39 protein-coding genes and 6 pseudogenes are annotated in these 43,038 nt (G+C 66.6%); 26 read left to right on the forward strand and 19 right to left on the reverse strand.

The genetic code is table 11. The features are described 5' to 3' along the window. The 4 genes and pseudogenes from NON00_RS13610 to NON00_RS13625 all read left to right on the forward strand — a co-directional run. Positions 1 to 594, forward strand: a pseudogene (locus NON00_RS13610) (hypothetical protein); the annotation flags it as partial. 13 nt (positions 595 to 607) lie between these two features. Then, positions 608 to 2,443, forward strand: coding sequence for a glycoside hydrolase family 55 protein (locus tag NON00_RS13615; RefSeq protein WP_256021966.1), 1,836 nt, complete (start codon positions 608 to 610; stop codon positions 2,441 to 2,443). Between the two features lie 186 nt (positions 2,444 to 2,629). Further along, positions 2,630 to 3,016 carry an ATP-binding cassette domain-containing protein gene (locus NON00_RS13620; protein ID WP_370688715.1) on the forward strand — a complete coding sequence of 129 codons (387 nt, stop codon included), beginning with the start codon at positions 2,630 to 2,632 and terminating at the stop codon, positions 3,014 to 3,016. Between the two features lie 29 nt (positions 3,017 to 3,045). Further along, positions 3,046 to 3,603: a hypothetical protein gene (locus tag NON00_RS13625; RefSeq protein WP_256021969.1), complete on the forward strand. Its 558-nt coding sequence runs from the start codon at positions 3,046 to 3,048 to the stop codon at positions 3,601 to 3,603. Between the two features lie 83 nt (positions 3,604 to 3,686). Here the strand turns inward: NON00_RS13625 and NON00_RS13630 are convergent. Next, positions 3,687 to 3,917, reverse strand: a pseudogene (locus NON00_RS13630) (IS110 family transposase); the annotation flags it as partial. A gap of 137 nt (positions 3,918 to 4,054) precedes the next feature. On the opposite strand from NON00_RS13630, the gene NON00_RS13635 reads away from it, so the two are divergent. The 4 genes and pseudogenes from NON00_RS13635 to NON00_RS13650 all read left to right on the forward strand — a co-directional run bounded on the left by NON00_RS13635 (position 4,055) and on the right by NON00_RS13650 (position 8,169). Next, on the forward strand, positions 4,055 to 4,819 hold the full coding sequence (locus tag NON00_RS13635) for a hypothetical protein (RefSeq protein WP_256021971.1): 765 nt from the start codon (positions 4,055 to 4,057) through the stop codon (positions 4,817 to 4,819). Between the two features lie 486 nt (positions 4,820 to 5,305). Next, positions 5,306 to 6,413 (forward strand): annotated as a pseudogene (locus NON00_RS13640) (IS3 family transposase). Positions 6,414 to 6,459: 46 nt separating this feature from the next. Next, the gene (locus NON00_RS13645) at positions 6,460 to 6,837 is read left to right on the forward strand and encodes a hypothetical protein (RefSeq protein WP_305123346.1); all 378 of its coding nucleotides are present in this window, start codon (positions 6,460 to 6,462) and stop codon (positions 6,835 to 6,837) included. Positions 6,838 to 7,404: 567 nt separating this feature from the next. Then, the gene (locus tag NON00_RS13650; protein WP_256021973.1) at positions 7,405 to 8,169 is read left to right on the forward strand and encodes a hypothetical protein; all 765 of its coding nucleotides are present in this window, start codon (positions 7,405 to 7,407) and stop codon (positions 8,167 to 8,169) included. On the opposite strand, the gene NON00_RS13655 is transcribed toward NON00_RS13650, so the two are convergent. Next, positions 8,161 to 8,700 (reverse strand): hypothetical protein, encoded by a 540-nt coding sequence (locus NON00_RS13655; RefSeq protein ID WP_256021975.1) that lies wholly within the window; start codon positions 8,698 to 8,700, stop codon positions 8,161 to 8,163. The two genes, NON00_RS13650 and NON00_RS13655, sit on opposite strands and share 9 nt — an antisense overlap. Before the next feature lie 482 nt (positions 8,701 to 9,182). Here NON00_RS13655 and NON00_RS13660 point away from each other — a divergent pair, with 482 nt between their 5' ends. The 3 genes from NON00_RS13660 (at position 9,183) to NON00_RS13670 (ending at position 12,182) form a co-directional block, all read left to right on the forward strand. Next, positions 9,183 to 9,962: a DUF4261 domain-containing protein gene (locus NON00_RS13660; RefSeq protein ID WP_256021978.1), complete on the forward strand. Its 780-nt coding sequence runs from the start codon at positions 9,183 to 9,185 to the stop codon at positions 9,960 to 9,962. Continuing rightward, the gene (locus NON00_RS13665; protein ID WP_256021982.1) at positions 9,959 to 10,777 is read left to right on the forward strand and encodes an imm11 family protein; all 819 of its coding nucleotides are present in this window, start codon (positions 9,959 to 9,961) and stop codon (positions 10,775 to 10,777) included. The genes NON00_RS13660 and NON00_RS13665 overlap by 4 nt, the downstream gene beginning before the upstream one ends. Positions 10,778 to 11,180: 403 nt before the next feature. After that, a complete protein-coding gene (locus NON00_RS13670) occupies positions 11,181 to 12,182 on the forward strand; it encodes a DDE-type integrase/transposase/recombinase (protein ID WP_370688716.1) in 1,002 nt (333 codons plus the stop codon). Here NON00_RS13670 and NON00_RS13675 read toward each other — a convergent pair. Beyond that, entirely contained in the window at positions 12,179 to 12,934 is a 756-nt protein-coding gene (locus NON00_RS13675) for a sulfite exporter TauE/SafE family protein (RefSeq protein ID WP_256021984.1), read from the reverse strand. The two genes, NON00_RS13670 and NON00_RS13675, sit on opposite strands and share 4 nt — an antisense overlap. 188 nt (positions 12,935 to 13,122) lie before the next feature. Here NON00_RS13675 and NON00_RS13680 point away from each other — a divergent pair, with 188 nt between their 5' ends. Both NON00_RS13680 and NON00_RS13685 read left to right on the forward strand, forming a co-directional pair. After that, positions 13,123 to 14,538, forward strand: a complete 1,416-nt coding sequence (locus NON00_RS13680) for a PLP-dependent aminotransferase family protein (RefSeq protein ID WP_256022049.1) — start codon at positions 13,123 to 13,125, stop codon at positions 14,536 to 14,538. Between the two features lie 42 nt (positions 14,539 to 14,580). Then, positions 14,581 to 14,899: pseudogene (locus NON00_RS13685) on the forward strand (transposase); the annotation flags it as partial. 59 nt (positions 14,900 to 14,958) lie between these two features. Here the strand turns inward: NON00_RS13685 and NON00_RS13690 are convergent. Together NON00_RS13690 and NON00_RS13695 are read right to left on the reverse strand one after the other, a co-directional pair. After that, positions 14,959 to 15,597: an NrsF family protein gene (locus NON00_RS13690; RefSeq protein ID WP_256021987.1), complete on the reverse strand. Its 639-nt coding sequence runs from the start codon at positions 15,595 to 15,597 to the stop codon at positions 14,959 to 14,961. Beyond that, positions 15,594 to 16,151, reverse strand: coding sequence for a sigma-70 family RNA polymerase sigma factor (locus NON00_RS13695; protein WP_256021989.1), 558 nt, complete (start codon positions 16,149 to 16,151; stop codon positions 15,594 to 15,596). The genes NON00_RS13690 and NON00_RS13695 overlap by 4 nt, the downstream gene beginning before the upstream one ends. Positions 16,152 to 16,337: 186 nt before the next feature. Here NON00_RS13695 and NON00_RS13700 point away from each other — a divergent pair, with 186 nt between their 5' ends. From NON00_RS13700 to NON00_RS13730, 6 genes are all read left to right on the forward strand, one after another. Further along, positions 16,338 to 16,622, forward strand: a complete 285-nt coding sequence (locus NON00_RS13700) for a DUF2282 domain-containing protein (RefSeq protein WP_256021992.1) — start codon at positions 16,338 to 16,340, stop codon at positions 16,620 to 16,622. A gap of 91 nt (positions 16,623 to 16,713) precedes the next feature. Next, positions 16,714 to 17,568: a DUF692 domain-containing protein gene (locus NON00_RS13705; RefSeq protein ID WP_256021994.1), complete on the forward strand. Its 855-nt coding sequence runs from the start codon at positions 16,714 to 16,716 to the stop codon at positions 17,566 to 17,568. After that, positions 17,568 to 18,374: a DNA-binding domain-containing protein gene (locus NON00_RS13710; RefSeq protein ID WP_256021996.1), complete on the forward strand. Its 807-nt coding sequence runs from the start codon at positions 17,568 to 17,570 to the stop codon at positions 18,372 to 18,374. The genes NON00_RS13705 and NON00_RS13710 overlap by 1 nt, the downstream gene beginning before the upstream one ends. Next, on the forward strand, positions 18,371 to 18,826 hold the full coding sequence (locus NON00_RS13715) for a DoxX family protein (RefSeq protein ID WP_256021999.1): 456 nt from the start codon (positions 18,371 to 18,373) through the stop codon (positions 18,824 to 18,826). The genes NON00_RS13710 and NON00_RS13715 overlap by 4 nt, the downstream gene beginning before the upstream one ends. A 733-nt stretch (positions 18,827 to 19,559) precedes the next feature. Then, positions 19,560 to 20,078 (forward strand): hypothetical protein, encoded by a 519-nt coding sequence (locus NON00_RS13725; protein WP_256022001.1) that lies wholly within the window; start codon positions 19,560 to 19,562, stop codon positions 20,076 to 20,078. A 25-nt stretch (positions 20,079 to 20,103) separates the two neighbouring features. Further along, on the forward strand, positions 20,104 to 21,201 hold the full coding sequence (locus NON00_RS13730) for an HK97 family phage prohead protease (RefSeq protein ID WP_256022004.1): 1,098 nt from the start codon (positions 20,104 to 20,106) through the stop codon (positions 21,199 to 21,201). 330 nt (positions 21,202 to 21,531) lie between these two features. On the opposite strand, the gene NON00_RS13735 is transcribed toward NON00_RS13730, so the two are convergent. From NON00_RS13735 to NON00_RS13770, 8 genes are all read right to left on the reverse strand, one after another. Beyond that, positions 21,532 to 22,794 (reverse strand): TRAP transporter large permease, encoded by a 1,263-nt coding sequence (locus tag NON00_RS13735; protein WP_256022006.1) that lies wholly within the window; start codon positions 22,792 to 22,794, stop codon positions 21,532 to 21,534. Next, a complete protein-coding gene (locus NON00_RS13740; RefSeq protein WP_256022008.1) occupies positions 22,791 to 23,375 on the reverse strand; it encodes a TRAP transporter small permease in 585 nt (194 codons plus the stop codon). The genes NON00_RS13735 and NON00_RS13740 overlap by 4 nt, the downstream gene beginning before the upstream one ends. Before the next feature lies 1 nt (position 23,376). Then, the gene (locus tag NON00_RS13745; protein WP_256022011.1) at positions 23,377 to 24,369 is read right to left on the reverse strand and encodes a TRAP transporter substrate-binding protein; all 993 of its coding nucleotides are present in this window, start codon (positions 24,367 to 24,369) and stop codon (positions 23,377 to 23,379) included. Between the two features lie 42 nt (positions 24,370 to 24,411). After that, entirely contained in the window at positions 24,412 to 25,458 is a 1,047-nt protein-coding gene (locus tag NON00_RS13750) for a transketolase family protein (protein WP_256022013.1), read from the reverse strand. Further along, positions 25,455 to 26,306 (reverse strand): transketolase, encoded by an 852-nt coding sequence (locus tag NON00_RS13755; RefSeq protein WP_256022017.1) that lies wholly within the window; start codon positions 26,304 to 26,306, stop codon positions 25,455 to 25,457. Before NON00_RS13755 ends, NON00_RS13750 begins: the two co-directional genes overlap by 4 nt. A gap of 50 nt (positions 26,307 to 26,356) precedes the next feature. After that, entirely contained in the window at positions 26,357 to 27,106 is a 750-nt protein-coding gene (locus tag NON00_RS13760; protein ID WP_256022020.1) for a glucose 1-dehydrogenase, read from the reverse strand. 109 nt (positions 27,107 to 27,215) lie between these two features. Continuing rightward, a complete protein-coding gene (locus tag NON00_RS13765; protein ID WP_256022023.1) occupies positions 27,216 to 28,148 on the reverse strand; it encodes a LysR family transcriptional regulator in 933 nt (310 codons plus the stop codon). 334 nt (positions 28,149 to 28,482) lie between these two features. Beyond that, positions 28,483 to 28,713, reverse strand: a complete 231-nt coding sequence (locus tag NON00_RS13770) for a hypothetical protein (RefSeq protein ID WP_256022026.1) — start codon at positions 28,711 to 28,713, stop codon at positions 28,483 to 28,485. A gap of 213 nt (positions 28,714 to 28,926) precedes the next feature. On the opposite strand from NON00_RS13770, the pseudogene NON00_RS13775 reads away from it, so the two are divergent. After that, positions 28,927 to 30,069, forward strand: a pseudogene (locus tag NON00_RS13775) (IS3 family transposase). 127 nt (positions 30,070 to 30,196) lie between these two features. On the opposite strand, the gene NON00_RS13780 reads toward NON00_RS13775, so the two are convergent. The 5 genes from NON00_RS13780 to mntR all read right to left on the reverse strand — a co-directional run bounded on the left by NON00_RS13780 (position 30,197) and on the right by mntR (position 34,871). Further along, complete coding sequence (locus tag NON00_RS13780) at positions 30,197 to 31,075, reverse strand: metal ABC transporter permease (protein ID WP_256022029.1); 879 nt, start codon at positions 31,073 to 31,075, stop codon at positions 30,197 to 30,199. Further along, the gene (locus NON00_RS13785; RefSeq protein ID WP_256022031.1) at positions 31,072 to 31,938 is read right to left on the reverse strand and encodes a metal ABC transporter permease; all 867 of its coding nucleotides are present in this window, start codon (positions 31,936 to 31,938) and stop codon (positions 31,072 to 31,074) included. The genes NON00_RS13780 and NON00_RS13785 overlap by 4 nt, the downstream gene beginning before the upstream one ends. After that, entirely contained in the window at positions 31,935 to 32,939 is a 1,005-nt protein-coding gene (locus NON00_RS13790) for a metal ABC transporter ATP-binding protein (RefSeq protein WP_256022032.1), read from the reverse strand. Before NON00_RS13790 ends, NON00_RS13785 begins: the two co-directional genes overlap by 4 nt. A 4-nt stretch (positions 32,940 to 32,943) precedes the next feature. Further along, positions 32,944 to 33,873 carry a metal ABC transporter substrate-binding protein gene (locus tag NON00_RS13795; protein ID WP_305123348.1) on the reverse strand — a complete coding sequence of 310 codons (930 nt, stop codon included), beginning with the start codon at positions 33,871 to 33,873 and terminating at the stop codon, positions 32,944 to 32,946. A 533-nt stretch (positions 33,874 to 34,406) separates the two neighbouring features. After that, positions 34,407 to 34,871: a manganese-binding transcriptional regulator MntR gene (mntR, locus tag NON00_RS13800; protein WP_256022035.1), complete on the reverse strand. Its 465-nt coding sequence runs from the start codon at positions 34,869 to 34,871 to the stop codon at positions 34,407 to 34,409. Positions 34,872 to 35,054: 183 nt separating this feature from the next. On the opposite strand from mntR, the pseudogene NON00_RS13805 reads away from it, so the two are divergent. After that, a pseudogene (locus NON00_RS13805) lies at positions 35,055 to 35,840 on the forward strand (IS5 family transposase). A gap of 329 nt (positions 35,841 to 36,169) precedes the next feature. On the opposite strand, the gene NON00_RS13810 reads toward NON00_RS13805, so the two are convergent. Next, positions 36,170 to 36,847 (reverse strand): TetR/AcrR family transcriptional regulator, encoded by a 678-nt coding sequence (locus NON00_RS13810; RefSeq protein WP_256022038.1) that lies wholly within the window; start codon positions 36,845 to 36,847, stop codon positions 36,170 to 36,172. Positions 36,848 to 37,025: 178 nt separating this feature from the next. Here NON00_RS13810 and NON00_RS13815 point away from each other — a divergent pair, with 178 nt between their 5' ends. From NON00_RS13815 to NON00_RS13835, 5 genes are all read left to right on the forward strand, one after another. Beyond that, entirely contained in the window at positions 37,026 to 38,180 is a 1,155-nt protein-coding gene (locus NON00_RS13815; RefSeq protein WP_256022040.1) for an ABC transporter permease, read from the forward strand. Continuing rightward, positions 38,177 to 38,914, forward strand: a complete 738-nt coding sequence (locus NON00_RS13820) for an ABC transporter ATP-binding protein (protein ID WP_256022042.1) — start codon at positions 38,177 to 38,179, stop codon at positions 38,912 to 38,914. Before NON00_RS13815 ends, NON00_RS13820 begins: the two co-directional genes overlap by 4 nt. Continuing rightward, complete coding sequence (locus NON00_RS13825) at positions 38,911 to 39,885, forward strand: efflux RND transporter periplasmic adaptor subunit (protein ID WP_256022044.1); 975 nt, start codon at positions 38,911 to 38,913, stop codon at positions 39,883 to 39,885. Before NON00_RS13820 ends, NON00_RS13825 begins: the two co-directional genes overlap by 4 nt. Next, a complete protein-coding gene (locus NON00_RS13830) occupies positions 39,885 to 41,324 on the forward strand; it encodes an efflux transporter outer membrane subunit (RefSeq protein WP_256022046.1) in 1,440 nt (479 codons plus the stop codon). Before NON00_RS13825 ends, NON00_RS13830 begins: the two co-directional genes overlap by 1 nt. A gap of 189 nt (positions 41,325 to 41,513) precedes the next feature. Next, positions 41,514 to 42,857 (forward strand): ATP-binding protein, encoded by a 1,344-nt coding sequence (locus NON00_RS13835; RefSeq protein ID WP_256022048.1) that lies wholly within the window; start codon positions 41,514 to 41,516, stop codon positions 42,855 to 42,857. Positions 42,858 to 43,038: the final 181 nt, after the last annotated feature.

Here is a 43,038-nt window from a genome sequence, read left to right on the forward strand (position 1 = left end):
ACGGATGAGCGGGCCACGGGCGACAACCCTTCGGTGGTGCTGCCCAATCCGGGCCGCATCGCGGCGCCGGCCAGCATCGCGGTGGTCCCCCCGGCCACACCGACCTTCGCCACGCTGACAGCCAGCTGGGCGGCGGTCGGCAGTGCCTATCTGGCCGGCTATGAGGTGGAGACGCTGCCGGCCTCGGTGGCCGCCTGGCAGGGCTATGCGGCAGGCGTCAGCGCCACGGCCGCCACCATCCCCACCGCCGAGCCGGCGGGCCTCCGCGTCCGCGCTGTGGCGCGCAGCGGGGCGGTGTCGGGCTGGCGGGAGGCGCTGATCCCGGCCAGCGTCTCGGCCCCCACGGCCACCGGCATCACCGGCGGCGTGCGGCTGGCCGGCGGCTTCCCGGCAGGCGCCGCCCGGCTGCAGATCTTCGAGGCAGCCTCGGCCAGCCTCGCTGCCGCGGCGAAGCTGGCCGACGAGCCGACCAGCCTGTCCTTCGACCGCACCGGCCTCACCGCCGGCCAGACCCGCTGGTACTGGCTGCGCGCCGTCTCGGCCGATGGGAATGTGTCGGCGCTCCCCGGCCCCGTCTCGGCCACCGCCCTCTGATCCGGAGGCACTCATGCCCGCGCGCATTGACGATCTGATGGTCCTGAACACCGCCGTCAGCAAGACGGATCTGGCCAAATACCTCCGTGATCGGGAGGAGGTGCTGCCCACCGATTTCGGCGGGATCGGCGATGGCGTGACGGACAACACCGCAGCCATCCAGGCCGCCTTTGATCGCGCGGCTGCCGACGGCAAGTTTGCGGTGATTCCGCCCGGCACCTGGAATGTCTCGGCCGGGGTCAGCCTCGCCGGCGGCGCACGCGGCCTCAAGATGCGCGGCGTGATCCGCTACACCGGCAGCGCGGCCATCGCCGTGCTGACGCTGGGCAGCGGCGGCACGGTGCGGAACAATGAGAAGCTCTACCAGGGCCTCCAGGTGATCCGGCAGACCCAGAGCAACTGGGCCGATGAGGCGGATGTTGGCATGCGCATCCAGAACATCGACAGCAGCACGGTCGAGATCCGCCTGGTGCAGGGCTTCACCATCGGGGTGCAGACGCTGGGCGATGGCCGCGGCGTCGAGGACAGCACGCTGTTCCTCTACCGCATCCTCAATGCGAAAATCGGCCTGGATGTCCGCTGCAATGCCAGCACCTCCTGGAACACCTCGATCCGCTACTATGGTGGGCACATCGCGCAGGCCACCGGGATCAACACCGGGCAGGACCGCTATGGCGTGCGCTTCTCCCGCGTCGATGCCAGCAGCTACAACAATCACAACCGCCACATCTTCGACGGCACCAATTTCGAGCTGAAGCACATCGATGGCACGCAGCAGGGCATTCCTTTCCTGAACGAGACGGGCGGCTCGGCGATCATCGGGCGCAACCTGCGGCTGGAGGGCTGCTCGAACTGGGTGGCGCGGCACACGGCCTCAGCGCAGGACTGCGAATACGAGGTGGCTTGGTCGAACAGCTATCGGCACGATATTCTCTACGACGCGACGGCGACGCGCTGCGGCAACACGGTGCTCAACCGCCATCGCGCGCCGGCCTCGCGGCATCTGCGGCTGCTGGGGGCAGTGCCGAGCCTCCGGGCCGCGGCCTTCCGGCAGAGTAGCACGGAGATCGGGGTGGAGGGGCTCGCCACCATCTCCCTCTCCACCACGACAGAGAACACCCTGGCCGGCCTCTCGCTCAATGGCGCCACGGGGATCGCGGCCACCAGCCGCGGCCTGCTGCTCGACGCCAATCGCGGCCTGGCCTTTGTGCTGGACACGCAGGCAGCGAAGGAATTCGCCCTGGTGCACAGCCTGGCCGGTGGTGCCAATGGCGGGCGGCTGTTTCTCCGCACCTTCAACGCCGATGGCAGCCTGCGGGAGAATATCGCCGGAGACGTGCTGGCTTCGCTGACGACGCCCGTCTGGAACACCCCGTCGAAAAGCTGGACAGGGGGCGCGGCGATGGCCGATGCTTCGCTGAACCGGCGGATGACAGTGCGCGTGGCGGCGGATGTGGCTGCGGCGCAGATTAGCATCGTCGGCTTTGATGGGCCGATCGAGATCGAGGCGCTGCGGGTCTATGGCCTGCCGGAGCACGCGCCGGCACTGCTCTGCGGCACGCCGGCGCTGCCGGTGGGGCAGCGGGACTTGGTGGCTGAAATCACCTGGGACCTGCCGAGCCTGGCGCCGGGTGCCACCAGCCTGCTCGACGTGGCTATCCCCGGCGCGCGTCAGGGCGATCTGGCGCAGGCGGCGCTGGTGTCGTCGACGCGGTTCATCGAACTCGACGCGGCGGCCTGGACGAACAACACGGTGCGGGTGATGGCGCGGAACATGTCTCCCAGTGCCACCTTCGATCTCGTCCCGGTGACGCTCTCGGTGCAGGTGAAGAAGCGGCGGGTGGGGTGAGGGGAGGGGGGTACTTTCCAGACTACCTCACCATCCGCTTCTGGCTAAACTGCCACTATGTCGTGCCGCTGCAGATGGGATGAGCGATGCCACGAATTCCTGGCAGGTCCTCAAGGGCCAATTTACCCCAGTTGCCAGACTGTCCAGCAACTGGAGTTATCCCGCCCCCCAGATGCGATAGTGCGGGTGGCGCGCGTTGCCGGGGCGCATGAATTCATCCTGGAATTGCCGCATGGCTATGGCACGGAGATCGGGGAGCAGGGTTCGACCCTTTCGGGCGGCCAGCGACAGCGGATTGCGATCGCCCGGGCGCTGATGAGTGATCCGAAGGTGCTGATCTTTGATGAGGCGACGAGCGCGCTGGATTATGAAAGCGAGCGCATCGTGCAGGAGAATATGCGCTCCATGGCGCGGGGGCGGACGGTGCTGATCATTGCGCACCGGCTTGCGGCTGTGCGCGAGGCGGATCGTATCATCACTGTCGAGCGGGGACGCGTCACGGAGGATGGCACGCACGAACATCTACTGTCGTTGCATAAACGCTATGCACGGCTTTGGCGGCTTCAAAATTGAAATTTTTGGATTAGGAAGGGATTTTCACCATGTTTATACCTCATCAGCGGTTTTTAATAAAAAACGAAATTAATATCAGAAAAATTGTTTTTATTTTTGGAATTTTTTTGATCGCGCCATCGTGTTCTTTGAACTTTTCTAGAATGCATGAAACAAAAATTGAATATGGTAACCGCGATCTTATAAATAAATGCATTCCTCAAAATAATATCGAGGGAGTGGGGAATATAAATAATGAGATGGATATTGTTGATTGTATTGCTGGGGATTTTTCTGGAAACCAGAAAAATGAATTTCAGATTAGGGAAGAATTTGGGCGAGGGTCTTGTGTCAATTCGGTTTATGTAAAAAATCAAATGAATTGCTGGATTTCTATAAAAACTATTGCCAGAGGATTAATAAAAGAAAATGCGAATTTTTTATATATGCACATTAGAGTGAATTTTTATTTTTCTCGCCTCGAATCTGTTGATTTATTTTTTGAATTTCGAAACAATAACGGCGATCTATTGCTGCCACCTCGCACCGCATCGCGCTATCTGGACGCCTCCAGAAACCACTCGCGTTGGCTTCCTGCCGCTGATTGACTGGCGTGGCGATGCGGGCGGAGGCGGCGATGGCGGGGCAACCCGGGTTCTTCGACCTGTCGGATCGGCTAGGGGCGCACCTACTCCGGCGACATCAGTCGGACCTGGTAGCCATGCTCGAGCAACCTACGGCCGAGGTGATGCGCTCCGTAGCAGGCCTCTATCGCTATCACGCAGCCCGGCAGGCCTGCCGCCAGCTTGACGACACCCTCCCGCTGCAGCCGCCGTCGCAGGACCACCCGCCCACTGGCGTCGAGCCCCACCACGTTGCAACTGTTCTGGCCCAGGTCGATCCCCAGAACCGCAATCTGCATCGAACCAGTTCCTGTCCCTAACGTTGCCCTGCTAGCGTAGCGTGGCAGGGAAGAGGGGCGAGCCATCCCATAAATTTCTGACAATCTCTCGGCTTGGTGCTAATAAGGGCAATCGCCGCCCTGCACTCTGCTGCTTCATGAGCACTGTCAGCAACCTTCTTAACCAAACTCCTATCCAAGGGCGCAAAGCGTTTTGGCGCCTGCGCATGTGCTTTCTGCTTTTCCTCCCGTTGGTCACAGCGGGCGGTGCGGCTCCGAGCCCGGCCCGACCCTATTTGGTCGCCGGACCTGCCAGCCTGGTCGAAGACGCGCCGCTCTGCCGACGCTTGGCTGCCGCGCTCAACGCGGAACCGGCCGACCGCGACCTTGCCGCGCCCCGGGCTGACCCGCTTTTTGCACGATGGCAGCCGAACGACCCCGGGAATTGGCGAGCACGGCTTACGTTCGATCCCCTGATACAGGTCGTCCGTGCCGACATCCTCGGCGAGGGCAAGCCGCGCAGCGTGTACCGCGTGAACTACCCATTCGTGCCGTACGATCCCTCGCAGGGACTAGTTTTCATGCAGGACGACAAGGAGCCCCTGCCGCAGGAAAGCCGGGCCGGGCCATCAGTGTGGGCGGAAGCGTCTGCAAGCGGGCGGATGATCGGGGCTTCGCCGGTCCTGTATGGTTCGGAGGATAGGGCTATCCAGCGTTTCATCGACCACAATCCGCCTTTTGCGAACGCGATAGGCCTTCGCTTCAGGCGCATTTTTCACGGTGGTGACGCTGCAGATTTGGTCCTGCTGGGTGACGGGCGCGTGCTCTACCTGACAGAGAATACCAAGGACCGTGCGGCCATACTTGCCGATTTGGGACCGCCGCATCCGAGGCCTGTCTGCTACCTCGCCAGCACACGATAGGAGGGAGGCACCATGACACAGCAGCTGACCCGCAGTTTCGGCACGGACGGCACCTACACCGCGTTTCGCAACCGCTTGATTCAAAAATGTGAAATACAAATCTCTTACAGCTCGATGTAACCGGGGCAGCTTCGCGGGCGTGGCTGTCTGTTCAGGCTGGAGCGGCGGCTTGACGGACGAGATCCGGCAGCGGTGGGACGGGCGTGACGCCTGGGACACGCAGGCGGTCGCCGTGGTGGCGGTAGAACGAGAGGCCGAGTTGCGGCAGGTCTTCATCAGGCAGAGGAGGACATCACGGGTGGTGCGGCCCTCCTCGCTCATGGTGCCGCAGGCGCGGATGTCGTTCTCCGAGCCATTGGTGTGGAGCGGGATTTCCGACCGCAGCAGCACGTGTAGCAGTTTGGCCTTGCGTCGGTGCAGGCGGGCTGACCCTGCCCCCTGGGATGTCACCGTTCTGAGCTAGAATCCGTCGAAGGGAGACGGATGATGAAGCGATCGAGGTTGACGCAGGAGCAGATCATCCGTGTGCTGAAGGAGCACCAGGCGGGTGCGACGGCGCCGGATCTGTTCCGCAAGCATGGGATCAGCGAGGCGACGTTCTATGCTTGGCCTTCGAAGTACGGGGGCATGGAGGTGTCGGACGCCCGCAAGCTAAAGAGCCTCGAGGAGGAGAACGCGCGGCTGAAGAAGCTGCTGGCGGAGTCCATGCTCGATGTCTCGACGCTGCGGGAGATGTTGGCAAAAAACTTCTGACGCCCGGCTCGCGGAGAAACGCCGTGAACTGGGCGATCAAGGAGAAGGACTACTCGCAGCGGCGCGCCTGCCAGCTCGTCGGCATGGCGCCGAAGACATACCGCTACGTCTCGCGGCGCCCTGACGACGGAGAGGTCCGCATTCGGCTGCGGGCCTTGGCGAATGAGCGCCGACGGTTCGGCTACCGGCACCTGCATATCCTGCTGGCCCGGGAGGGGCACCGGCTGAACCATAAGAATCTGTTCCGCCTGTATCGGGCGGAACGCCTCGGGGTGCGCCGTCGTGGCGGGCGCAAGCGAGCGCTCGGGACGCGGGCGCCGATGGCGCTGCCGCAGGCGATGAACCAGCGTTGGTCGCTGGACTTCGTCTCTGACGCGCTGGCCTGCGGGCGGCGATTTCGCGTTCTCGCCGTGGTGGACGACTTCGCCCGCGAGTGCCTGGCGCTGGTGGCGGACACCTCGCTGTCGGGGCTGCGCGTCGGGCGCGAGCTCGACCGGCTCGTGGCGCTGCGCGGCCGACCGGCGCTGATCGTCAGCGATAACGGCACCGAGCTGACTTCGCACGCGATGCTGCGCTGGCAGCAGGAGCGCGGCGTCGCCTGGCACTACATCGCGCCGGGCAAGCCGCAGCAGAACGGGTTGAGAGCTTCAATGGCCGGTTCCGCGACGAGTGCCTGAACGAGCACCTGTTCGGCAGCCTGCCCGCGGCGCGCCGGATCATCGAAGCATGGAGGGGCGACTACAACACGACCCGCCCACACATGAGCCTGAACCGACTCACCCCAGCAGCCTTTGCAAACCGCCCCGCATCAGGGCAAATGGAGAACAGGATCTGCTCATGAACGAGGGCATTTAGGGGGCAGGGTCACCCCAGATGTGATAGCGCGGGTGGCACGCCTTGCCGGGGCGCATGAGTTCACCCTGGAGTTGCCACACGGCTATGACACGGAGATCGGGAAGAGGGGTTCAACCCTCTCGTGCGGCGAGGCAACAAGCGCACTGGATGATGAAAGCGAGCGCATCGTGCAGGAGAATATGCGCGCCATGGCACGTGGGCGGACGGTGCTGATCATTGCGCATCGCTTGGCGGCGGTGCGTGAGGCGGATCGCATCATCACTGTCGAGCAGGGGCGGGTGACCGAGGACGGGGCACATGAGGAATTGCTTGCGCGAGGGGGGGGCGTTATGCGGGGCTTTGGGGAATGCAGGTCGTTTGACCACAGAAAGATCGGATATTTGGCCTCAGCCTTGGAGATTGTGACATGAGACGTGGGTTCTGCAGATTACTAAGAACACTGTTTGCAGCTTTTTTTCCGGTTGCTTGTGCGCCTTGGGCACAGGACGATGCCTTTTTTGAATGGATCATACCGCCGGCTGAGGGAGCGGTTCCTTATGCGGCCTGTCACGTTCTTACCAGAGATGGCGAGGAAAAGTATTTGAATTTTGATGCTTGTGTTGTGAAAACTATAGAGTCTGCAGGACCGCAATTGCTTACGAGAAGAATATCCCATTATCAAGATTCTTCCTTGGCATTATCCGATCTGCGATCGTTAACCAAAGCTGACTGCAACAGCCTCTCGGGCGCGGCCGATGAAGTTCGATGCACACGGGTTTTTCGAACACGCTTGCGAACCCTTTTACTAGGTATACCGGATTGGTTTCCAAAACGGGGCCCCTGTCGAACAGGATCATATACGATTTATGCGAGCATCAGCGAGGGAACCCGCGTGACCGTGACACGCGTTCAATTTGGCTCCATTGAGCCATGCAGTTAACGCAGATCCAGCCGCTTTGGTAGAAGGAGGAGCGCCTAGCCCGGCACTCTGCTGCTTCATGAGCACTGTCAGCAACCTTCTTAACCAAACTCCTATCCAAGGGCGCAAAGCGTTTTGGCGCCTGCGCATGTGCTTTCTGCTTTTCCTCCCGTTGGTCACAGCGGGCGGTGCGGCTCCGAGCCCGGCCCGACCCTATTTGGTCGCCGGACCTGCCAACCTGGTCGAAGACGCGCCGCTCTGCCGACGCTTGGCTACCGCGCTCAACGCGGAACCGGCCGACCGCGACCTTGCCGCGCCCCGGGCTGACCCGCTTTTTGCACGATGGCAGCCGAACGACCCCGGGAATTGGCGAGCGCGGCTTACCTTCGATCCCCTGATACAGGTCGTCCGTGCCGATATTCTTGGTGAGGGGCAACCACGTCGTGTGTATCGCGTAAACAATCCGTTCGTGCCGTACGATCCCGTCCAGATCCTGGTTTTCATGCGCGACGACGCTGAGCCCCTGCCGCAGGAAAGCCGGGCAGGGCCATCGGTGTGGGCGGAAGCGTTTGCAAGCGGGCGAATGATCGACGCGTCGAACGTGCTGTTTGGCCCGGAGGATCAGACCATTCAGCATTTCATCGCTCGCAATCCGCCCGCAGCAACCGCGGCCGGGCGTCGCTTTGGTCGGGCTTTTCGACGTACGGATGCCGAGGACTTGGTTCTACTGGACAGCGGGCGCGTGCTTTACCTGTCCGTGAGCACCAAGGACCGCGTAGCGATGCTCGCCGAGCTGCGCGCGCCGCATCCGAGGGTCGTCTGCTACCTTGCCAGCCTACGATAAGGGAAAGCCACCATGACACAGCAGCTGACCCGCAGTTTCGGCACGGACGGCACCTACACCGCGTTTCGCAACCGCTTGATCCAAAACTGTGAAATACAAATCTCTTACATCTCGATGTAACCGGGACAGCTTCGCGGGCGTGGCTGTCTGTTCAGGCTGGAGCGGCGGCTTGACGGACGAGATCCGGCAGCGGTGGGACGGGCGTGGCGCCTGGGACACGCAGGCGGTCGCCGTGGTGGCGGTAGAACGAGAGGCCGAGTTGCGGCAGGTCTTCATCAGGCAGAGGAGGACATCACGGGTGGTGCGGCCCTCCTCGCTCATGGTGCCGCAGGCGCGGATGTCGTTCTCCGAGCCATTGGTGTGGAGCGGGATTTCCGACCGCAGCAGCACGTGTAGCAGTTTGGCCTTGCGTCGGTGCAGGCGGGCCAGAAGGCGATCGAGGATCACTGAGCCGGTGCGGTGGGTGAAGATCCGGTCGGACCTTGCCCGGAGGAGATTATTGGGAATTTCGCGCGCTCGCTCGTCGCGCATCCCGTCCCCCAGAGAGAGTTCGCCCCCGGTTTCATTCCCCACACCATTCCCCTCCGGCGAAACCGCTCTCTGCCCCGTCCGACGGCGCCAAAAAGCCCAGTTTTCAGAAGGGTTTGCCAAGACACCTTGGGAGCGGCAGGGCAGGGGAGAGCCCAAAATCGCTCTCCAAATGGCCCTTTCTCTCCGAACCTTGGGACTTGGCCCATTCACTCTACAAGGTTTAGAGCGCTGATTTTACTGCGTTCTGTTGGCGGCAGGGGCTGCGGAAGTTCGTGTATCGAATGCCTGGGCATTGCGAACGGTTGGACGAGTTGCAAACCGCCGCCGCAGAGGAGCCGCGCGCCAAGCGCTTGTTTCGCGCGGGCTGTGCCCTGGATAGCCTGGATTATGCGCCGATAAGGGTAGCCCTTGCTGAGATTGCAGGCGGCTGGCCGTAGAGCAGATTTCGTTGTAAAAACGGATCGCCCATGATGAATCGACCCATGGCGATGATCCTTTTGCGTTCCGCGACATCCAGCCTGGAGGCCGAGGTCGTTGCCGCAGCCCTCTCTGCCCGTTTCGCGGGGGAGCCGATTTGGCGCGCCCTGCCGGGTTCAGAGCCAGGCGGCCCCGCTCTGATGGCGCATGCCGGGCAGACCTTCGTCGTGGCGCAGGTCGATGGGGCGGTGCCGGCTCCTCAAATCGAGGCATATGTCGCTGCGGCCTATTGGTGGCCTTCGGCGCAGCAGGAACTGGCAGACCATCAAGCGCATCTGGTTGTCAGCACCTTGGAGCAATCCGGCACCGAGACGGCGCGTGCCGCGCTCGCGGCGCGTGGGGTGTTGCGGCTTGCTGCATTGCTGGCCGAGAGGGCCGGGCCAAACGCCGTTGCAGGACTGTGGGCCAATTCGGAAACGGCGTGGCGCCCCGCCGACTTCGTGGCCCAGGCCTCTTCCGAGTTTCCTGTCAATCTCTGGATGGATCTTCGGCTGCTGCGCGGGCGCGCGCCGGAGGAAGTGGGCGTCGCGACGCGCGGCCTGGATCTGTTCCTGGGGCTTAATCTGGTCATGGCCCCGACAGCGATGCTGCCCCCGGAACAACTCGCGAAACGCTGCACGAGCATCGCGCTCTACCTGATGCAGGGGGGAGACCTGCGGGATGGCGACACAATCGCGGGTGGCCAGGGCTGGCAATGGCGCGCACGGCGCCACCCGCAAGGGCCGCAGGGCGGCGCGGTCCTTGTCTTATCGGCCGAGGCCACAGCGGAGCCACAGCGCACATGAGTATTCGCCGAGATGCCTATGAGGCGCTGTGCCAGGCGCGGGACGCCCTGGATGCGGGGCCGCCGGACGGAGATGAGCATAGCTTGCTCCACAGGGCGTATCTCAAGGCCCGTCTGGAGCAATACAGGCGCGCCGAATCACGGCGCCCTGTGATCGATCCCGTGCCGGCGATGAATCGCCGCTTCTTCACCACGAGTACGATGTGGGATAAGGCCGAATTTCTGACGACCCCACCCAGGGAATGGTATGTGAGTGGCCGCGGGCGGGGCTGGGACGAGGTGCGCAGCTTGCCCAAGCCGCAACTGCGCGTCGGCGCCGGGATGTCGTTCCACAGAATACCGCCGCTGCTTGATACCGTTGTCGTCAGGGGGACGCATATCCTATCCCGGCCTCTGCTGGAGATCTGGCAGCGCTTCGATCCCGAGGCTCTCGATATCCTGCCGATCGCGCTGGAAGGGAGGCGGAAGCAGCCCGTAGCGCAGGAGTATTTCTTCGTGGACATCGTCCGGCGGCTTCCTGCCTTTGATCTCGATGCGATGGAGGTCTTCCTGTTCCGCCTTCCGAAGCCCCATGTGGACCGCTTCGAGCTCTTCCCGGCCCCGCAGGTCTTTGCGCTGCGCGAGGACATGCCGGTGGCAGGCGTGCATCTGTTTCGCGACGTGAATTGGGGCGACGCGTATTTCATCTCGGCGGAACTGCGCCAGGCCTGCCTTGACGCAGGGTTCACGAAGCTTCCGCTTGCGCACCCGGAAACGCCGGAAGCTGTGGCAAAAATCTCCGACCAATATTCAACGCCGGGGGTGGGCAACTCATGACTGCTTTTAGCCCGGATGATGCGCCGACAAGGGCAGCCCTTGCGAGATTGCGGGCGGTTGGCCGCACAGCGGGTTTCGTTGCGAAAAACTGCGCACTGGCGTGTCTTGTCGACCTTTCAAGAAAATTCAGCGGCTTGCCCTGGATCGGCTTCAGCCCGTGAAGGATGCGGGTTAGGCGGTCGGCGCGCAGGCCTATCCGCATCTGGCCGCCGGCGCGACGCTGCAGCGCTATGCCGGGGCGGCCGGCATGCCCGCCACCAAGCCGCTGCGCCAGGCGCCGCCGGAGAGGAAGCCTAACTGTCTGGTCGCGGAACATTGTTGGGATCCGGTGGGGCTGGCGATCGTAGACTACGCCTATCGTTTCGAGCGCCTGAAGCGCGCCGTGCCGGGAGGTAGGTGAGCCATGCACCAGATCCACCCCAATTCCCGTACCACCCCCGCCGTCCGGGCTGAGATCGCCCGCTCTTCCGAGCCCTCCGGTGTCCTGGCTCGCCGCTTTGGGGTGAGCAGCGAGACCATCCGCAAGTGGCGCCGGCGCGGCCCGCAAGACTGCCTCGACCACTCGGCCCGGCCCCATAAGCTGCCCTGGAAGGCCACCGAGGAGGAGCGTGCCATCGTCTGCGGCCTGCGCCGGGCCACCAACTTCGCCCTCGATGACCTCACCTTCGTGGTGACCCACTTCTTGCCGCATCTGAACCGCGACAGCATCTGGCGCATCCTCAAAGCTGAGGGGTTGAGCCGCAGGCGCCCTTCCACTTCCGAGCGGCCTATCCGGGGCAAGGGCACCTTCCGGGATTATGATCTCGGCTTCGTCCACATCGACATCAAGCATCTGCCCAAGCTACAGACCGCCAATGGTGAGCGCCGCAAGCGCTACCTCTATGTCGCCATTGATCGCCGGTCCCGCTCCGTCCACCTGGCTGTCAAGGATGACGAGACGGAGCGCAGCGCCATCGCTTTCTTGCGCGAGGCAGCCAAGGCCTTTCCGTTCCGCCTCACCCACGTGCTGACAGACAACGGCAGTTGCTTCACACCCGCTTTTGCCAAGGTGTGCGCCGAGTTCGGCGCGGAGTATCGCCACACCCGGCCCTACCCGCCGCAGACAAATGGCATGGTAGAGAGGTTCAACGGGCGGGTCGGCAGCGAGGTGCTCGGCATCACCATCTGCTCCCATGCCCAACTGGAGCAGCTGCTGCGAGGCTTCAACGCCGCCTACAATGCCCGCCGTCAGCGCGTCCTCGACGGAAAGAGACCCAACCAAGTCGTCAAGGAACGCCTCTGGGCGCGACGAAAGCTCGCCCGACCCAAACCCGAAACACCTGAAGGCCGAGCCAGCCCAGAGGACATCGCCCGCGCACGCCTCATTGCTGAAGCTGCCAAAGAGGTTTCACAACCGGACAGTTAGGCCAGCAGCAGACTCCCTGCGACGAGAATGCTGACGCACCAGATTGCGATCCGGACCGCCGCGTCGCCCAGCAACGTGACCGCACGCGCACCGATCATCCCCCCCGCGGCACAACCCAAAGCAAGCGGCACCACGATCGCCCAGGGGACGACCGCATGCCAGATGAACACGCCGACAGAGGCGCTCGACATCACGAAGCTCAGGCGCGTGCCGAGGGCGGCGGCCGTCGAAGGCGAATGTCCATGCAGCGAGACCAGTGCACAGATCAGAAAGACGCCATAGCCCGCGCCGAAGAAGCCCGAGTACACCGCAAGTCCCAAGATGATCATGAAGCCCGCCACGCGCTGAAATCGGTTGGGCGCCCGGTTCGCCTCCCGCGGCCGGCGCGTGGCCCAGACGGTGCCGACGATGGACGCAATCAGCAGCACCAGGACGACGTCACGCAGCCAGGCCGGGTCCATCACGGCCAGCAGCTTGGCCCCACCGATCGCCCCAGCCACACACATCGGCCATACCCACCACGATAGGGAAACCTCGCCCTGCCGTGGCGCCCGCGCGTGTGCAATCGACCCTGTGAGGAAGGCGGCCCAAAGCGCCACCTTGACGCCAATGACGCTCTCGCCGGCCGAGACGCCGGCCAGCATCAGCAGCGGCACGCCGAGGGTGACGCCACCCCCCGCCGTGACCGCGACCACCCCGCACGGCAAGCCCATCAAGAGCATCATTACGATCTGTTGCCAGGGCAGGTCCATGCGGTGCGTCCCCCAAAGTAAGCGGCAGCCCCGGCAGGTGCGGCGGCGGGGCTACGCCTTGCATAGCGGCCTATCTGGATCTAATAAAAGCGCCACTTTTCTGAAAAATAAGGAGCCAGTTCATAGACAACCCGATCCTCGGCCTGCTGGACCTGCGCCTGGGCGGCGAGGCCGGGCTGACACGCCAACTGACGGACCAGTTGCGCGCCTTGATCGCAACGGGGCGCCTCCCACAAGGCCAGAGCCTGCCATCCAGCCGCAGCCTGGCGCAGGGCCTAGGGATTTCGCGCAACACCGTGACGCAGGCGGTGGAGCAGCTTGTGGCGGAGGGCTACCTCACCCTCCTGCCGAACCGGCGCCCCCGTGTCGCATCCGACGCGGCGCTGCCGGCCGCACCCGGCCCTGGCCGCACAGCCCCGGCGGCATCACCGCAGCTTCGCTCCTCCGCCTGGGGGCGCAAGCTTGCCGGCCTCAGCTGGCCGCCAGCCGCGCAGGAGGCGCAGCCGCGCGCCTTCCAGGCCGGCATGGGCGATGAACGCGAATTCCCCCATGCCGTCTGGGGCCGGTGCCTGCGCCTGGCGGCCAGCCGCGTGCCCCGGCGCAGCGCGCGCGGTGGAAACGAGGCGTGCCTGCAACAGGCCCTGCTGGCCCACCTCGCGGCACGGCGCGGCATCCGCGCCCGGCCCGAGCAAATCCTGCTTGTTCCCTCGGCCCAGGCGGGCCTGAACCTCATCGCCCGCACCATGATGGACCCCGGCGAGGTCGCCTGGATGGAAAGTCCGGGCTATGGCGGCGCCCATGCCGCCCTGATGCTCGCCCAGGCGCGGGTCATCGGCGTACCACTGGACCCAGCCGGCCTGGTCGTTGCCAATCAGCTCGATGCGCCGCGGCTGATCTTTGTCACGCCCTCGCACCAGTATCCGACAGGCCGGCTGATGCCCGTAGCGCGGCGCCTCGCATTGCTGGCCCATGCGCGCGAGGTCGGCGCCGTGGTCGTGGAGGACGACTACGATGGCGATTTCCACTATGATGGCCGACCGGTCCCGGCCCTCGCGGGGCTCGATCCGGACGGCACGCCGCTTTATGTCGGGACCTTCTCCAAGGCTATGTCGGCCGATATCCGTGTGGGCTATCTGGTGGTTCCGGCAGCACTGCTGCCGACCTTCCAACTGGCGCAGCGCCACCTGGGCCTCTTCGTGCCCGCGGCCATGCAGGTGGCGCTGGCCGAGTTCATCGCGGGCGGGGATTTCCTCACCCACATCCGCCGCATGACCCGCCTCTACAAGGCACGCCGCGACCGGCTGGTGCAGGAGCTTGCGGCCCGGGCCGGGTCGCTTGCGGCAGAGGTGCCTGCCGGCGGCATGCAGCTTCTCGCCCGCTGCGATGCGGTCCTGGATGATGTGGCGTTGTGCCGAGCACTAGCCCGGCGGGGCGTCATCGCGCGTCCGCTCAGCGGGATGTTTTATCACCCGAACCGGGAGCAGGGCCTCTTCCTGGGCTTCAGCGCCTGGAATGAGGAGGAGATAGCGCGGGGTGCCGCGACCATCGGTCAGGTCTTGGCAGAGTTCTCGGCGGAAATGCGCCGTCCTCCGCTCCACGGTTGATCAAGACACCCCATCAGCGGGCCATCCCATAAATTCCTGATAGTCCCGCAACCTGTTGCAGGAAAACCCGGACGACCCCGCCGCAGGCCGGACAAGTTGCATGCCGACAAGGCCTATGATCATCGGCCGTTGCCGCCGCACTTGCCTCCGGCGCGAGATCAAACATCGGATCGCACGCCGTGGCATCGAAAGCCGCCAGAGGCTGGGCAAGCATCGGTGGGTTATCGAGCGCACCTTCGCATGGATCAACCGCTTCTGCCGCCTTGCCATCCGCTACGAGCGCAGGCTCAACATGCACCATGCCCTTACCGCGCTCGCCTGCTCTCTCATCTGCCTCAACGCACTTCAGGATAGGTTTTGAAAGGCGCTGTTAAAGGCGGCGTTCCTGGCGGAGCAGGATTCCCGCGCCGAGTTGCAGGGTTACCAGCGCAGCCAGTAGCGGCCCAGCACGGCGCCGAGCAGCGCGACGAAGCCGATGCCTAGCCCGTACCACACCACCAGAAAAAGCGGGCTGTCATCGATGCAGTGCAGCGCGTAGAAGGCGGCGCCCATGCCGCCTGCCGCCAGCCCGGCCAGTGCGCCCGAAAGGCCGGGGCGGATCGGCGCGCCCTGGCGTAGCGCCAGAAGCAGGCAGGCCAGAGGCCCTGCCGCCAGGGCCGGGATCAGCGCCAGACAGAACAGCGCGTTCTGTCCCATCATCCGGGCGCTCCAGCTTGCCGGTGGCGTCGCCAGCAGCTCCGCCGCCACAGCGCCCGCCAGCAGCAGCGCCAGCGCGGGCGCCCCCCAGCGCCAGCCGCCCACAGGCACACCAGGGCGCGCCAGCCGCAGCGTCAGCCCGGCACAAACCACAAGCAGCCCCAGGCTCACCACCAGCTTCAGCAGCACCCGCAGCGTCATGACGGCGCTCTCCAGATCCGGCCGTAGGCCAAGTCCGGCCAGGAAGCCCAGCGCCGTCATGCCGCCACCGATGGCCAGGCCGCAGAGCAGCACACCCTCCAGCCGCCAGCGTCGCATGGCCTGGTCCTGCACCAGCGCGCTGATCAGTTCGTTCGTCCTCATGCCGTCTGCCTTCCCGAAATCAGGGCCAGCGCCTTCAGGGCGCGGTGGAGGGCTACGCGCACGGCGCCCTCCGACATGCTGAACTGTTGCGCCGCCTCGCGCGCCGAGCGGCCCTCCAGCGAGAGCGCGCGCACGATGTCGCGCTGCCGACCGCCCAGCTGCTCCAGCAGCCGGTCAAGCTCCTGCCCTTCCTCCATCTCCGCGCCGCCGGCGGCGGGCAGGGTCTCGAGCAGATCGTCGATCGGCACATGCGCGGCGGTGGGGCGGCGGCGTAGTGCGTCCACCAGCTTGTTCCGCGCGATGGCGGAAAGCCACGGCCCGATCGGCCGCGCCGTGTCCCAGGTGTGGCGCTTCAGGTGGATGGCCAGCAGCGCCTCCTGCACGACATCCTCCGCCTCGGCCGGCGATAGCCCGGCACGAGCGAAACCGCGCCGTGCCAGGCCACGCAGGAAGGGCGTCACGGCCTCCAGCACGCGGCGATAGGCGGCGCCGTCGCCCGCGATGGCAGCGCGCATCCAATCCGCCCAATCTTCCTCATCCGACGCGCGGGCCATGCCGCCTCCTGTCGCTCTCGCGCAGGATTTCGCGCGGTAGCACTCCAACGTTACAGGCCAGAGGAAAAATTTTTTGCCCTGCCTGCGGAAACATTCGCGCCGCGCTGCGTAATGCCTGCCGCCCCAGCCCCGTAGTCGGCGGCGTGGGCCACTCACGGCCCGCGCCATCCTCCACGGAGACGATCTATGCAGACCCGTCAGCTTGCCCTCGCCCTGCTCGGTGCCACCGCCTCCGCCCTGGCAATGGCCGCGGCTCCCGCCGCGGCGCAGCCGGCCGCCACGGAGAAGTGCTACGGCGTGTCGCTGGCTGGCCAGAATGGCTGCGCGGCCGGCCCCGGCACCACCTGTGCGGGCACCTCGAAGGTCGACTACCAGGGCAATGCCTGGAAGCTGGTGCCCGCCGGTACCTGCACCACCATCAGCACCCCGCATGGCGCTGGCTCGCTGATGCCGCTGCGTCGCCCGGCCTGACAGCGCCCGGCCTGACAGCGCCCGGTGGCGGGGCGGCACCTTGCGGCGCCGCCCCACCTTTCTTCCCTCAGAGCCGACGAGGAACACCGCCATGCGGCCCAGCCAACTTCCCTGCCGTGCCGGGCTCGGCTTCAAGCCGGAGCATGCTGCCGACATCCTGGCCACCCCGCCAGATCTCGGCTTCTTCGAGGTGCATGCGGAGAACTACATGGGCGAGGGCGGCGTTTCCCATGCCCTGCTCGGCCGGCTGCGGCGCAACTACGCGCTCTCGCTCCATGGCGTGGGCCTCTCGATCGGTGGCGCTGCACCGCTGGATGTGGAGCATCTCGCTCGCCTCCGCCGCCTCTGTGATCGCTACGCGCCGGAGAGCTTCTCCGAGCATCTCGCCTGGTCCAGCCATGGCGGCACTTATTTCCCCGACCTGCTGCCGCTGCCCTACAACGCGGCCACGCTGGCCCGCGTGGCGGAGCACGTGGCCACGGTGCAGGCCCATCTCGGCAGGCAGATGCTGCTGGAGAACCCTTCCGCCTATTTGGACCTCGCGGAGAGCGAAATCCCGGAAGGCGCCTTCCTGGAGGAGATCGCCCGCCGCACTGGCTGCGGCCTGCTGCTCGACGTGAACAACCTCTACATCGCCGCGCGCAACCGCGGCGCTGATCCGGAGGTCGAACTGGCGCGTTTCCCGCTGCATGCCGTGCGGCAGGTGCATCTCGCCGGCTATGCCACGGAGCCGGAGCCGGATGGTGGCGCGGTGCTGATCGACACGCATGGCGCGCCGGTGGCCGACCCCGTCTGGGCGCTCTACGCGCGGGTGCTGGAGGCCGCCGGCCCGCTTCCCACGCTGGTGGAATGGGACAATGATGTGCCTGTCTGGCCTGTTCTTCTGGCCGAGGCAGAGCGTGCCGGGGCGCTGCTGTGCCACGCTGCCCGGCGGGAGGCTGCGTGATGCCATCCTCTCTCCGCCTGGAAGGTACGCAGGAAGCCGGCTTCGCTCATGCTCTGCTGAACCCTGAGGCGCCGCTGCCCGCCGCGCTGAGCGCCGGGAATGAAGAGCGTGCCCGGCGCCGCTTTGCCATTCACCGCAACACCGTGATGGGCGGGCTGGTGGCGGCGCTGGGGCAACGCTACCCGGCGGCGCGCATGCTGCTGGGTGGCGCCTTCTTTGATGCCATGGCCGCCGAGTTCGCCCGCAGCCACCCGCCGCGCTCGCCCCTGCTTTTTGCCTATGGCGCGGAGTTCGCCGATTTCGCCGGTTCCTTTACGCCGGCCGCCAGCTTGCCTTACCTGGCTGATGTGATGCGGCTGGAGAATGCCCGGCTGCGCGCCTGGCACGCGCCGGAGGTGGCACCGCTGGGGCTGGAGGCGCTGCTCGGCCTGCTGGCCGCGCCGGAGGCGGTACACTTCCGGCTGCATCCCGCCGCTGGACTGCTGGCCTCGCCCCATCCGGCGGTGACGATCTGGGCGATGCAGGCCGGTGAGCGGCCGCTGGCGCCCCTGGTGCGATGGGAGCCGGAGGAGGCGCTGGTGGGGCGGCGGGGTGATAGCGTCCTGGTGCAGCGCCTGCCGCCCGGTGGCTGTGCCTTTGCCTGGGCGTTGGGGGAGGGCGCTACCCTGGCGGATGCCACCGAGGCCGCCCTGGCGCGCGACCCCGGCTTCGCGCTGAGCGACACGCTCGCCCTGCTGGTGCGGCTGGGCACGCTCTGCCTGCCTGCCTCTTTTCTCCCCCCGACTCGCGCGGAGCAACCGAGATGAACCCGACCCTGTTGGCCGCCACCCTGCACCGTGCCACCGCCTTGGGCGCCGCCATGTGGGTGGAGGATGCACTTCTCCTCGCCTCTCGTCTGTTCCCGGCGGCGGTGTTCTGGATGTCTGGCCGCACCAAGGTAGAGGGCTGGTCCCTGGCGCCCGGAACGGTGGAACTGTTCCGCGACGAATATGCCCTGCCGCTGCTCGACCCGGCGCTGGCCGCCACCCTCGCCGCCGCCGCAGAGCACCTGTTTCCCGTGCTGCTGGCGCTGGGGTTGGCCAGCCGCCCGGCCGCTCTGGCGTTGCTGGGGATGACGCTGGTGATCCAATTCTTTGTCTACTCCTCGGCTTGGCCTACGCATGGTGTCTGGGCGGTCTGCCTGCTCTGGGTGTTGGCGCGCGGCGGTGGACGAATCTCGCTGGACCGCATGCTTGCGCGCCAAGCTTGGGGCAGATGACCGGCACTGTGCTGCCCAGTGTTTGCTGGAATGCTGATTGGCTCGCTGGTCAGGCGACGGGGGCTTCGGGCAGTAAGCCCTCCATCTGGGTGCGGAGGCGAGTGTTTGTTTCGGTCCCCTCGGATAAGGTGGACTGCACGAGGGAGGTTGCGTAGTCGCTGTACGACTTAGCGTGGCTGATGAAATGCGCCTCGCGCGAGAATATGAAGGCGAATTCGAGGGCAGTAATATTGTGTGCGATCTTCTGGGAGGTGCCACGAGACTTTCAGAAATTCATGGGATGGCCCGCCCCTCTTCCCTGCCGCGGTCTGCTGGCAGGGCAACGTGAGGGACGGGCCATCCCATAAATTCCTGACAGTCCCAGAATAAACGACGCATGCGCCTCGACTCTTGCCGTGCGACGGTCGCCGCCCTGTGGCCTGGCCGCCGGCGTGCCGTGCCGGAGCGCCAGCTGTCGCCACCGGATCGCGCTCGCCGCGCTGACCCCGAACCGTTCGGCCGCCTGTCGGCACGACAACCCGCCTTCAACCGCAGCGACGACACGGTCGCGAAGATCACGCGATAAGGCTCGACCCATCCCTGCCGGCCTCCTTCGCAGCACGGATCGTGAATCAGAAAACCGCGCCCATGTGAATCCCCATCGATTCAGCCCGCTCGAAAATCGCTCTAAGCTTATCAAAGCCGCCAAACCGTCCAACTGATCGGAACCATCTCAGCGGGGCAGGGGCTCTGGGTGAATGTGCTGGGCGCCGTGGCGCCGACGCTCATGCCGGTGGGTGGCCAGGCGCGCAACACCAACGGCGCGGTGCCGGTGCTGGTGGTGACAGGGCTTTCGGCGAATCCCGCGGTGGTCACGAGCGGCTGCGGGGTTGATCTGCAGGCGACGCTGATCGGTGCGCTGGTGGTCAAGCCTTACGCCATCCCGGAGGCGGATTGGCAATATGCCGCGCCGGCGGGCGGCATCACCACGAGCAGCGATGTTGTCCTCAAGGCGGCCGCCGCCGCGGGCATCCGCAACTACGTCACCGCGATGGATCTGCGCAACGCCCATGCCACGGTGGCCACGGAGGTGGTGATCAAGGACGGGGCGACGGTGCTCTGGCGGCATTTGCTGCCGGCGGCGATGGCGGTGCCGAGCGAGATCACCCTTCCGACGCCGCTGCGCGGCAGCGCGGCGACGGCGCTGAACGTCGCCTGCCTGACGGCGGGCGCCCAGCTCTACATCAATGCCCAGGGCTATATCGCGCCCTGAGGCGCCGCAGCAGGACAGGCCAGAGATGAGCGATAGCGCCGAGCCGGGCGGGGAAACCTCCGCGCCGGATGCTTCTGTCATGCCCATCGTGGCGCAGCGCGCGATCGCGGCACCCGCCACGGTGGATCGCGCCGCGCGCACGGTCGAGGTGGTGTGGAGCACCGGGGCGCGGGCGCGCAACATCATCCCCGCCCTTGGCCTGATCACCGAGGAGTTGGAGATGTCACCGCAGGCGGTGCGCATGGAGGCTCTGCGCTCGGGCCAGGCGCCGGTGCTGAACACGAATCGCCGCGGTGATGCGCGGTATGTGCTGGGGCGCGTCACCGCCGCGCGGCTCGAACGCGGCCGCGGCTATGCAACCTTGCAGTTCAGCACGGCGGCCGATGTGGAGCCGGTCTGGCAGCGTGTGGCCGATGGCACGCTGCAGGCGGTGAGTGTCGGCTATCGCGTGCATCGCTATACGCCGGTGCCGGATCCGGCCACGGGCGAGACCATCCACCGCGCGGTGGATTGGGAGCCCTTTGAGATCTCTGTCGTGCCCGTGCCGATCGATCCGGCCGCCGCGGTGCTGGGGGAGGGAGATCAGCCCACCCCCAGCACCGCTTACGAACCGCCCTTGCCCAACGAGGAATCCCCCATGCCCGAGACCATCCCGCTGGCCGCTCCAGCGCCGCCCGCCACCCCGCCCCAGGAGACGCCCGTGCCGCCCAACCCGCCCGCCGCGGCTCTCGAGGCCGTGCGCGCCGAGGCCGAGCACGCGGCCCTGGATCGCCTCGCCGCCTACGACACGGTGCTGGCCGGGGCGCGCGGACTGCTGGCCGAGGATCTGCTCGATGGCCTGCGCCAGAGCGCTATCCGCGAGCGCATCGCGCCGGAGGTGCTGCGCGGCCGGCTGTGGGAGGCTTTCACCCGCGGCGCGCCCCGCCCCGCCCTCCCGGCCCGGCCGGAGAGCGGCCCCACCCACGACGATCCTGCGGTGCTGATCGACACCATGGCCGAGGCCCTCGCCGCCCGCGCCATGCCCGGCTACCAGCCGCAAGGGAATGGCCGGCACGCCGAATTCCTCGGCTGGCGGCCCTCCGACATGATCGGCGAACTGCTACGCCTGCGGGGGGAACGTTAGATCCCGCGCAACCCGGCGCTGCTGGCCGAGCGCGTAGGCCAGCCAGGACTTGCCGACGCCGGTCGGGCCGGTGATCAGCAGCCCCGAGCTGGTGCCACTTGCGAATGGTTCCTGTGCTGACGCCATAGCACTTGGCCAGCAGGCCGATGAGTGCCAAAGAGCGGGCAATCTCGGCGCGGATGGCGGAGGGCGTGCGAGCATTCAGGTGGATCTGGTGCATAGCTCACCTCCGTCCCAGGACAGCACGCGGCAGGCGTTCGAACTGGCGCTTGTAATCTACAATCGCCAGCACCAAAGGATCCCAACAATGCTCCGCGACAAGACAGTTCATCAGAATCGCAGGGTCAGGGCCGGGATGTAGCTGATCGCCACGAGTAGGGCGATGGCCGTCCAGAAGAAAGGCCAGAGCGCCTTCACCGTTTCCGACATCGAACTGCCGGCAATGGTGGAGGAGATGAACAGTGTCGTTCCCACCGGCGGCGTGTAGAGGCCGATGCCCAGGTTGAGCACCATCATCAGCCCGAGTTGCAGCGTGTCGAGGCCGATTTGCTGCGCCAGCGGCACAAAGATCGGTGCCAGCAGCAGGATGGCCGGGGCCAGATCCAGTGGCCCGCCCACCACCAGCATGATGATGTTCATGGCCAGGATCACCAGCCAGGGGCTTTGCAGCGTGCTGGAAATCCATTCGGCAAAGCGCTGGGGCACCTGGTCATAGGTGAGGATCCAGCTCGCCACCGCGCTGCCCATGATGACCAGCATGACGATGCCCGTGGCGATGCCGGCATCGATCATCGCCTTGCGGAAGCGCGCCCAGGACATGTCCCGGTAGAGGAAGAGGCTGGCGGCCAGGGCATAAAGCACGGCCATGACCGCGATTTCTGTCGGCGTGGCGAAGCCGAAGCGAAGCGCGACCAGGATGAGCACCGGCAGGATGAGGGCAGGAAGGGCGAGGATGCCAAGCCGCAGCAGCCGCGGCAGGTCGAGCGGCGAGCGCGTCGTGGCGGTGCCGAGTTGCCGCGCCTGCCACCAGCACACCCCGACAAAGCCCACCGCCATCAGGACACCGGGCAGGATGCCAGCCATGAACAACTCGCCGATGGAAACGCCACTGACCACGGCATAGAGGATCATCGGGATGGAAGGCGGGATCAGGATGTCGATGACCGCCGAGGTGGCGTTGTTGGCGGCGCAGAGGCCTGCGGGGAAGCCCTGGCGCTTCTGCCAGGGGATCAGCACCGAGCCGAGGGCGCTGGCATTGGCCACCGCGCTGCCCGAGACGCCGCCGAAGACAACCGAGCCGACCACCGTGGTGGAGAGCGCGCCGCCGCGCAGCCGCTGCATCAGCTCGCCCGAGAAGCGCAGCAGCTCCGCCCCCAGCTTGCCCTCCATGATCAGGGTGCCGGCCAGGATGAAGAAGGGCAGGGCGAGCATGGGGAAGGACTGCGTCTGCTGGAACATCTGCTGCGCGACGAGCAGCAGGGGCAACTGCCCATCCCACAGCAGCGCCATGCCGGAGGCGATGACCAGCGCGTGCGAGACGGGCACGGCCGCCACCATCAGCACGCAGAAGGCGAGGATGAGGGCGAGGCTCATGTCGGGACATCCTCCGGCGCCGGCTGTGGCAGGGCCTCTGGCCCCAGCAGGGCGATGCGGGCGGCGATGGCGAGGGTGCCGAGGCTGAGCAGCACGCAGCCCGCGGCGACCGCCCAGTAGCCATAGCTGCGTGGCAGGCCGAGGGCCGGGCTGGTCTCGATGGCGACGATCTGCGCCACCACCAGGGATTGCCAGCACAGCGCCAGATAGGCCGCGGCCACCAGCGCATGGCCCGCCAGCAGCAGGGCGCGCCGCCCCGGCCGCCCGAGATGGCCCAGCAGCCATTCCACCGCGATATGTCCACCCTTCTGCACCGCCAGGGCGACGCCAGCCATGATGAACCAGGGGAAGATCTGCTCGGGCACTTCCTCCGCCCAGTCGAAGCCACCGCTCTCCAGCAGATAGCGGGCGACGACATTGGCGGCCAGCACGGCCATCAGGGCGCTGCCCGTCAGCAGCAGCACCGTCTCGCAGAGGTGGGCGATGACCCGCTCGACGCCATGGCTGATGGCGAGGAGCGAGGGGAAGCGCCCCGCCCCGGCCGAGGCCGGGAGGGGCGCCGAAGGGAAGGGGGGCGCCATGTCAGGCCGCGGCCTGGCGCAGGCGGCGCACGAAATCGCCAAAGGGCCGGGCTTCCCAGCGATCGGCCACGGCGGCTGTCGCGGCGCGGAAGGGGCCCTGCTCCACCGTGTTCACGGTGACGGCCGGATTGGCGCGATACTCGGCCAGCAGCTTGGCATCGGCCTCCTGCGAGAGGCTGCGCTGGTATTCGCCCGCCTCGCGCGCGGCCTCGCGCAGCAGGCGCTGGTCCTCCGCCCGCAGCCGCCCCCAGCTGATGCGTGAGACGAGGAAGGGGTTGCATTCCCATTTATGGCCGGTGAGCGAGATGAAGCGGTTCACCTCATGCAGCTTGGAAGAGCTGATATTGGTCAGAGGGTTTTCCTGACCGTCCACCACGCCCTGCTGCAAGGCCACGTAAAGCTCGGCGAAGTTGATCTGCTGGGTGGCGGCGCCGAGGGCCTGGAAGATGTCTATGGTCATCGGGTCGGGGGGGGTGCGGATCTTCAGGCCGCGCAGATCCTCCGGCCGGGTGACCGGGCGCTTGCTGTTGGTGGTGTGGCGGGTGCCGTTCTCCCACCAGCCGAGGGCAACCAGCCCGACGCCTTCGAAGCGCTTGGCGAGTTCCTCGCCGACCGCGCCATCTACCACCTTGTAGGCGGCCTGGGCATTGGCGAAGAGGAAAGGCATGCCGAGCGCCGCCAGCTCCGGCAGCACGGCCGAACTCGCACCCTGGCTGTTGACGGAGATGTCCAGCGTACCGGTGCGGAGTGAGGTGAGCATGGCCGCGTCATCGCCCAACTGGGCCGAGCCGGCGACGCGCATCTCGATGCGGCCGCCGCTCTGCTCGCGCAGCCGCGTGGCGAGGCGCTCGGCGGCCAGCGAACGCGGATTGCCGGGTGCGGCGCCGTGGCCGAGGGTGAGGCGCACCTGCCCCTGGCCCAAGGCCAGGGCCGGCATGGCGAGGCTGCCGAGCGTGCCGAGCAGCACGGCCCGCCTGCGGGTCTGGATGGTCATTTTTATTCCTCCCTGGGATTTATTTTTTCATGGTCTTGAGGGCTACAGCCAGCCCTTGATGCTGCGTGCCATGGCGCGGGCGGAAATGCCGTAGCGGTCATGCAGGGTGGGCAGGGCGCCGGCATCGAGGAAGGCATCCGGCAGGGCCACCTGCCGGAAGCGCGGCGGCACCACGCCCTCGCGGAGCAGCAACGCCGCGACGGCCTCACCCAGGCCGCCGATCAGCGTGTGGTTCTCCGCCACCACCACCATGCGGCCGCTGCGCCCGGCCTCGCGCAGGATGGCAGCGGTGTCGAGCGGCTTGATGGTCGGCACATGCAGCACGGCGACGCCGACACGGTCCTCCTCCAGCAGCTGCGCCGTCTCCAGCGCGCGCATGGTCATGAAGCCGGAGGAGATGACCAGCACATCCGCCCCATCGCGCAGCAGCTTCGCCTTGCCGAGTTCGAAGCGGTAGTCATATTCGTCGAGCACCAGCGGCACATTGCCGCGCAGCAGGCGCATGTAGACGGGGCCGTCATGCGCGGCGATGGCGGGCACCGCCTGGGCGATGTCGAGCGCATCGCAGGGATCGACGATCACCAGATCCGGCATGCCGCGGAAGATGGCGATGTCTTCTGTCGCCTGATGGCTCGGCCCATAGCCGGTTGTCAGGCCCGGCAGGGCGCAGCAGATCTTCACGTTCAGCCCTTCCTCGGCGATGCCCTGGCTGATGAAGTCGAAGGTGCGGCGGGAGGCGAAGGCGGCATAGGTGGTGACGAAGGGCACGAAGCCCTCATGGGCGAGGCCGGCGGCGGAGAGCATCAGCAGCTGCTCGGCCATGCCCATCTGGTAGAAGCGGTCCGGGTACTCCTTCGCGAAGATGTGCAGATCAGTGTACTTGGCGAGATCGGCCGTCATGCCGAGGATATCGGGCCGGCTTCGGCCAAGCTCCACCAGGGCATGGCCAAAGGGGGCCGGGCTGGTGCGCTGCCCCTCGCTCGCCAGGGAGGCGATCATGGCCGAGGTGGTCAGGCGCGGCCGCGAGGGGTCCGCCTGGGTGGCCAGGGCGGCGCCGCCGCGCCAGGCCCCGCGTTTGTTCGCGCTCATGCCGTCCTCCCTTCATCCAGCGCCGCCAGGGCCAGCGCCCATTCATGGCTTTCCACACGCAGGAAATGCGATTTCTCGCGGGCCTCCAGGAAGGGCACGCCCTTCGCCATGCGGGTGTCGCAGAGGATGACGCGCGGCTTCGGCGCGGTGAGGCTGCGCGCCGTGTCGAAGGCCCGCACGAGCGCTGGGATGTCGTTGCCATCCACCCGCTGCACGTGCCAGCCGAAGGCTTCCCATTTCGGCGCCAGCGGCTCGAAATTCAGCACGCCGGTCGAGACGCCATCGGCCTGCATGCGGTTGACATCGACGAGGCAGATGAGATTGCCGAGCTTCCAGTGGCCGGCTGACATCGCCGCCTCCCAGGTCGGGCCTTCATCCAGCTCACCATCCGACATCAGGTTGTAGACGAAGCGGTCCGAAGCCTTGCGCCGCAGCCCGAGCGCCATGCCGACCGCGATGCCCAGCCCGATGCCGAGCGTGCCGCCGCTGATCTCCATCCCCGGCGTGTAGCTCGCCATGCCCGACATCGGCAGGCGCGAATCATCGGTGCCGTAGGTTTCCAGCTCCGCCTCCGGGATCACCCCCGCCTCGATCAGCGCGGCATAGAGCGCGATGGCGTAATGCCCGATCGAGAGCAGGAAGCGGTCCCGCCCCTCCCAGTAGGGATCCTCCGGGCGGTAGCGCAGGGCGTGGAAATAGGCGACCGACAGCACATCGGCCACGCCGAGCGCCTGGGCGATGTAGCCCTGGCCCTGCACCTGGCCCATCCGCAGGGCCTTCCTGCGGATGTGGTAGGCGCGTTCATCGAGACTGAGCGCGTTGGCGCGAGTCAAGGTCTGCGCTTCCATGCGCGTCTCCTCCCCAATCCTGCCCGATATTGCCTGGACGCGGCGGCGGCTCAGTGGATGAGCATGCCGCCATTGACGTCGATCACCGCCCCGGTGACGTAGGAGGACAGGTCCGAGGCGAGGAACAGGTAGATCTTCGCCACATCCTCCGCATCGCCGAGGCGGTTGAGCGGAATGCCCTTGAGGATTTCCGTCCGCATCTCGGCCGTCAGCTTGCCGCCGGTAATGTCGGTCTGGATCAGGCCCGGCGTCACGCTGTTGACGCGGATGCCATCCGGCCCCAGCTCACGCGCCATCGCCTTGGCCAGCCCCAGCACCCCCGCCTTCGCCGCCGAATAATGCGGCCCGCCGAAAATGCCGCCGCCGCGCTGGGCGGAGACCGAGGACATGCAGGCGATCGAACCCTGGCCCCGCGCCCGCATATGCGGCACGATGGCCTGGCTCAGGTAAAGCACGCCGGTCATGTTCACATCGACCACGCGGTCCCAGTTCTCGGGCGCGATCTCCAGCAGCTTCAGCGGCTGGGTAATGCCGGCATTGTTGATGAGAACATCGACCTTGCCGAAATAGCCGATCGCCTGCTCGACCGCCTGGCGGCAACTGACGAGATCGGCTACATCGCAGCCCAGGCCGATATGCCCTTCGCCGAGGTCACGCGCCGCGGCCGCCGCGCCATCTGCATCCAGGTCGAGAATGGCCACCCGCGCGCCATGCTGGGCGAACAGCTTCGCTGTGGCGCGACCGATGCCGCGCGTGCTGGCGGCGCCTGAAATGATGGCGGTTTTATCCGAAAGCAACACGGAAACCTTCCTCCCGTTTTTGTTTCCTGTTGCCCGGAGGGTGAAGTCGTATTCCGTTCACCGACAAGAGAGAAATTTACATCAAAAAATGAATTAGATTCATCTTTGGCTATTTTTCTATCGCCATGTCGTCCAGGCTGAAGCTCAGTCCTAACTCGCGCGTGAGCCAGTCGACAAAGAGCCGCATGGAGCGGGCATAGCGCTGCGCCCGCGGGAAGACGAGCCAGTGGCCAGTGTAGAAGACATCCTCGCACAGGCCCGCCAGCGGCCGGACGAGGCGGCCCGTCGCGATTTCCTGTTCAGCCAGCAGGGTAGATTCGAGTGCCACGCCCAGCCCGTTCACTGCTGCGCTGAGCGAGATGAAACTGCGGTCGAAGCGCGGCCCGCGCGGCGGTGGTGAGGGCAGGCCATTCGCCGCAAACCAGGCCGGCCAGCGGACGCGCTTGTTGTCGCTTTCGATCAGAACCTGGTCGAAGAGGTCGCGAGCCGTGCGGATGGCTGGGGCCAGGGCGGGGGCGCAGAGGGGCGTCACCATTTCCGTCCCCAGCGGCAGGATCATCATACCCGGATGGGCGCCGCCGCCATAAAGCTCGGCCTGGGGTGCGCCATAGACGATGTCACCGTCGAATTCATCGGCGAGGAAGCGGGTATAGTCGGTGCCTGCAGCGATGCGCAACTCCAGCCCCTGGCATTCCTCCAGCAGCCGTCCCAGGCGAGGCACCAGCCATTGCGCGGCGAAGCTCGGGGCGCTGTGCAACTTGAGCAGGCTCGGCTTGCGCGCGGCTATGCTGGCAATGCCAAGCTGCAACTCGCCGAAGCCGCGTTCCACATGGCGCATCAGTGTCTCGCCCTCCGGTGTCAGCCGGATCGAGCGGCCCTCACGCTCGAAGAGCACAGTGCCCAGTTCGCGTTCCAGCCCGCGGATAGCATGGCTGACGGCGCTCGGCGTCAGGCCGAGATCGTCGGCGGCGGAGCGGAAGGAGCCGGTGCGCGTCGCTGCCTCGAAGGCACGCAGGGCATTCAGAGGAAGGTGAGGGGCCATACTGCCGATCATCGGCTGTGGTAGAAAAAAGGCAAGATAGAGCTTACTCATTCGCTTACTTTCATGCGGTGGTGGCTGGCATGAAGGGGAATGATTTTGCCACTGCTGTTACGAAGTTGTGCGTCAGAGGCGTGAGGCGATGTCGGGCATATGTAAGATTCACCCGATGCTTCCAATGACCCACATCGTCGTTGGCCGATTTCCACACCGATATGATGTCGGCCAGCCTGGACGAACCGCGCCACATGCCCGTGTTTCCAGGAGGCGGGTCACCGCTGCGGGCCAGCCAGCCTCTGAGGCTGGCAAGTTTGGCGAGAAAGGTGCCGAGCGTTCGCTATGGTCGCCCAACGGCGTTTCTGGGCGTGCTTCTCTCGAGCCCATCGATCTCGGTTGGCGTCAGCGCCACCCCGGCTGGTGCATCGGGCGCCACGCAGGCGATCATCGTTGTCCAGAAGCTACGCCATGCGATGATGCAAAGCACCGCGATGAGCTTGGTCAGCCGCTCGGCGGTGCACAGCCGCGCAGCTTCAGCGCGGCAGCCCGATTTAAGAATCTTGTGGAACAACTTTATCTTCCAGCGACACGCTTACCAGCGCAGCTTCTCCACCGCCTCATTGGTCGAACTGATGGCAAGGTCGGTAGCCAGCTTCCATTCGAGCCAGGCGCGGCCCGTTGGCTCGGCTGTCGCGCGGGCGTGGAGAATGGTGAGATCCAGCGCAGGATTGGGTTTGCCCCGTCTCGGTGGACATGAACGAAGCTTTCGCGTGAGGTGTCCCCGATGCCCAAAACCCATCCTGCCCACGCGCCGGAGTTCCGGCGCCAAATGGTCGAGTTGGTCCGCGCCGGACGCGAGCCGGCCGACCTTGCCCGCGAGTTTGAACCTTCCGCCCAGGCGATCCGGAACTGGGTCGCCGTCGCCGATCGGCAGGAGGGCCGGCGCGAGGCGAGGCCTGCCCCCGCCGAGGCCGCCCTGACTGCGACCGAGCGCAAGGAGCTTGCCCGGCCGCGGCCTGGTTTGCCCGCGAGACCGGGGCGCTTCCGTCCGGGTCTTCGTGTTCATGAAAGCAAACCTAGCTACCTGCCCGATCGCCCGGGTGGCACGCCTGCCCGGCGTCTCGCGGGCTGGCTACTACGTCTGGCTCGAGCGGCCCCCGTCAGCCCGCGCCGAGGCGGATGCGGCATTGCTGCGGCGGATCCAGACCGTGCACGTCACCTCGCGCCAGACTGACGATGCGCCGCGGGTGCATGCCGAACTCCGGGCCAGGGGCGAACGGCACGGCCGCAAGCGCATCGCGCGTTTGATCCGCCGCGCCGGGCAGATCGGTGCCAGCCATCGCCGCGGCGGGCCGGTGACGACGCACCGCGACGAGAAGAGCAGGCCGGCTCCGGACCTGGAGAACCGCAACTTCACGGCCAGCGGTCCCAATCCGCTGTGGGTGGCCGACATGACGTTCGTTCCTGCGGCGGCCGGCTTTCTCTATCTCGCCGTGGTACGCACTGTCTGGAGCCGCAAGGTCATCGGCTGGGCTACCGCCAACCACCTGCGCACCGAGCTCGTCCTGGATGCGCTGGAGATGGCCGTCGGCCAGCGCCGGCCACGCGATGTCCTTCACCACTCGGATCAGGGGTGCAATAGACCTCGCTGGCGCTCGGCAAACGCTGCAGAGAGGCCGGCGTCCGGCCGTCCATGGGATCCGTTGGCGATGCCTACGAGAACGCCCTGTGCGAGAGCTTCTTCGCCATCTTCGAATGCGAGCTGCTCGCCCGACGCCGCTTCGCCTCCCACGCCGAGGCGCGCATGGCGACCTTCAGCTTCATCGAGGCCTGGTACAACCCCGCCAGACTTCACTCAACGCTGGGTTACCGTTCGCCCATGACCTATGCGCAAGAGGAGCAGCAAGCCGTCACCGCAGACCCGTAATCAGCCAAGCCCATCAACTGTCCACGAGAACCGGGCAAACCCAAACCCACTGATCTGCAATGCCCTCAACCTTGCAAACTCACCAGCGCAGCCGCCTGAGGCAACTCGACCCGCACAGCCCGACCGCTTACCGCCCCCGCAGTAAGCCGTTACCGGGGCGGGCTCCTAGGCGGCGGGCGCGGCGGCTGGCCAGCAGCCCGTGCTCGGGCGCCAGCACCAGCGTGGCGGCGAAGAGCAGCGACAGCACCACCACGATGGCGCCGGCCGGCGACACGTTGAGGTGGTAGCTGAGCAGGATGCCGGCGAGGTTGGCGAAGACCGCCGCCGCCACGGCGATGACCTGCATGCGCCCGAAGCGGTTGCTGAGCAGGTAGCCAATGCAGCCCGGCGTGATCAGCAGCGCTACCACCATGATGACGCCCACCGCCTGCACGCCCGCCACCACCGCCGCCGCCAGCAGTGCCAGGAACAGGTAGCGCAGCGCGGCGATGTTCAGGCCGATGCCGCGCGCGTGGGTCTGGTCGAAGCAGAACAGCATCAGGTCCCGCCCCTTCAGCAGCAGCACCGCCAGCGTCAACCCGCCGACCACCAGCGTCTGCCAGAAATCCTCGGGCTCGATGCCCAGGATGTTGCCGAACAGGATGTGGGTGATGTGCGCCTCCGTGGTCAGGAAGGCGAGCATGACGATGCCGGCGGCGAACATGCCGGTGAAGACCACGCCCAGCGCCGCGTCCTCCTTGACCCTGGTGTGACTCTGAACGAAGCCGGCGCCAAGGGCGCAGGCCATGCCGGCCACGAAGGCGCCGATGGCGATGGGGAAGCCCAGCGCGGAGGCGATCACCACCCCCGGCAGCACGGCGTGGCAGATGGCGTCGCCCAGCAGCGACCAGCCCTTCAGCACGATGAAGCAGGAGAGCAAGGCACAGGCCGTGGCGACCAGCGCGCCAACGCCCATGGCTTCCACCATGAAGGGATACTGGAAGGGGGCGAGAAAGGTCTCGATCATGCTGCGATCCCCGTGGCGGCCATCGCCTCTCGGCGCGCCCGGCGCCCGGCCAGCAGCCCGTGCCGGGGCGCGAAGACCAGCGCCAGCATGAACAGCTGCGCCTGCAGGCAGACGATGACGGCGCCGGTGGACCCGTCGAGGAAGTAGCTGAGATAGGCACCGACGAAGGCAGTGACCGCGCCCAGCGCCGTGGCCCCGGCCAGCATGCGCCCGAAGCGGTCGGTCAGCAGATAGACGGTGGCGCCGGGGGCGACCAGCATGGCGATCACCAGCACCGCGCCCACCGCCACCATGGCGGCGACCGCGACGGCCGCGACGCAGCCCAGCAGCAGCACCTGCAGCAGGTTGGTGTTCAGGCCGATGGCGCGGGCATGGGTGGCGTCGAAGGCCCAGAGCATCAGGTCCCGCCCGCGCAGCACCATGACCGCTAGCACGCCGGCTGAAACCAGCAGCATCTGTACCGTGTCCTCCGGCGCGATGCCCAGCACGTTGCCGAAGATGATGGTTTGCAGACGGATGTTGCTGGGGAACAGCGTCAGCAGCACCAGCCCTGTGCCGAAGAAGGCGGTGAAGACGATGCCGATGGCGGCGTCCTCGCGGATGCGGCTGTTGCGGCGGATGAATCCCATGAACCAGGCCGCCAGCATGCCGGACGCGAAGGCGCCGAGGGTGAAGGGCAGGCCCAGGATCCAGGCCAGCGCCACGCCCGGCACCACGGCATGCGCCAGGGCGTCGCCCAGGAGCGACCATCCCTTCAGCGCCACGAAGCAGGACAGCAGCCCGCAAACCGCGCCGATGGCGGCGCTGACCAGCATGGCGTTGCGCATGTACTCATAGGTGAAGGGGACCAGCGCCTCGGTCATGGCTGCGCCACCAGTCCCGTGTCCAGCCGGCCCAGGATGGCGCCGTTGGCGCCCACCACCAGGGTGGCGCCATCCGGCCCCTTCACTAAGGTGGCCGTCTCCGCGCTGCCCGCGCGCTGCTGCGCGGAATCGCCGAAAGCCCGGGCGAGCTGTTCCGGCGTGAAGACCTCCGCCGTCGGCCCCGCCGCCAGCACGGTGCCCTTGACCAGCACCACCTGGTCGCAGAAGCCCGGCACGCTGCCGAGATCGTGGGTGGAGACCAGGATGATCCGCCCTTCCGCCCGCAGTTCCCGCAGCAGCTCCGTGATCTGTTCCTGCGTGGTCACGTCCACGCCGCCGAAGGGCTCGTCCAGCAGGATGATGCGGCCATCCTGCGCCAGCGCGCGGGCCAGGAAGACGCGCTTCTTCTGCCCGCCCGAGAGCTGGCCGATCTGCCGGTCTCGGAACTCCCACATGCCGACGCGCTTCAGCCCTTCCTCCACCGCCGCGCGGTCGGCGGCGCCGGGGATGCGCAGGCGGTTCATGTAGCCGTAGCGGCCCATCATCACCACGTCGCGGACGCTGACGGGAAAGGCCCAGTCCACGTCCTCGTTCTGCGGCACGTAGGCGACCCAGTTGCGCTTCTGCGCCACGGACACCGGCTCGCCGCCCAGGCGCACCTCGCCGGCGGCGGGGACGACCATGCCCATGATGGCCTTGAACAGGGTGGACTTGCCGGCGCCGTTGACGCCGAGCAGGCCGCAGATGGTCGGCCCGTCCAGCGCCAGGGAAGTGTCGCGCAGCGCCACGTGACCGTTGGGATAGGCCACGGTGACGTTGCGCACGCGCAGATCCAGGCGCGGCGGCCCGCCGTCCGCTTCCTCCACCACGCCGCCGCCAGCGCCCCGCCGCGCCGGCCTGGCCTGGCCCATGACCATGCTCATCAGCTTCGCCATGGCGGAGCGGCGGCGGGGCTGCGCCCAGGATGGCAGATGGGTGGAGGTGGCGGCAGAGAGGGTCATGATGTTACCGGCTGGGCTGGCGCTCGAAGGCGCGCATAATGAGGTTAGCGTTGTATTCCAGGAGCTTGATGTAGGTCGGCGCGTCGCCGGCATCCTCGGTCAGGCTGTCCACGTACAGCACGCCGGCGAAGCGGGAGTTGCCTTCGCGCGCCACCTGCCGCATGGCGCGGTCGCTCACCGTGCTCTCGCAGAACAGGGCGGGGATGCGGTTCTTGCGGACCATGTCAACCACGCGGCGGATCTGCTGCGGGGTACCTTCCTCCTCGGCGTTGATCGGCCAGAGATACAGCTCGCGCATGCCGTAATTGGCGGTCAGGTAGGAGAAGGCGCCCTCGCAGCTCACCAGCCAGCGGCGATCCTCGGGGATGCGCGAAAGCTGCTCGCGGATCGGCGTGTCCAGCGCCTTGATCTGTGCGGTGTAGCGCGCGGCGTTGGCGTTGTAGGTGGCCTCATTGCGGGGATCGGCGGCGATCAGCGCCTTGCGGATGTTCTCGACATAGATCACCGCATTGGCCGGGGACATCCAGCTATGCGGGTTGGGGCGGCCGCGATAGGGCCCCTCGGTAATGTTGATCGGCGCCACGCCCTCCGTGAGCACCGCCGAGGGCACGTTGCGCACGCGCTGGAAGAAGCGCTCGAACCAGCGTTCCAGGCCCATGCCGTTCCACAGCACCAGGTCGGCGGCTTGGGCCTTCACCACATCCAGTGGCGTCGGCTCGTAGTCGTGGATCTCGGCGCCCGGGCGGGTGATCGATTCCACGATGGCGGCCTCGCCCGCCACGTTCTGCGCCATGTCCTGCAGGATGGTGAAGGTGGTCACGACGCGGATCGGCTTGGCCGCCGTGCCCTGCGCCGAGGCCTCAGGCATGGCCCAAAGCAGCGCGAGGCCCAGTGCTGCCGCCCCGGCCAGCCGCCTGGTGAGCTTCATTGGCATCCAGCTATCTCCTGTTGATTCGTCAAGATAGTGAAGCGAAGCGCTTATGGTATAGCAAGATATATAATTTGAAGGCTTCGCTTCACAATGCTGATGCTGCTGCCCGGCCGAACCTCACCCGCGGCGCCGCCTGCGCCAGGAGAATTGTCGGCCGTGCTGGAGAACCATTGGGCAGTTGATCGGCGGGGAGGGTGAGGCGTGGCCGACGGCCCTGGCCCGGCGCCTGGGCGTCTGGCATGTCTCCGCCATCCGCAGCCTGGCCCGCCTGAAGGCGCCGGGGCTTGCCTGGGCGAAGCCCTATCGCAGCGTCTTCCTGACGGTGAAGGGGGGGGCGCTGGCTGGCCGGATCGGCCGCCGGCGGCATATTCTGGAGGAGGCCCTGGCGGCGCTGGGCGTGCCCGCCGATGTCGCCCGCCCGCGAGGCTGGCGGCGTGGCGTATCATGTCAGCCAGGACGTGCTGGACGCTATCGCGGCCAGCCTGTGCGCCCCCGCCGAGGCCCGCCCTGCCGGCGCCCCGTTGCGGGGATGAGGCCTATCGCCCGCCGGTGGCCAGCTTGCGGAAGATTGCCAGCGTCTCGGCGCTGACATAATGCTCCATGCCCTCGGCATCGATCCGGGCGGTCTCGGCGCTGACGCCGATGGAGCGGAGGAAGGCCTCGACGATGTCGTGCCGCTCCCGGCTGGCCCGGGCGATCCTGTTGCCTTCGTCGGTCAGGAAGACGCCGCGATAGGGGCGCTGCACCACCAGCCCTTCCTCGGCGAGGCGGGACAGCATCTTCGCCACCGTCGGCTGCGCCACGCCGAGGCGGGCGGCGATGTCGACCTGCCGCGCTTCGCTGCCATCCTCGATGAGGTCAGCGATCAGTTCGACATAATCCTCGATGAGCGCAATGCGCCGCGCCTCCCGGTTCTGGCGGAAGCTCTGCGAATGCGCCTCGGCATCGGGCAAAACCTGACGTGGCCGCTCCTGCGGCGGGGATCTGCGGCCTGCCTTCAAGCTTATGTCTCCGTCTGCCCTGCGATACTAGCGCGGGCTGGCCCCCATCGCTACGGCTGCAGGGGCTTAGCCCTGCGACGCCTGCACCGTCGTGGGCAGTCTTAGAGTCCATCCGGGAACAGAGCGAGGGGATTGAATTGGTTGTGATTTCGGTGGCCGGGTGGCGCTTGCGAAGCTGGCGGGATGTGGACGCCCGAAAACCGCTCCCACTACGACCGTTGCGGTCTGCGCTACCCCAGTGACCTGACCGGCGAGGAGTGGGCATTGGTGGGGCCACTGATCCCCCCCCCCCGCCAAGCGTGGTGGCAACAAGCGGACCGTCGATATCCACGCCGTGGTCGATGGCGTGATGGATGTGCTGAGCACCGGCTGCCAGCGGGCCGCGCTGCCGAAGGATCTGCCACCGCGCAGCACGGTGCACGACTATTTCAGACGCTGGGACTGGGATGGCACGCTCGATCGCCTCCATCACGCGTTTTATGTGCTCTGTCGTGAACTGGCCGGACGCGAAAGCAGCCCGACGGCCGCGATCATCGACAGCCAGAACGTCAAGGGCTCTGAAAAAGGGGGCGGGCGATTGATCCGCCGGGATATGGCGCGGGCAAGAAGATCAAAGGCAAGAAGCGGCATGTCCTGGTCGACACGCAAGGGCTGCTGATGGGCGCCCTGTTCGGGCTGTATCCGTTCCTGCTCAAGCTCTACGCTGACAGCGGCTGCCAGGGACCAAAATTCCGCGACGGTGTCGCGGCCGCCTGTGCGCAGATCAACGTCGAGATCGTCAAGCGCTCCGACCTCCGCCGCTTCGTCGTCCTGCCGAAGCGCAGGATCGTTGAGCGCGCCATCGCCTGGCTGAACCGTTGTCACCGCCGGGCCAAGGATTGGGAGTGCCTCAATCGCTCCGGCCTCGCCTTCCTGCGCTGGGCCTCCATCCGTTTCATGCTTCGAAGGCTATGCCAGCACAGGAAATGATCCCGGATGGCCTCTCAGGCCTAGGAACGCTTATCGTAATGATTTGGATAAAAGCCGTCAGCATCAGCCGAGATCGTGTACTCGCGCGAAGCACGCCCAGAAACGCCGTTGGACGACCATAGCGAACGCTCGGCATCTTTCTCGCCAAACTTGCCCGCCTCGGAGGCTGGCTGGCCCGCAGCGGTGACCCGCCTCCTGGAAACACGGTCATGTGGCGCGGTTGGTACAGGCTGGCCGACATCATGATCGGTGTGGAACTCGCCCAACGACGATGTGGGTCATTGGAAGCGGCGGTGGACGCTTACCACCCGCAGGTCCATAAACGGTCTTCAGATTGAATGTTTCTCACGCCGAACCAACGTTGCCAGCGCCTCGACCCCGCCCATCGCGTATCTAGCCAGCCGGTCAGCCAGGCCGGGTAACTCGCCTGGACCAACCTGATCGCGTCCAGTGATGATCTGGATCATGCCAGGTGGCCCTGTCAGCAGCATGACGCAGGGCGTCATCGTGCAGAAAGCCGCCTGACGGACGGCGGGGCTATCGACCGGCAAGTCCATGGCTTCAGCCATGATCTCATCGATCGCCACCAAGCGCGGCGTCATCTGCTTATGCAGGCGCAGGAGCGCCGGTGACGGTGCCATGAGTTCCCGGCTCACCACCCGAAGTTCCCATGCATGGGGCCCAAGCCCGAGCAATGCCTCGAGGTGCAGGCCGATGAGTTTGCGGATCTTCTCCGCAGGACTGGCTTTGGACCGCGCGACGTCCGCCAGCACCTCCCAGGCCATGATACGTTCATGGGCCTGGAGAAGGACGGCGTCGTAGAGCGCTTCGAAGCCGCCAAAATAGTAGTTGACCGCGGCGCTGTTTGCGCCCGCGCGCGCGCAGATCTCCTTGCTGGTCGCGCGGTCGGCCCCCTTCTCTGCGAAGAGTTCTCCGGCGGCCCGCAGCAGAGCCTGCGCCGTATCGCGCCCGTCGGTGCGGCGCCCACCTGGGGAAAGTCTAGACATGCTCATCCTCGGTCACCGGCAACCTTTCGGGCAGAGCGTTTAAATTTGCAACTTGAAATTCGAATTTAAACTCTGTACTGCCTCTCTCATCATGGCGTCGAGGGAGCCGCACTCCGCCGGACCAAGCGCCGTGCCAAAAGATAAGCGGGCAACCTGCCGAGATCCAAAGAGAGGTGCGATGCTACGCGTGTCCTGGAAAATGCTCGTCGGTGACACGTCGAAGTACCTGGGAATTCTGTTCTCCCTGGCCTTCACCACCCTGCTCATCACCCAGCAGGGGGCGACGCTGCTCGGGATCCTGTCCAGCACCACCAGCTTCGTCGACAACATCGGCGGCGTCGACCTCTGGGTGGTCGATCCGCGCGTGCAGAACGTCGACGACATCAAGGCCCTGACGGACACGCAGGTCGACCGGGTGCGCAGTATCCCAGGCGTGGCCTGGGCGGTGCCACTCTATAAGGGCACCACCAAGGCCCGGATGCCGGACGGCACGTCGGAGAACTGCCAGATTATCGGGCTCGACGACGCCACGCTGATCGGCGGCCCCACGGTGCTCCTGTCCGGCCGCCTGACCGATCTCCGCAACGCCGATGCCGTGCTGATCGACGACGACGCAGCGCGCGGCAAGCTGGCGCAGAGCGGCACCGGCGGCCAGCTGCGGCCAGCGGGGATCGGCACCACCTTTGAACTGAACGACCACCGCGCCACGGTGGTCGGCACCTATCGTGGTCAGCGGAACTTCCAGTCGCAGCCGGTCATCTACACCACCTACAACCGCGCCAAGAGCATCCTGCCGAACGAGCGCAAGATGCTGTCCTACGTGCTGGTGCGCCTGCAGCCCGGCGTCGAGGTGACCACGGTGCAGGCCCTGGTCCGGCAAAGCACAGGGCTCCGGGCCTATACCAGCCAGGAGTTCTCTGCCGCGTCGCTGTCCTACTTCATCCAGAACACAGGCGTGATCATGAATGTAGGCCTCTCGGCCGTGATGGCCTTCCTGATCGGCGGCGGCATCGCGGGCATGACTTTCTACAACTTCATGCTCGACAACCAGCGCTACTTCGCTGTTCTGCGCGCCATGGGCACGCGGGACCGGACAATGATCGGCATGGTGACCCTGCAGGCCGTGGGGGTCACCATCATCGGCTTCGGCCTGGGCATCGGCGGAGTTGCCGTCCTGCTTCGGTTCGTCATGGCCAATAGCGAGATCTCCATGACCCTGAGCTGGCCGCTGCTCGGGGCGGTCGGTGCCATCGTGGTGCTGGTGGGCGCGGTGGCAGGCACCGCGGGGCTGCTTCGGGTCCTGCGCACCGATCCGGCCGTGGTGTTCAAATGAGCGCCATGGGCCAGGAAGGCCGTGCCATCGCGTTACGCTGCGCGGGGGTGACCAAATCCTATGCCTCGGCAGGGGGTGCCGTGCCCGTGCTCCGGGGCATCGACCTGGAGGCGCGGGAAGGCGAAATCCTCTTCCTTGTCGGTCCCTCCGGTTGCGGCAAGACCACCCTCATCACCATCATCGCGGGCCTGCTCCAGCGGGACGCGGGCGACTGCGTCGTGCTGGGCCATGACCAGGAGACGATGGGCAAGTCCGAAGCGGCGACCTTCCGCCGTGACAACATCGGCTTTGTCTTCCAGGCCTACAACCTGATCCCGACGCTCACCATTGCGGAGAACGTCATGATTCCCCTGCTGCTCAGAGGGCGCCGCAGAAGCGAGGCGCATCAGGCGGCCGTCGCCGCGCTGGGCTCCGTCGGCCTGGCCGCCAAGGCCGACGAGCGGCCTGCCCGCCTCTCGGGCGGACAGCAGCAGCGCGTCGCCATCGCCCGCGCCATCGTGCACGCGCCGCGCCTGATCGTCTGCGACGAACCGACCAGCGCGCTGGACCACACCAACGGCCAGGACATCATGCGCCTGCTGCGCGGTCTCGCGCATGAGCAGGGCGCGACCCTCATCGTCGTCACGCACGACCACAGGATCTACGACTACGCCGACCGCATCGCAGAGATGGATGACGGACGCGTGGTGCGCATCACGGCCCCGAAGGCGGCCGCCGAAAGACAACACGCATGATACGAATCCTGAAAGGCTTGCTGCTACCCGGCCTCGCTGCCGTGGGGCTGCTCATGGCATGCATCGTCGTGATGGGCGCGACCGGCGCACCGCCACCGGCGCAGCCGGTGGCCGAGCCGGGTGCCTCGCCCTTCGCCTCCGCTGTCAGTGGCAGTGGCCTGACCGAGACGCCGGGCCGCTCCGTCGGCATCGCCGCCTTCACGAGCGGCGTGGTGACGGTGGTGGCGGTGACACCCGGCCAGGCCGTCGCCAGGGATGCGGTGCTGTTCCAGCTCGACGATCGCACCGAGCGCGCCACGCGGGACCAGCGCCAGGCCGACCTGGCCTCGGCCCGCGCCCAGGTCATGGAGGCCGAGGCGCAGCTGGCCGATTACCGCGCCCAGCTGCGCTTCGCCGAGGCGGTGACCGACCGCAGGGCCATCAGCGCCGAGGACCTCTCCAAGCGCCGCCAGGCCGTCCGCCTCTACGAGGCCAAGCTCACCACGGCCCAGGCCAGCGTCACCTCCGCCCAGGCACAGCTGGTCCAGGCGCAGGCCTCCCTGGACCGGCTGACCGTGCGCGCCCCCTTCGACGCGCAGGTGCTGCAGGTGAACGTCCGGGTCGGCGAGTACGCCTCCGCCGCCGCGCTGGATACGGCGCTGGTGGTGCTCGGCCGCCAGGGCAAGCTGCAGGTTCGTGTGGAGATCGACGAGAACGACGCCTGGCGCGTCCGGCCGGACAGGCCGGGCCGGGCCTACCTGCGGGGCAACTCCGCCCTGTCCTCGCCGCTGCGCTTCGTGCGTATCGAGCCTTACGTGGTGCCGAAGACCTCACTGACCGGCAGCAGCAGCGAGCGCGTCGACACCCGGGTCCTGCAGGTCGTCATGGAGATCGAGGCAGAAGACCTGCCGCTCTATGCAGGCCAGATCCTGGACGTCTTCATCGAGGCGGAGCCGCTGACGCTGCGCGCCGGGCAGGCGGCGCCATCCTGATGCAGTCCCATCTCTTTCCCATCGGGGTGCTCGGGCTGATCGGCGTGATCCTGGCGGGTTGCACCGTTGGCCCCGACCATGTCGCGCCGCCCCTCTCCGCCGCGGTCTCGTGGTCCTCTCCGCAGGATCAGACCGCCCGCCGGGAGTCCCTGGCGAACTGGTGGCGCCGCTTCGACGACCCGGTGCTGAACAGCCTCATCGAGGACGTCAGCACTGGCAACACCGACGTGGCGCAAGCCGTGGCCCGGCTCCGGCAGGCCCGCGAGAGTGCCACACAGACCGGTGCCGCCCTCCTGCCGAGTATCGACTCCTCGGTCAGCGCCACCCGCTCGCGCAGCTTCCTCGGCCGCGCCAGCAGCCCGGCAAGCTCATCCGGCACCAGCTACTACACCACCAACAGCTTCGACGCCGGGTTCGACGCCAGCTACGAGCTGGACATCTTCGGCGGCAAGCGTCGTGACGTGGAACGCGCCACGGCCTCCGCCGTCGCCAACGAGGCGGACCTGGCGGATACGCTGCTGAGCAGCCAGGGCGACGTGGCGAGCTACTACGTGGAGTTGCGCGGCTACCAGGCCCGTCTGGCCCTGGCCCGGCGCATGGTGTCGCTGCGCCAGGACAGCCTGGCACTGGCGCGGGCCAAGGCCCGGGCGGGCACGGGTGCCGAGCTGGACGCCGTGCAAGCCCAGGCCGAGTTGGAGAGCGCCCGCGCGGACATCCCGCCCCTGGAGCAGAGCACCCGCGAGGCGGAACTCCGCCTAGCGGTGCTGACCGGCCAGACACCGGCCGCCATGCAGGAACGGCTTGCGGCGCTCCGGCCGGTGCCGTCGCTGGCGGGGCGCGTCAGCCCGGAACCACCGGTGACCGCGCTGGCGCGGCGTCCGGACATCCGGGCCGCTGAACGGCGCATCGCGGCGGCCACGGCGAATATCGGTGTGGCGGAGGCGGACCGGCTTCCGGCCGTCTCCCTGGCGGGATCGATCGGCCTGAACGGCAGCCGCCTCAGTAACACGGGGCATCTCAGCTCCAACGTCTGGTCCTTCGGACCGACCATCGACCTGCCGATCTTCGATGCCGGACGCCGCGCCTCCGTCGTGCGGGAGCGCGTGGCCGCGCGCGATGAGAGCATCGCCACCTGGCGCGGCATCGTGAACACCGCCGTCGAGGACGTGGAGAAGGCGTTGAGCGCGTTGGACCGGGAACGCGCACACGAAGCGGCCCTGCGCAGGACCGTCGCGGCCTATAGCGACTCCGCCTCCCTTGCGCTGATCGTCTACAGCGCCGGGCGGGGTGACTACACAGACGTCGTCACGGCGCAGCGTTCCCTCGCCAGCGCGCAGGACTCGCTGGTCCAGAGTCAGGTCAGTCTCGCCAAGAACGCCGTGGCACTGTTCAAGGCCCTGGGCGGAGGCTGGGGCGAAGACCTCCAGGCGGCTCCGTGAGGCCCGCCCCCCATATCCAGCCGCGTCTTGAAAACCTGGCTGACCGCAAGGTTCTAATCAGGTCGGATCGGGGGATCGGCGGTTCCGGGCTCGGGGCCGCGCGGGTATGACGGCGAACCAGGAAAGCGGCCGTGTGCGCCGGTTCCAGACGCAGACACCAAGCCAGCGCGTTATCGAGGCGCCATAGCGATGACCCCGCGCATCCACGGCATCGTCGCGCCACTGATGACGTTGGCGCCGCAGACGATGCTGGGCCAGATCATCACGATCGTCGTCTCCGCCCTCTCCATTACCCTGCTCGTCTCATTTGGCCTTCTCTTCCTGTTGAGACCGCTGCTACCGGCTCCTCCGCAATGGCCCTGGGCGACGGCGTCCAGCATCGTGACCTTGACCAAGGCATTGAGCGCGGTTCCGCCCGATCTCCGAGGCAGGCTCGCGGCCAGCGTGACCGGGCCTGGCCTTCGGGCACGGGTCAGCGTGCCGCCCAAGCTGTGCGAAGGCAATTCTGCCTGGGCTTGGGAGCTGCGTGATGCGCTGAACAGCATCGACAGGGGCAAATTCCAGGTGAGCTCCTGCCTCTCCTTAACCGAGGCGAGTGACATCCAGGTTGTGGTCGCGATGGGCGACGAGGCTCTCGAGATTCGTACCGACCGCCTGGGCAAAACGGATATCACCATGGCGGGCGCACCTGTCGTGTTTGCCCTGCTGTTCCTGTTCTGCATGGTGCTGGCACTGGCGATATGGTCCATCGCACGCATCGTCCGCCCCCTGCAGAGGCTGTCCGCGACGGTGGAGCGCTTCGGTCAGGACTTCGCGCCAGTCGTGCTGCCCGAGGAGGGTCCGAGCGAGATGCGGCAGGCGGCCCGGGCCTTCAACGCCATGCAGGACCGCATCGTCGGCGCGGTCGAGGAGCGGACGCGAATGCTTGCCGCGATCAGCCACGATCTCCGCACACCACTGACACGGATGCTGCTCCGTCTCGAGATGGAAGGCTCGGGGGAACTCCTCGAGCGGCTCAGCGGCGACGTCCAGCAGATGCAGAAGATGGTCTCTTCATCGCTATCGTATCTCACCAGAAACCAGACCCCGGTCCGCCGCGTCCGCCTGAGCCTGGATGCCCTGCTCTCCACGATCTCCGACGAATACAGCGATATGGGCCATCCTGTTGCCTTTGATCACGAAGCGAGCGTTGCCGTTCTCTGCGACCCCGACACCATCCGGCGGGCCATCACGAATCTCATCGATAATGCCTGTCGTTATGCAGAGCACGTTCGGTTGCGACTGCAGGCAATCGACGAGTGGGCGATCATTGAGGTGGAGGATGACGGGCCCGGCATTCCGGTCGAACAACGCCACTCGGCGCTGACCGCCTACACCCGCCTCGACGCCGAGCCTTCGAATCGCGAGGGCCATGTCGGACTTGGCTTGTACATCGTGCAGACGATCGTCGCCTGGCACCGCGGAGAACTCTTGCTGCTCGAGAGTCCCTCGGGAGGGCTGCTCGTCCGGATCACCCTGCCCAGGATTGCGTGACGTGTATCCATACGGCCAAGGCCACGGATGCCGAGGTTAGGTGGTGGGCGGCATTCGCCGCTGCCGGTCAGGGCTGAGCTCCCCGGGGGTGCCGATCCTGGGAGGGCCTTGATCAGCTTGCTAGCTTGCGCCTGGTGGCTGGCTTGCGCGACCACGCCTTGGCGAGGTCTTCGACGGCCTT

The organism is Roseomonas sp. GC11, assembly GCF_024437745.1.
GTDB lineage: Bacteria > Pseudomonadota > Alphaproteobacteria > Acetobacterales > Acetobacteraceae > Pseudoroseomonas.

Bases quoted from the DNA above. Each gene is read 5' to 3' on its own strand.
- NON00_RS13655 (WP_256021975.1), bottom strand. From the start codon at position 8,700: ATGCGCGACGAGCGAGCGCGCGAAATTCCCAATAATCTCCTCCGGGCA.
- NON00_RS13835 (WP_256022048.1), top strand. From the start codon at position 41,514: ATGACCCCGCGCATCCACGGCATCGTCGCGCCACTGATGACGTTGGCG.
- NON00_RS13635 (WP_256021971.1), top strand. From the start codon at position 4,055: ATGAGCACTGTCAGCAACCTTCTTAACCAAACTCCTATCCAAGGGCGC.
- NON00_RS13820 (WP_256022042.1), top strand. From the start codon at position 38,177: ATGAGCGCCATGGGCCAGGAAGGCCGTGCCATCGCGTTACGCTGCGCG.
- NON00_RS13675 (WP_256021984.1), bottom strand. From the start codon at position 12,934: ATGGACCTGCCCTGGCAACAGATCGTAATGATGCTCTTGATGGGCTTG.
- NON00_RS13810 (WP_256022038.1), bottom strand. From the start codon at position 36,847: ATGTCTAGACTTTCCCCAGGTGGGCGCCGCACCGACGGGCGCGATACG.
- NON00_RS13740 (WP_256022008.1), bottom strand. From the start codon at position 23,375: ATGGCGCCCCCCTTCCCTTCGGCGCCCCTCCCGGCCTCGGCCGGGGCG.
- NON00_RS13830 (WP_256022046.1), top strand. From the start codon at position 39,885: ATGCAGTCCCATCTCTTTCCCATCGGGGTGCTCGGGCTGATCGGCGTG.
- NON00_RS13790 (WP_256022032.1), bottom strand. From the start codon at position 32,939: ATGACCCTCTCTGCCGCCACCTCCACCCATCTGCCATCCTGGGCGCAG.
- NON00_RS13625 (WP_256021969.1), top strand. From the start codon at position 3,046: ATGTTTATACCTCATCAGCGGTTTTTAATAAAAAACGAAATTAATATC.
- NON00_RS13615 (WP_256021966.1), top strand. From the start codon at position 608: ATGCCCGCGCGCATTGACGATCTGATGGTCCTGAACACCGCCGTCAGC.
- NON00_RS13690 (WP_256021987.1), bottom strand. From the start codon at position 15,597: ATGAGGACGAACGAACTGATCAGCGCGCTGGTGCAGGACCAGGCCATG.
- NON00_RS13755 (WP_256022017.1), bottom strand. From the start codon at position 26,306: ATGGAAGCGCAGACCTTGACTCGCGCCAACGCGCTCAGTCTCGATGAA.
- NON00_RS13695 (WP_256021989.1), bottom strand. From the start codon at position 16,151: ATGGCCCGCGCGTCGGATGAGGAAGATTGGGCGGATTGGATGCGCGCT.
- NON00_RS13705 (WP_256021994.1), top strand. From the start codon at position 16,714: ATGCGGCCCAGCCAACTTCCCTGCCGTGCCGGGCTCGGCTTCAAGCCG.
- NON00_RS13750 (WP_256022013.1), bottom strand. From the start codon at position 25,458: ATGAGCGCGAACAAACGCGGGGCCTGGCGCGGCGGCGCCGCCCTGGCC.
- NON00_RS13795 (WP_305123348.1), bottom strand. From the start codon at position 33,873: ATGCCAATGAAGCTCACCAGGCGGCTGGCCGGGGCGGCAGCACTGGGC.
- NON00_RS13665 (WP_256021982.1), top strand. From the start codon at position 9,959: ATGAGTATTCGCCGAGATGCCTATGAGGCGCTGTGCCAGGCGCGGGAC.
- NON00_RS13670 (WP_370688716.1), top strand. From the start codon at position 11,181: ATGCACCAGATCCACCCCAATTCCCGTACCACCCCCGCCGTCCGGGCT.
- NON00_RS13785 (WP_256022031.1), bottom strand. From the start codon at position 31,938: ATGACCGAGGCGCTGGTCCCCTTCACCTATGAGTACATGCGCAACGCC.
- NON00_RS13825 (WP_256022044.1), top strand. From the start codon at position 38,911: ATGATACGAATCCTGAAAGGCTTGCTGCTACCCGGCCTCGCTGCCGTG.
- NON00_RS13700 (WP_256021992.1), top strand. From the start codon at position 16,338: ATGCAGACCCGTCAGCTTGCCCTCGCCCTGCTCGGTGCCACCGCCTCC.
- NON00_RS13730 (WP_256022004.1), top strand. From the start codon at position 20,104: ATGAGCGATAGCGCCGAGCCGGGCGGGGAAACCTCCGCGCCGGATGCT.
- NON00_RS13815 (WP_256022040.1), top strand. From the start codon at position 37,026: ATGCTACGCGTGTCCTGGAAAATGCTCGTCGGTGACACGTCGAAGTAC.
- NON00_RS13660 (WP_256021978.1), top strand. From the start codon at position 9,183: ATGGCGATGATCCTTTTGCGTTCCGCGACATCCAGCCTGGAGGCCGAG.
- NON00_RS13715 (WP_256021999.1), top strand. From the start codon at position 18,371: ATGAACCCGACCCTGTTGGCCGCCACCCTGCACCGTGCCACCGCCTTG.
- NON00_RS13780 (WP_256022029.1), bottom strand. From the start codon at position 31,075: ATGATCGAGACCTTTCTCGCCCCCTTCCAGTATCCCTTCATGGTGGAA.
- NON00_RS13710 (WP_256021996.1), top strand. From the start codon at position 17,568: ATGCCATCCTCTCTCCGCCTGGAAGGTACGCAGGAAGCCGGCTTCGCT.
- NON00_RS13745 (WP_256022011.1), bottom strand. From the start codon at position 24,369: ATGACCATCCAGACCCGCAGGCGGGCCGTGCTGCTCGGCACGCTCGGC.
- NON00_RS13765 (WP_256022023.1), bottom strand. From the start codon at position 28,148: ATGGCCCCTCACCTTCCTCTGAATGCCCTGCGTGCCTTCGAGGCAGCG.
- NON00_RS13735 (WP_256022006.1), bottom strand. From the start codon at position 22,794: ATGAGCCTCGCCCTCATCCTCGCCTTCTGCGTGCTGATGGTGGCGGCC.
- NON00_RS13650 (WP_256021973.1), top strand. From the start codon at position 7,405: ATGAGCACTGTCAGCAACCTTCTTAACCAAACTCCTATCCAAGGGCGC.